Consider the following 57,671-nt stretch of genomic DNA (forward strand, 5'->3'; position numbering starts at 1 on the left):
AATTTCACTCTGGGTGGATACGCCTCGGCTAACTGTGCCTTGGCTAGATACTCTCTGCCTTAGGCTTAGGTTTGAAAAACTTACTTCAGTCCCTAATTCATTTGTATTCAATGATTGTGTGGTCTGTTGAAATGTGGGTTGCATCGTTGCCGTTATATGTGGTACGTCTATAACTGAATAACGCGTACCAGCAGCAAATACTGCCAACCCACCTAAATATGAGCTCCACACTTTGGTGGCACGCCAATAGTCTGAATAAGTACTAATCGGTAGCGAATACATTTTATCCCCCCTTAACAAAATCTATGAAGGATCTCAAAAAAAAGAACCTACCGATTTCTCGGAGGTCCTATTAACAAATTATCCTACCTAGTATTAAAAATTGTTTCTGCATTACGCATGGTTTGAGAAGCAACGTCTTCAAAGGACAAATTTTTAATCTCAGCAAGTTTCTTAACAATTTCTCGGACATAAGTCGGTTCATTACGCTTTCCACGCCGCGGTTCAGGGGTTAAATATGGGGAATCAGTCTCTACGAGGATACGATCCATCGGGGCATGGATTGCAACCTCAACTGTATGCCGAGCGTTTTTATAGGTCACCGGCCCAGCAAAAGAAAGATAGAACCCTAGGCTCAATAGAACCTTAGCCATTTCCCAAGACCCAGAAAAGCAGTGGAATACCCCTCCAAACTTCGGACGATGGGCTTTTACAATCTCTAAAACATCCTGATGCGCATCACGATTATGAATGACGATCGGTAAGCCAACATCATTCGCTAATTCTATCTGTTGTATAAATACTTCTTTTTGAATCGAGCGTGGAGAAAGGTCACGATAATAGTCCAACCCAATTTCTCCCCAGGCCAATACTTTCGGTTGTTTTGCCAAGAGGAGCAACTTAGCCCAGGTTTCATCTGTGGCCCCTTCAGCATTGTGCGGGTGTATGCCGATTGCAGCATAGATAAAATCGTAGTCTTGTGCCAACTTAACAGATCGTTCAGAAGAAGGGAGATCATATCCGACATTCGTCACCCGAGAAATTCCGGATGACTGCATTCGTGCAACGATTTCATGGAAGTCCTCTGCATAGCCAGGATCATCTAAATGAGCATGTGTATCCCAAATCATTTGACCAGCGCCCCTCCAGGAAGGTCTTTGTTGACCATAAGAACTTCCAATACTTCCCCCTGCGAGGCTGCCAATATCATCCCTTGGGACATGATTCCCCTCAGCTTGGTAGGCTTCAAATTAGCAACCAGAACAACATATTGATTCACAAGATCCTCTGGAGCATAGTGTTTAGCAATGCCAGAGACCACAGTACGCACAACTCCTGCCACTTCAACTTCTAACTTCATAAGCTTATCCGTCTTTTCTACTTTCTCGGCACTTAAGATCTTAGCAACCCGCAAATCCAGTTTGGCAAAATCTTCGATGCTGATTTCTTCCTTGATTGGCTCAAATTCTGAACATAGTGCAGGTGGTTCGGTTAATTCTTTTTGATCTTGATCTTGCGCTTTAGATATAGTTTGATCTTGGGTTTGACCGAGTTCCACTGTTTTCGTCTCCTCTGCTGTCGCATATTGCGAAATATCAATTCTTGGGAAAAGCTGTTCTCCCTTTTCGACTTTTAGCCCGTGTTTCAGAATACCCCATTGATCCGCTTCTTCCCAACGGATGATGCCTTCATCAAGACCTAAAAGCGCGCAAATTCTAGGTGGTAATCCCGGCATAAAAGGGGCAGTCAAAATTGCCATAACACGTATACACTCCATGAAAGTATAGAGAACAGTATCTAAATGCTCCTGCTCTTCCTCGTGCTTAGCGAGAACCCAAGGGGCTGTTTCATCGACATACTTATTACAACGTGACACAAAGCGCCAAATTTCTTCAAGTGCACCAGCGGGGTCGCAAGCTTCAAACCTTTTTTCGACAGCTTTTTTGACCTCATGACTTAACGCTTTCACTTCTCGTTCCTGCGCACCATCTTGCCCTGGACAAGGAACAATTCCATTGCGGTACTTAACAACCATTGCTAAACTCCGAGATACGAAATTTCCAAAATCATTAGCTAGATCACTGTTTAGGCGTTCGACCACATTATCTTCAGAATACGTTCCATCCGTTCCCACTTGCATTTCACGCAATAAGAAATATCGAATGGCATCTGAGCCATATCTTTGAATCAACTCGAAGGAATCCTGAACATTTCCTCGGGACTTTGAAATCTTTCCTCCATCTTTGGTCAAATACCAACCATGTCCGTAGATAACTTTAGGTAGAGGAATATCCAAAGCCATCAGAATAATCGGCCAAATCACAGCGTGAAAACGCACAATATCTTTTCCCATAATGTGTACATCAGCAGGCCAATACCGTTTATAATTTTCCCCGTCTGGGTAACCAAGCGCTGAAATGTAATTAATGAGAGCATCTAGCCATACGTAAACAACATGCTTTGGATCAAAAGGCACCTTAATCCCCCACTGAAATGTCGTTCGCGAAACACAAAGATCCTCTAAGCCACTTTCAATAAAGCGCAGCATTTCATTGCGACGGGAAACCGGTTGGATGAATTCTAGATGCTCTGCGAGATGTTTAAGTAAGGCATCTTGATATTTCGAAAGACGGAAAAAATAGCTTTCTTCCTTGAGTAGTTCCACGTCTCTTCCACAATCCACATTAGGACATTTACCTTCAACTAATTTATTTTCCAACCAAAAGGTTTCACAAGGGGTACAATACCATCCCGAATACTCAGATTTATAGATATCTCCTTTTTCGTATAGCTTCGTAAAAATTTGTTGAACAACGTTTTGATGACGTTCCTCTGTCGTTCGAATAAAGTCATCATAAGAAATATCTAATGCTTTCCACAATTCCTTAAAGCGTTTTACCACGCCATCAACATAAGTTCTAGGATCTACGTGATTTGATTCCGCGGTACGAACAATTTTCTGTGCGTTTTCATCCGTACCTGTCAAGAAGTACACTTCATCCCCTAGTAATCTATGATAACGGGCAAGCGCATCAGCTGCAACCGTTGTATAAGCCGTGCCGATATGCGGGCTTGAGTTTGGATAGAAAATTGGAGTTGTAATATAATATTTCACAAAATGTCCCCCCATCTCAATTATGTTTGTTTGGAATCCATTGTACTAGGAACTCAGATTTGTCAAGTATACCCACAATTAGGAATTATTATAAAGGAGCTAATTATTTCATGCATATCCAAAAAAAAATATAAACCAAATGAAAAAATGGGTTGACTTTAAATGGAACGATTGGTATCATAAGTCTGTAGTTTCCTGTCGAAAGCTGTTGTAAAGAGGAGTTGAAAATTAAATGATGAAATCCACTGGGATCGTGAGAAAAGTAGATGAACTTGGTCGTATAGTTTTACCGATTGAGCTTCGCCGCACTTTAGGTATTGACGAAAAAGATGCACTTGAGATTTATGTTGATCAAGAAAAAATCATCCTCAAAAAGTATGAGCCAGCTTGTGTATTTTGTGGTAATGCAAGTGACAACCAACTTTTTCATGGCAAAAACGTCTGCCGTGAATGTGCAATTGCTATGGGAGAAACCGTTTCTGGAAGCAGTGAATCAAAAGCCGTTTAATCTCACAAGCTTAGTACATAAAAACGGAAGTGACCCCATTGATTTCAAAACTTGGAAGGCCTTTAAGGCCTTCTTTTTCATATCCAGAAAGTATTAGGTCGGTCAGGTTCCATTTCGTCGTCATGGCATCTAGTCACCCATAGCGAAGGGTCCCTTCTCACCATCCTTGTCAGCACATCTTTCTGTCCTTAACCTCAGATCTCTGGCCTCTGCTAGCTATACCCAATCCTCAGTCCTCTTCATCTAAAAGCGCCTGATAAACCTCTGGCTTTCTGACGCCATAACGCTTCGCCACTTCTTTCATAGCATCTTTCTTACTCAATCCTCGATTTATGCCTTCTTTGACCTCTTGGCACCATTCTTCCGGGCCTCCTATTGGTTTGACGGGGACATAGGGCGCTATAATGATACAACACTCTCCTCGTGGTGCTGTCAACCCGAAAGCTTCTTTTAACTCTAAAGCGGTTCCCTTGTGTACTTGCTGATGTAACTTTGTCAACTCGCGTACGACAGCTACATCACGTTCCCCAAAGCACTCTGAGATCCCTTGTAAAGTCGCCACCAAACGATGAGGGGCTTCATAAAAGATCTGTGTTTGGGGAAGATTTGCCAACTGCTCAAGGTTTTTCTTTCTGGAGCCTGATGTGGCTGGCAAAAAACCGTGAAAAGCAAAATGCTCTGTAGGCATTCCAGATAACACCAAAGCTGTAAGTGCCGCATTAGGTCCAGGCAAAACATCAACTGGGATATTCTCCGCATAACAAACACGTATCAATTCATATCCTGGATCAGAAATCCCTGGCAAGCCTGCATCAGAAATGAGGGCAATCGTTTGACCAGATTTAAGCTTCTCCAGCAGTTCTAGAGATTTTTTCTTTTCATTATGCTCATGATAACTAGTCATATGCGTTGTGATCTGGTAATGTTGCAAAAGCTTTCGGGAATGACGCGTATCCTCAGCAGCAATCAAATTTACTTCTCGTAACGTGTCTAAAACCCGCAAGGTGATATCTCCCAGATTTCCAATTGGCGTCGCACATACGTACAACGTACCTTTAGCCAACATATCTTCGACTCCTTGCCTGGTTTAATTAGTCTTTCCTCAAAAAGCCCATACAAAACAGGCAATCCCCTTCTAACGGTTGCCCGAAATGAAGGTGGCAGACATGGAAACCTTCTTGATACAGGCGCACAAGATTATCATGAGCGACCCCTTGAATGTGTTCAGCATTGGCTATAACGCGTTCTGTTTCCTTCTCAGGAAGGGTCCATTCCCGTTTTAACTTTATATTTTCTTCTTCTAAAGCTTGAACATAAGGCTTTAAACGGTTAACCTCTTCAAGAAGAGAACGCAATTTTTCTTCCACTTCTGTAAGAGCCTGGGTCAACTGACTCATACTCTCTCACTCTTTCCTTTGGGCTTTTCCCCTTTCCTATTGCGTTGCACTCGCCCGTCAGGCCTAGCTAAGACGGCACTCTCTGCTTGAAGGTTTGCTTCATCCGAGTTTTCTGCCATCTTTTCTCCGACTTGAGCATTATGACGACAACAACGCTCTTTGTCTTCAGATTTATAACAACCATTTTCATACTTAAGGCAACACATGAGACGACCACAAATACCAGAAATTTTAGTTGGATTAAGAGAGAGTTTTTGATCTTTAGCCATTCTAATTGATACCGGCTCAAAGTCTCCTAAGAAAGAAGTACAACAGAGAATCCGTCCACAAGAACCGACTCCTCCGAGCATTTTAGCCTCGTCACGCACGCCTATTTGCCGAAGCTCAATACGAGTCCTGAATATTGCGGCTAAATCCTTCACTAATTCCCTGAAGTCCACGCGCCCTTCTGCCGTAAAGGAAAAAATGATTTTGTTCCCGTCGAACGTATACTCAACATCAACTAATTTCATCGGTAATTGATGTTCCGAAATCTTTTTCAAACATACTTGAAAAGCTTCTTTTTCTTTTAGTTTATTTTGTTCGACAAATTGTTCATCCGCAGTAGTAGCCTTACGCATGACCTGTTTTAAAGGCAGAATCACTTCCTCGTCAGCTACAAGACGAGCTGGAATGACCAATTCCCCAAATTCAACCCCTCTGGCTGTTTCAACGATCACCTTATCAGATGCGTCAAGTTTAAGGTCTCCCGGGGAGAAATAATATATTTTACCAGCGTGTTTAAAGCGAACGCCTACAACCTCAATCACAGAGATCCCCTCCTCGTTGGAATAATTCTAAAGCCAGCACTTCAATCACAAGTCTCGGATTTACTTGTTGTCGTAGTACATCAATAGCCCTTCCGATCGCCAAAAACTCAAAAGGACGGTTAATCCCTTTGAGCATCCCTTCCTGGGTCTGTGCCGCCATGACTTGTAAATAAAGAACTGCTTGATTCTTATCGATCGGGAACAGAGAAAAGAGTTTAAGGAAATCTCTCTCTTCCACCGCAGTCCGAAACTTTTCGACCCACTCTTTCAGCAATGGCATACCGTGCTCTAGAATAGCTGTCGCCAAGTTTTGGTTTTTCCCACTTAAGTGAAAGGCCCGATCGGCGTCTTGCTGATCCACCTCTCCTAATCCCTTTAGCCAAGCTTCTTCGGAAAGATCAGGTAAATAAACAAGCTGGGCACGGCTCTGTATTGTGGGTAAAATCCCATCGGCATTTTGGGCACATAATATAATAATGGTCCGCTCCGGCGGTTCTTCAATCACCTTCAATAAGGCATTAGCTGCCGGTAACGTCACTAAATCCGCTTGCTCGATGACAGAAACTTTATAATTCCCCTCATAATGCTTAAGGTATACCTTTTGTTGCCAGGCGAGAATCTGCTCAATCCCAATGGTCGTCTTAAGTGGTTTTAGCCATAAAACATCGGGATGATTTTTGCTGGTAATTTTATGACAAGCATAACATTCCTGGCAAGGTCCCTCCAGCATAGGCTGGTTACAGTTTAAAATTTGCGCTAACCGGAGAGCAACCTCCCTCTGATGCAGTGCACTTCCTCCATGGAAAAGTAAGAGGTGTGCCAATCTGTTTTCACGTGCAGCCTTCTCCAAAAGTGCTAATTGTAAGTTCATATCGTCACACCTTAATAAACTGTTCAACATCCAAAACAAAAACAGTGGCTCCACCGACTGGAACTTCTATTGGAAAGGGAATATGAGCATCCACCGGTCCCATAATAGGCTGGGCTAGTGTCAGCATCTCATCGCGTTGGTGGCAGGTATCGCGGATCGTCGATAAGAGGCCTTCTAACCTTTCCTCTTCAACCCCAAAGAGCAGCGTCGTATTCCCAGACCTCAGAAACCCCCCCGTGCTTGCCAAACGAGTTGCACGTAATCCAACGCGTGTCACACATTGTAGAAGTTTACTAACATCCTTGTCCTGAACAATCGCGATCACCATCTTCATCCCTTATCCCTCCTCGACAATCCAAATTGTTTGGTTTTCGAAACCGTCCCACCCCTGCCAACGCCCCTCTCCAGCAGTGAGTAACATGCCCAGAATTTCGTGAGTCATTTGTTCGCCCATCACAACGATAGGGATTCCAGGTGGATACGGGGAAATCGTTTCTCCGACAATATGACCTAAACTTTCCTTAAGAGGGACTTGGCGCTTATGGGCAAAAAAGGCATCTCGTGGGGAAAGAATTAAGTGTGGCAAAGGCAGAGTTTTAAATCTATCGTTTCCCACTTGCCCTTTTGATTCAGTAAAGCCAACTGAATGAGCAAAACTGGCTAAACTTTCTAACCCCTTTGTGAGCCTTCGGATATCCTCTGGCGTGTTCCCAATTCCCAACATAAAGAGAATGTTTTCCTCATCCCATAACTCTGGTTCAATACCGAAACCTTCTCGAAGGTACTCCACACAACGAGGAGCCGGAACCCCCAGCTTCAAAGTATTGATCAAAACTTTCGACCAATCTACCGTGTGAATACCATACGTCCCGACATCCTTTTCAGAGAGAATACGGAAGCTCATCCCCACTTTCCGATGTAGCTCTGCAACCTCTTCCTGGAGACACTCCCAACGCCCAAAGTCTTGAGCGAATTCTCCAGCGCGTTCTAACGAAGCCAGAAGTAAATAACTCGGGCTTGAAGATTGAAGAAGTTCTAGGCTTTGCCTTAAACGGGTGCGAGAAACTCTATTCCCTTGAACGTGCAGCATAGCTGACTGAGTCAAGGAACTTAACGTTTTATGAGAACTATGTAAAACAAGGTCTGCACCAAGTTTTAAAGCACTCGGAGGAAATAGTAATCCTAGATAATGTGATCCATGAGCTTGATCCACAAGTATCGGTGTATTAATTCCCAAACGTGTTCTTTCATCTAATAATTGGCTCAACTCGAAGCCGGTTCCATAGTAAGTAGGATACGTGACGTGGCAGGCAGCGGCTACTTGCCAAGAAATCTGTTGCTTCTCCAAGTCAAGCCCTAACGGAAGATTAAAATCTGGGTGAATTGTAGGCATTACATAGTCTGGCATCATTCCACTTAAGACCAATGCCGACATAACGGAGCGATGGGAACTTCTCTCCACGACAACCCGTTTAGCAGCTGTATTTTCCAGAGTGAGAAACATCGCTTGATTTCCAACCGTTCCTCCATTTATAAGGAAAAATGTTTCCTCAGCTCCGAAGATCTCAGCCGACCGTTTTTGTGCCTCAGCAATTATCCCTTGCGGTGAATGAAGCATATCGAGTCCTGGAAGCTCGGTTAAGTCATAACCCAGAAAATCTATGCCATTAAAAAACTCCTGTCGACCTTTATGGCCAGGAGTATGGAAAGAGCAAAATCCTTTTTTTTGGTAACGACTCAGTCCCTCTCCAAGATCACCCACCGATGAATCCTCCAATCAACCAGTGTTATTAACAAAAAACACAGCTGACACATGGTATTCTTTACATTTTATCATAAGTTAGGAAATTTTTCATCTCCAATGAATAACCCGTATGAAACCGGTAGGGACAATTCATGAATTGTCCCTAAAAAGTAACCCTTTGATTAAAAACAGAAATTCTTGGTACTCCGGAGAGCCTTGCTCCGCCATGAACAATTCTTGCTGACAATCCGAGCAGAAAAACATTCCCTCAATCCGGAAACCATCGTATAGCCCATTTCTAGGGACTTGAGCGCAACGATAACACACTGGGAGGACCTTTCCTTCGTTCGAGGGGACTTCCTGAGCTTCAGGGTTCTCATTAATCTCCATAGGTATCTGCGTTCGGTTGTGGATTGTCTTAATCATCTTATATTCCCCCTATTTACTTCTACCCCTAGTCTTACCCCTCTCCCGTTTAATTAGTCGTTACGCTGCTGCTTGACATACCCGAATGATGTATCTTGACTTGAACATCCAGAGCAACTGGGAAATCCGCAATCTTCTCCTCCCACTGATCCTTTACCGTCTTCCAATATTTCGAATTTTTTTGTTCAACGTGCCGTCCGATCCCCAAAAAATCAAGCCCTAACTCCCTTTCTTTCTGAATAGAAAGCTCACATTCTTTCCTAATCACCTCGGCAAAGTCCTTTTCTGCCTCCTTCATGAGCTCCAGCCACTCCGTCTCGGAAAGTTGTTTCTTTAATCCTAAAACTTCATCGACAGCAATACTAGCTTTGATCTGGTATTTTAGCTCTATCGCTCCGTCATTATCGGATACTTTGTACTTTGTTTTGCTACTTATGACTTGCCCACCAAAGTCAACCTTGCTTTCTCCGCTACCCACCGTGTTAATTAAGCGGTGTATAACGTCATTCTCCAACCACATATACCCTTTGGTTTCTTCGTCTGTCAGAAGGTCAACGAAGCGATCCCCACGTAAAACTCCTGCTCCTTGTATCTGTATCTCTTCCGCTTCATTCTCTTTCTCCGCTTTGTATTCGATGCCCTCCCCTGCCTTTACGCTCTCCAGCACCGGCAAAATTGGCGCCGTGCTTTTTGTACCCAAAATTGTCAGGTAATGCCCTAACCGTACCGTCGGAAAGCTCGATATTTCATCCCCACCTTCAATCATGCCCTTAATAGCCATAGATGGTAATTGCCCAGAGCGTAATTTTATACTCAGGATATCTTGAGCCTTCCCTTTCGCTAAAACTAGATACATTGACCGGCGAAACTCAGCAAAACGTTGCGCAAAATCCAGCATATCAGTAAAGTCGCCAGATTTTGCTAAATCTTCGCCGATAACAATTACCTTCAATGAACCCATAAAAGGTGTCCGAAAGGTGACTTTTGAAATCTTTTCAATAGCTTCTCTAGAGCTTGAAGCCTCTATGCTAAACGTCCGGTCCTCAATCTCCGCACCAGTTTCCCCTCCTTTTTTAGGCATTGCAAATTGCTGTGTTATGAGAAATGTACCAGGTTTATCCCCAAGGTCAAATCCTACTCCTAATAGAGGGGCCAATTCCTCTACTTCCCGCTTTCCCCAACATCCAGTTAAAAATATTAAGATACCTGCTGCGATTAAGATTAATACGAGTCCTCGTTTAAATCGCCTAATAATTTTCATAAAAAACCGTTTCCCTTCTTCCAGCGCGAGACTCCCCAAAGGGCGAGGATCCAAACAGACGCAAAAGGTAAAATGAGATAATTGTCAACCAGTCCGATTTCCCTAATTAACGAGGCTCCTCTTTGAAATCTTAAAGCAATCAAGATAAATACGGCACTCACCGCGATGTTCCATTTTATTCCTTTTAGACTAAAGACGGTTTCTAGGCCCCAGTTCACTGCAAAAAAGAAGGCACTTACCTTAATGACCAGCGCCCCAAGCCAAACCCCTAAAAATAAGGATTCAACTCCAGCAACGGTCCGACTTACTTCCACCATCTTCCCTAATACAAGAAAGCCATAGACTAATCGAACGGTTTCCGCTGGTCCAAAAACTAACATTTGAATTAAAACGACGAATGTATTTAGAATGCCTACTAAAGAAATTACCCACCAAACCTCGGTCTTCAATTGACCCAGTTCTTGTTTACTTGTAGGTAGAAACGCGACAAGTCCCGCTAAGAAGAGAATATATTCCATCGCAAAGGGTACTACTTTTATTCCCCCCCAAAAAAGTGGTTTTAATCCCTCACTTAAGATCGGCATAAATTCTTCTTGTTCAATCCGCGGAATGGAGAGACCGACATTAAGAGCCAATGCAATCACAATCACAGGAAAAACGACTTCGGAAAAACGGGCAAACACTTCTATCCCAGATCTTATTAGGTAAAAAACGATTAACAACGCTCCTAGGGAGAACAGCAAGAATGGCGTTAATGGCATAATTGAAGCCTGATAGATATCCCCAGCTTGTCCCAGCAAAAGCCCACCAAAGTAACCTGTGATTGTAATATAAAGGACTCCAATAAATTTCCCCACCCATTTTCCAAATAGTGTTTCTGAGACCTGCAGCAAATTTTTGCGTGGATACTGTTCAAGAAGTGAAATAATCATAAAGCCATAGGGAATTCCCACCATAAATCCAGGTAAGACGCACAGCCAGCTATCCCGTCCTGCGACTCCTGTAACCATCGAGGCTACTGGTAGAAACGTTGTACCCAAGAGCACTGCTGCCCCTAAGGTTATAAATTGATGTGTGGAAATTCGCTCCATCAGTTTCATTGCCCTCTCTCTGATGGGACTTAACTACAAGCCCCATTTCAGCATTTAGTCCGTTTTAAACAGCGGTTCCCTTCTTCGAGCACGAGACTCCCCAAAGGGTAAGAATCCAAATGGAGGCAAAAGGTAAAGTTAGATAAGTGTCGACAAGTCCAATTTCCCTAATTAAATTAGCTCCTTCTGTAAACTTGAAAGCAATTCCCAAAAAGACAATACCCACGGCGAAGTTCCACTTTAATCCTTTCAACTTAAAGACAGTTTCTAAGCCCCACATCACTGCAAAAAAGGAGGCGCTAACCTTTATGACTAGAGCCCCAAGCCAAACTCCCAAAAATAAGGATTCGACTCCAGCAACCGTCCGGCTTATTTCCACCATCTTTCCTAACACAAGTAAACCATAGACCAATCGAACGGTTTCAGTTGGTCCAAAAACAAGAATTTGCATTATTACAACCAGCGTATCTATAGTTCCTACCAAAATAAAACCTCGCCAAATCCCTCTCTTCAATTGTCCAAGCTCTTCCTTACCAGTTGGTAGATAAGCAAGAATTCCGGCTAAAAAGAGCATATAGGTCATCGCAAAAGGAACTACTTTGATTCCCCCCAAAATAAGTGGTTTTATTCCTCCACTAAAAATCGGCAAAAGTTCCCCTTGCTCAATTCTAGGAATAGAGAGAGTCAAATTCACCACCAACGCTATGACAATCAAGGGGAAAACGAATTCAGAAAAACGTGCAAACACTTCAATTCCAGACTTCACCAAGAAAAATACTATTGCCAGTCCTCCCAGGTAGAACACCGAGATAGGGGTTAATGGCATAATCGAGATCTGATAGATATCCCCTGCTTGCCCTAGTAACAAGCCGCCAAGGTAACCCATATTTAGAATATATAAGACCCCTATGATTCTTCCAATCCACTTGCCTAAGAGTGTTTCCGAGATCTGCAGCAAATTTTTGTGAGGATATTTTTCTATTAATGAAAGTACCATTAAGCCGTAAGGAATTCCCACAGCAAACCCAGGTAAGACGCTCATCCACCCATTCCGCCCGCCGACCCCAGTAACGATCGCGGCTACTGGGAGAAACGTTGTCCCCAAAAGTACTGCTGCTCCCAATGTCATGAATTGATGCGTCGAGATTCTTTCCATAGGTAACCTTTCCCTTTCCTGCCTGAACTGGGCTCCTCAGCAAGCCCTCTTTTCCATTTTATGCGTTTCGTCGAACACCAGCTCCTTTCTTCCAACGTGAGACTCCCCATAAGGAAGGTATCCAAACGGCCGCAAAAGGCAAAATTAGATAACTTTCTATGAATGCCGCTTCCCTACTTAAAGAATATCCATTCACAGTCCTGAGAGCAATTCCCAAGAATACGGCACTCACTGCAAGTCTCCATTTTAAGCCCTTCAAATTTAACACGGTTTCTATGCCCCAAGTGGTCATGAAAAAAAAAGCACAACATTTTATAACTAGCACTCCAAGCCAGATTCCCAAAAATATGGATTCAACTCCAGCAATCGTCCGGCTAATTTCCACCATTTTCCCTAATACAAGAAAACCAAATGCCAAACGAATAGTCTCCCTTGGTCCAAAGACAAGAATTTGAATTAGTACAACCAAAGTATCTAAAATTCCTACAAAAAAAACAGCTCGCCAAACCCCTGTCTTCAATCGACCACGCACTTGTTTGCCAGTAGGTAGAAAAGCAAGGATTCCCGCTAAGAAGAGGATATATTCCATTGGAAATGGTATTACTTTAAGCGTACTGTAATAAAGCGGTTTCAATCCTTCGCTTAAAATAGGGAAAAGTTCCCCTTGTTCAATCCGCGGTATAGAGAGCCCAATATTCAGAATCATTACGAATGCGACTATAGGAAAGACAACCTCGGAAAAACGAGCAAATACTTCGATTCCATTTTCCGTCATATATAACACGAGCAAAAGACCACCTAAGTAGAACACCCAACGAGGAGTTAGCAACATGATCGATTGCTCAAAGATTATCCCAATTACCGCCAACATTAATCCGCCATAGTAACATGAGACTAATATATATAGGAATCCGATAATTTTCCCTATCAATTTCCCAAAGACTTTTTCCGAAATCTGTAACAAATTTTCGCGCGGATGCTGTGACAAAAATGAAAGTACCATTAGACCGTAAGGAATTGCCACGGCAAATCCCGGCAAGACCGCCATCCAGCCATCCCGTCCACCAGCTCCAGTAACAAAGGTAGCTAAGGGAAGAAAGGTTCCCCCTAGGAGTACAGCTGCCCCTAAGATCATGAATTGATGCGTCGAGATTCTTTCCATCGTTACCCTTTCCCTTTCCCGCCTGATCGCGGCTCCTCAACATCGATGAGTTGAGGACGACGCTTTAAAGCCCACCATGGTGCTCGAACAAATGTGTCTTGCAATAATGCTCGGATACGCAGCGGGGCTATCGGACTTAAGTAAGGTACTCCGAAGGAACGAAGGCTTAGTAGATGAATTAAGATTAGATAGAGACCTACAGAGACCCCAAAGAACCCAAGGATTCCCGCCAAAATCATCAGTGGGAATCGCATGAGGCGTACAGCAAGACCCAAATCATAAGTTGGAATTGCATAACTCGCTACAGCTGTCAATCCGATAATAATTACCATCAAGGGACTGACCAATCCTGCCTTCACGGCAGCATCGCCGATAATCAGTGCCCCAACAATTCCAATCGTCTGCCCGATAGGCTTTGGTAAGCGAAGCCCCGCTTCTTGCAATATTTCTAAAGTAACCGTCATGGTTAAGGCCTCTAACAGCGCTGGAAATGGCACTCCTTGCCTGCCAGTGGATATGCTCATCAATAGATCTGTCGGTATGATTTCCTGATGAAACGTCGTTACTGCTATATAAATGCTAGGAGCCAATATTGCTATAAATGATCCTAGATACCGCACAAAGCGAGAAAGGATCGCAACCATGGCCCGTTGGTAGTAGTCTTCATTTACATTTAAAAACTGCGTCAATACCGCTGGTACCACAAGTACTATGGGGGTTCCGTCGCAAATAATGCCGACTTTCCCTTCCAAAAGTTTTCCCGCCAGAACATCTGGACGTTCCGTAAAGGAGATTTGAGGAAAGGGCGAATAGGGATTGTCCTCAATCATTTCTTCGATATATCCATTCCCTAACATGCCGTCTATCTTAATAGTGCCTAGCCTCCTGATAACTTCGGAAACGATATCTGGACTTGCTATTTTTTCTATATAGGTGACTACAAGATCAGTATTCGTCATGTCTCCAAGTTTCAAAGAGATGATCCGTAAGGAGGGATGTTTGATCTTACGCCGCAAAAGTGAGGTATTAGTGCGAAGTGTTTCTGAAAACCCTTCACGTGGTCCTTTGACAATCGACTCCGTAATCGGTTCCGCTACGCCGCGACTGGCCCACCCTCTAGCACCGATAACGATAGCTTCCGTCAAATTGCCGAAAAAAATTACCGAATCGCCGGATAGAATAGCATCTACAGCTTCACCCATTTTGGCTAATTTCTTAATCTCTAGACCCGGGAGTAGACTCTGTAGTGTGATATCAACAACATTTGATAAGGTCACCTTTTCTAATTCTGGATGTCCAGGTAAATCTACCATTAGCGGTTTGAGAATAAATTGATCGAGTAAATTTTTATCAACTAGCCCATCGACTGCCACTAGCATACACGGAATACGCTCTTTTGCTTCGAGGAAAAACTCCCGGAATACGACATCGCTACTCGTGGATAAGATCTCCTTCACTGTAATTCCAGATAAAGGCATGCTCATCTCCTCGTCAAAAGAATACGAGGGAGACTTCCGTATCTGCTTTTCTCCCTTCGGGCGAACGGTAAGATCTTTAAGCATTTTCAGCCAACTGCGCATGCTTTCGCCCTCCTTCTCTCGCTTATTTTACCCCGCAATGAGTCGATTATTCTCCCCAAGGGGTAATTCATGAATTGCCCCTACGGGTAGAGTTATAAATTAAATAAAAAAAGGAGTTAAAAAGGCATACAAAAAGAGGAGCAGATTATATCTGCTCCTCAGAAATACCTATTGAAGTTTTCCGGATTCATGAATTGTCGCTACGGGCCTTAGTCCCACTTTTGGTCAGCAAGGCGTTTGTAAGAATCATAACGAACCTTCGCGTACTTTTCAGCGCCAGTAAAGAGTTCCTCTGCACTTTCAGGGAAAGTATTCAGCAATGAAGAGTAACGAACTTCGCCCATGATGAACTCACGGAAAGACGTAGACGGCTCTTTAGAATCTAAGCTAAATGGATTCTTGCCTTCCTCAATCAAATCTGGGTTGTAGTGATAGAGATGCCAGTAACCAGAATCAACAGCTTTCTTTGCTTCTTGTACACTCTTAGTCATACTTGCCTTAAGGCCATGGTTGATACAAGGAGCGTATGCAATAATCAAAGAAGGTCCCTTATACGCCTCTGCTTCTTTAATAACCTTAAGCGTTTGAGCCATGTCTGCGCCCAAAGCAATTTGTGCTACATAAACATAACCATAACTCATAGCAATCATGCCTAAGTCTTTCTTGCGAATCTTTTTACCCGCGGCAGCGAATTTGGCCACAGCTGCTCGAGGAGTTGATTTGGATGACTGTCCTCCAGTATTGGAGTAAACCTCAGTATCCACAACAAAAATATTTACATCGTCTCCGGAAGCCAAGACGTGGTCTAATCCACCAAATCCGATATCATACGCCCAACCGTCTCCACCAACGATCCACTGCGATTTTTTGACCAAATGATCTTTTTTAGCAGAGATTTCTGCGATTACTTTGTTATCCCCAGCGTAACCTGTAAGCCCAGCAAGAATCTTAACGGTCGCTGCTTTGGAGGCGTCAGCATCATCCCAACCTGTAATCCACTCTTGGAAAGCTTCTTTAAGCTCAGCACTAATTTCCATCTCCAACGCTTGTTTCATCAAATCCGCTAATTTTTCGCGTTGTTGACGAACGCCCAAGTACATCCCATAACCGAACTCAGCGTTATCTTCGAACAAAGAGTTGGCCCAACTTGGTCCTTTGCCTTCTTCATTGGTGGTATATGGAACTGCAGGAGCACTGCCGCCCCAAATAGAGGTACAACCAGTAGCATTGGCAATCATCATGCGGTCGCCGTATAGTTGCGTAATAAGTTTAATATAAGCAGTCTCACCACACCCTGGACACGCTCCGTTGAACTCAAGTAGGGGTTGAGCAAACTGACTAGCTTTAACTGAAGTCATCTTAAACAGGTTGCTCTTGTTTTTAAGCGTAACAGCGTACTCCCAGTTATGAGCTTGTTGTTCTATTTGTTCAGCTGCTGGTTTCATGACGAGTGCTTTAACTTTAGCAGGACAAACTTCAGCACAGTTTCCGCACCCAGTACAATCCAAGGCACTCACTTGAACGCGGAATTGCAGACCTATTGCTTCTTTACCTATTGCTTTCTTACCCACAAAGGATTCTGGCGCATTTTTTGTTTCTTCCTCGTTCATTAAGAACGGACGAATCGCTGCGTGCGGACAAACATAAGAACATTGATTACATTGGATACAATTTTCGATCTGCCATTCTGGTACGATAACTCCAATACCACGTTTTTCAAAGCAAGCCGTTCCTACTGGGAAAGTCCCATCTTCACGGCCATTAAAAATACTGACTGGGAGGTTATCTCCTTCTAAGGCATTCATCGGACGAAGGATATTCGTCACAAAGTCCGGTTCATCAGCCGCTGCTGCAGCTTGCGCATTGTCTGCATCTCCCCATGAAGCAGGAACTTCTACTTTAATGAGGGAAGAAACACCGAGATCAATTGCTGCAACGTTCATATCTACAATGCTTTGACCCTTTTTACCATAGGTTTTTACAACAGATGCTTTTAGATAATCGACAGCCTCTTGAACAGGAATCACATTGGCGAGCTTAAAGAAAGCTGCCTGCATGATCATGTTAATGCGGTTACCAAGACCGATCTTGCGAGCGATTGCTACTGCATCAATAATGTAGAAGCTAGCTTTAGTTTTCGCTAAGGCTTGTTTCATTGTAGTAGGAAGTTTTTCATCCAGTTCTTCTGGAGTCCATTGACAGTTCAAGACAAAGTTGCCACCTTGCTTGAGACCTTTTAAGAGGTCATATTGGTAAACATAGGTTTGGTTATGGCAAGCAATGTAATTGGCACCTGTCACATAATAAGGGGATTTAATTTGCTTTTTACCAAAACGCAGATGAGAAACCGTAATTCCACCAGATTTTTTACTGTCATATTGGAAATAAGCTTGGGCATAAAGCTTAGTGTGATCTCCAATAATCTTAATAGCTTGCTTATTAGCACCAACAGTACCATCGGCACCAAGACCCCAGAATTTGCAGGAAATAGTCCCTTCTGGAGCAGTGTCAATAACTTCGTCTTCTGCTAAGGATGTATGTGTTACATCATCGACAATACCTATGGTAAAGCCATTTTTAGGACTTTCAGACATGAGATTCTTGTATACTGACAGTACTTGAGAAGGTGTTGTATCTTTAGAACCTAAGCCATAACGTCCGCCGACAATCACTGGCTTGATATCGCTTGTATAGAAAATATCCTTAATATCTAGGTAAAGAGGTTCACCCGTAGCACCGGGTTCTTTAGTGCGGTCAAGTACTGCAATCGTCTTAACAGTTTTAGGCAACACTTTAAAGAAGTAGTCACTGGAGAACGGACGATAGAGGTGAACTTTAACGACTCCAACCTTTTCTCCTTTTGCTACGAGATAGTCAATTGTTTCTTCAATTGTGTCACACATCGAGCCCATTGCCACTATGACATGCTCTGCATCGTCAGCACCATAATATTGGAAAGGGTGATATTCACGGCCAGTAAGTTCCTTGTATTCTTGCATAGCTTGTTCGACTAAGTCAGGAACAGCAGCATAAAAACTATTAGAAGCTTCACGTCCTTGGAAGTAAACGTCTGGATTTTGAGCTGTTCCGCGCAGAACAGGATGCTCTGGATTCAAAGCACTGTCACGGAATGTTTGTACTGCTTCCATATCTAACAGCTTTGCAACTTCCTCATACTCTGGTACTTCGATTTTTTGAATTTCATGAGAAGTTCGGAACCCGTCAAAGAAATGAAGGAACGGTATACGGGATTTGACCGTTACTAAGTGAGCAATATAGCCCATGTCCATAGCTTCTTGCACGTTATGTGAAGAAAGCTGGGCAAAACCAGTCGCCCGTACCGACATTACGTCCTGATGGTCACCGAAAATTGAAAGTGCATGGGTTGCCAAAGCACGAGCACTGACATGGAAAACACACGGCAGAAGCTCACCAGCAATTTTATACATGTTAGGGATCATTAATAGTAACCCTTGCGAAGCAGTATAGGTTGTCGTTAATGCTCCAGCTTGAAGTGAACCATGTACTGCTCCAGCAGCACCTGCCTCGGATTGCATCTCTACTACCTTGACCGATTGCCCAAAAATATTTTTCCTTCCATGGGCAGCCCATTCATCAACAAATTCAGCCATAGTTGAAGAAGGGGTGATTGGGAAAATTGCGGCGACTTCCGTAAACGCATAAGATGCATGAGCGGCCGCTTCGTTACCATCCATTGTTTTCATTTTAGCCATTTTTCTTCCTCCTAAATTATGTGATTATTTTAATTAAATTTGTTTATGGAAAGCTTTAATTTTCCACTGCCTCCTATGTGAGCTATACAAACACCTATAGAGTTAAATAAACTGATAATTGGTCTGACCACCTGACATCCTCTTCATAATAACACAATAGAATCTATTCTACAATAAGTTATAAAGCCCAAAGATTTCTTCTATATTGCAGTATATATTAATCAAAACTCATAATAAAAAATAAACAAATTGATCGGAACTATTCAGACTTATCTAAATAGTTTCCGACCGTACAATTAACTATACACGTTTATTGTTTCATTCGTCAAGAATTAAATTTCAGCTAAAACAACTTTAATTCCTTGCTATGAGTTCGATGGTGGAACCAACTATATAGATATTAAATCCCTAAAAACTGCAATACAGCAAGCGCCAAAACTCCAGGAAACCCTAATAGTCCAACCATAGTTATTGTGAAAAAATTAATAGGGATGGAGTATCCCAGAATACTTAGCAAAAAGTCAAACAACCAGAGTCCGACAATTCCACCTAACATATGAATAATTAGTTTCAACAATAAGTTTGGCTTACCAAGTGCAGACCGAACTACTAATCCAATAAGCAAAATGAATAGACCAAGAAAAATCAAGGTCATGACTTCTCCTCCTTGTCCAGTGCTAGTCCCTAAATAACTATGCGCTGGCAGATCAAAGAAGAACTCAAGTTAGCTTACGAGATTTAAAAAGTATTTAGACAATAATATAAGACAATTTCCCTCCTTTCTTCATTCAGCCATTCACACTAGGTACTTATGGGCTTTCAGATACGCCCTCTACCTACCTCCCTTTTGTTAAAGGGAGCAGGAACAACGTATCCTTTGGAAATAATGACCAAGGATAACATAGAATCTAGTGTTCATGGCATAGTTCTATGTTTAGTTGAAGACTTCAAGTTGTTTTACTCCTTAAAACCTTGTTTCATTATTATATACTCATTATCTCTCCTATAAACGAAATAGTCAACAGAATAAATTAAAGAATTCCGTCTCATTTTACGAGTCGATTCGAATATTATCCACATTAAGATGTTAATGTTTCAACTTTTCTTGAACGAGTTCTCTGGCATCAAACCTGAAGCAATTCTTGGTACAAAAAAGCATGCTCACAAAATTCATTACTTACAGTGAGCATGCTTTTAAATTACTAAACTGATATTTAAAGTTGACGTCGTCCTTCTAGAGCGCGGGCTATGGTTACTTCATCCGCATATTCTAGATCTCCACCTACGGGTAAGCCATGCGCTATCCTAGTTACTCTAATTCCTAAAGGTTTTAACAAGCGCGCTAAATATAAAGCAGTTGCCTCCCCTTCTACAGTTGGGTTCAGCGCCATAACAACCTCTTGTATTCCATCTAAACGTTTCAAGAGCAAATTGACTGTCAGCTGCTCTGGACCAATTCCTTCCATTGGGGAGAGGACACCGTGGAGAACATGATAGCGTCCTTTAAATTCTCTAGTTTTCTCCAAGGACACAACATCACGTGGATGCTCAACAACACAGAGCGCTGTTTGATCTCTTTGTGTATTTTGGCAGAGTTCACATGGGTCCTTAGCTGTAAAATTCGAACAAATGGAACACTTCCTAATATCTCGGTTAGCCACTACAATAGCCTTCGCTAAATCCCCTGAAACCTGCGGTTGTTGAAGGAGGTAAAAGGCCAACCGACCAGCTGTTTTGGGACCAATCCCTGGTAGACGGGCCAAGCTGCTAATAAGATCTGCCAAAGGCTGTGGATATTGTAAGAAATCCATAGATTAGCCTAGAACAATCCGGGGATTTTTAAACCACCCGTCAGTTTACCCATTTCATTACTGGCCATTTCTTGAGCTTTCCTTAAACCCTCATTTAAGGCAGCTTTTATAAGATCTTCTAGCATTTCTACATCCTCTGGGTCGACAGCTTCAGGTTTAATTTTTAAATCAACTAATTCCATTTTTCCACTTATGATAACTTGAACCATTCCTCCGCCGGATGAGGCCTCCACCGTTTTAGTCAGAAGTTCTTCTTGTACCCGCGCCATATCTTCTTGCATTTTTTGGGCCTGCTTTAGCATTTGGCTCATATTACCGCCCATTCCGCCGCCACCCATTCCTTTTAACCCTGCCATATTAACACACATCCTATCTATATATTTTTCGTATGGTTAATCCAATCGTGAGGCTCAAACCTCTACAAGTGGGATTGAGGTATCGTCCTCTGCTTACCCCTCTTTGACAACCACTCGATCCGCTCCGAACATATCCTTGGCTTTGTCAATAAATGCCTGCTCCTGAGTTTGCGGGTCTTGGCTTTCTGGCAATTCCTTGGCCTTAAACTCATTTTCCATAAAATTTTGCAAGGTTAGGGGCATACCGAATAGCTGCATTAATACCTCTTCGATTGTCTGGCGATTTTCGGTTTGGCTCACTTTGTCCTTGTGAAAGGAACATCCTTCGCGGAAAAGTATAGTTAGGGTATCACCCTGGAGTTGAAATGGTTTTCCTTCCATCAAAAACGCTTGTGTTGATTTTTTGTGTTTTTTTACTTGCTCTAAAACGTCATTCCAACGTTCTTGGATCTCCATAATGCTTAAGCTCAGCTTAGAACCGCCTGCTAGGTTCTCAACTATTTTAGGTTCTACGCTGGGATTTTTCTGGGATAAGGGTAATTTCTTCGGGACCTCCACCTTTGGGCTGGCCGAAATTTTTTCTTCAGTATCATTACCCTGGAGTATACGGGTACCTCGAATTTGTTGTTCCAATACAGCTAACCGCTTTAAAATCTCTTCCTGCCCATTGATCGATGTAGGCAGACTTTCGTGAATGGCCTGCACCAACAAGAGTTCGGCAGCTAACCGGGCGTTAGACGCATATTTAAGTTGACCTTCTCCTTGTAATAAAATTGAAATCCAATTTAACATTTGGGAAATTCCGATTTGTTGGCTCTGTTCAACTAACTGATCTTGAATATGAGGTGCAACCATTGGGCTTTCTCCCGTAGTGGCCGTCAATAGCATCTGACGAAGATAATCCAAGAGTTCTCTAATGATCTGGCGTGGATCACGGCCTTGCTCAATTCCCTCTGTTAAGAAGGTTAGACTCTTGCCATAATCAGAAGATACTAGTGCTTCGACTAACTGAGCACTAAAAGTCTCACCGACCATCCCCAGTACCATATATACTTCTTCTACTCCGATCGGGTCATCCTGAAGAAGACATTGATCTAGGATACTTAAGGCATCTCGAAGACTTCCTTCGGATTTTTGAGCTATCACCACTAAGGCACTTTGCTTAACATCCCGGCTTAAATGTCTACATACCTCAAGCAAGCGTTTTTGGATATCGTTTACGGAGATTCGATGAAATTCAAAACGTTGTACACGTGAGAGAATCGTCAAAGGTATTTTCTGAACCTCAGTAGTTGCCAAAATGAAAATAACCTGTGGCGGAGGCTCTTCCAGTGTCTTGAGCAAGGCATTGAAAGCCTCTGTTGTTAACATATGTACTTCATCAATAATATAAACTTTATGTTTTCCTTGTATCGAACTTAACTTAACATTTTCACGTAGGTCGCGAATCTCATCAATCCCACGGTTTGAAGCAGCATCAATCTCGAATACTTCCATAGCTGAGCCTTGGTCGATACTGATACATGAAGCACACTGATTACACGGTTCCATGCCTTCTCGCTGGTCACAATTTAAGGTCTTAGCTAGAATTTTAGCGGCAGTTGTTTTACCCGTACCTCTTGGTCCACTGAATAAGTACGCATGGGCGATTTTCTCTTGTTTTAGGGCATTGACCAATGTTTTTGTAATATGCTCTTGCCCTACAATGTCTTTAAACAGTCTTGGTCGCCATTCACGATACAGTGCCAAATATGCCATACTATCACCCTCGATAAACAGAGTATACTGTTATATACCAAAAAAGATGGTACATTGACCACCTTTAACAGAATATATCATAGCCGTACACCCTTGATCGAACCATCACCTCCGAACGTTACCTTGATCGACAAACTCGATTCAGGCAACCTCACGGCACACAAAACGCTCTCCTTAGTGCTGCTTCCGTCAAGATCTGACACGGTTCGGAGTGTCCTGTTGCGTAAGACCAAAATCTCATCGCCGCCCACCAAAGACAGCTTCACAGGTGAGGACCTTTCGCGGGAATTCAATCTTGCTATAGCGGACTGCAAGTTACAGGGAACCGCTACCTCCCCATCTAGTACGGCTAAATCAATTATAACAAAATAAAAAGCCGAAGTCGAATACTTTGGCTTGAAACCTCTAAATAATGGCGGAGAGAGAGGGATTTGAACCCTCGACACCGGTTGCCCAATGTACCCGCTTTCCAGGCGGGCGCCTTCGACCACTCAGCCACCTCTCCATGCTCAGTAAACCGCAAAAAACTAATATAGTTCTATTAATTTAGTGAACAAGAGAGATTATATCGCAAAGAGACAAGCGAGTCAATGGTTATCTTAATGTAAATATTTGGTCTATGCATTTTCTCTATCTAAAAATTGCTTTATCCTTTCCCAGAAGTAAAAGCGCACCTTTGGAGAACCGCTCGTAGAATTTTCAGTCTGTTTAATAGTTCTATTAATTGGGACACCTTGTTTCCCATCAACTTGAACAGCCGTGGACTGCTCAATGTCAACGAAGCAAAGTGGTGGAAAAAGCACGCACCACCAGTTCGACCCTTGCCCTTCTCCGATCACCACGCGTAGCGCTTCATATTCTCCCGCAGGTAACACCAACGACCCATAGGATTTGGTAGGAAACGAAAAATTTCCATACTCTGTACTTACTGTATAATCTTTACCCCACGAAGTTACTACAGAACGCCCAATGCTCTCCATATCTGCACGGACGAGCTTAAGGATTTGCCGCGACTCATCCAATGACTGCGAAGCCGCTAAGCGTGGAGCAACGTCTTTTAAGATGGCGTCTCGAACCGCCCTCTTCAACTTTTGATCCTGTTCGCTGTCCGAATTTGCAAGGACGTGAAAACGGATTAGTTGATCCGACGTTGGAGCAAGTTGAGATTCATTAATTGCTTTATCTCTATTATTTATTTCCATCATACTTCCTACATCGACTGTTACCCCCATAGCCCCCATGAGGAAAACTCCAATAATGCCTATGCCGACAATAATTCTTACTGCTTTCATAAAGTCTAAACCCTCTCTCCTGAACATCTCATATTAAGTTGTCTAAGCAACTCTCAAGACATCTTTTTCTTTCTAATATAAGTCTGTCCAAGAATGTGAAGATTTAAGCAAAGTAGGAATGTAATTAAAACAAAAACCCAGCACTCTTAGAGAGAAATGCCGGATTTCAGATCCTCGTTTTGACCGGGAGAGTAGACTGCTACTTGTTAGACATTATAATAATGTTGCTTAAACTGGTTTGTTTCATCAGGTTTAGCCAATAAACTCTGTGCTTCATCTATTTCCAATGTCAAATTACTCGGCTTGAATAAACGGCTATCTCCCAACATTACTGCTATAGAGATTTTCGTCATTCCGAACGCAAGATGAGATATGAAGGTAGCAATTGCATCTTTAGGTTTTACAGGATAAATAGCTGTAGCACCAATACTAGAGGCCACTCCATATAAAGCGCCCCATTCAGCGGCACCTAATCCAGCCCCTTTTATCAATTGATTGTCCTTACCCATAAGTGTTAGCCAATATATACAAGTTACTCCAAGTCCCGCAGCAATCATATTGTCAGCAAGGATACCCACTGCCTTCCCGTAGGGGGTTGAAACGTCAGACCTTTTTAAGAAAATTCCGGCAGCAGTAGTGTAACCATTACTTTTAGAAAAACCTGATTTATTGAAAACCTGCTCAACAGCTATTTTTGCTAAATTACCCCCAAGACCCGATATAAGACCTACCAAATACCTGTCCTTAATTTTTTTCACTAGTGTTCACCTCGTATATTATATATGTATTTCTATAATGTAACTAAATCTTAGCTTTTCCTAAGCGTACGTTTACTATTAACTCCAATTTATGCCAGAAAGAACTGAATATTGTTGTAGATTAATAATAGAGGTTCTCCATTTGTTGTTACCGGGACATTAAAAGGGTCTTCGCGTTAAGACGCAAAGACCCTCAATTTTATTAATTTCCCACTCCATCATCGTCAGCACTTTTACTAAGACGTGCTGAGAATCTCTATCAATAACGTTGAGGAATACCCTCTTCTAAAACTCGTAAGCGGATTCCCCGTGGATGGAGGCGTCTAATCCCAGTATCTCAGTGGTTTCGGGTACGCGAACTGACTCGAAAACATTGATGACTTTGAGAATGAGATAGGTTACAACAAAGGCATAGAGAGCAGTAAAGGCAACCCCGAAAACTTGCACCAGGAATTGGTGGACATTACCCTCAATCAGACCGCTCGTCCCATTTACGGCTGATACGGCAAAAACGCCAACCAGGATGGAGCCTAGAATACCCCCGACGCCATGCACTCCCCAGACGTCAAGGGCATCGTCCCAATCAAGTTTAATTCGAACTTGCACAGCTACATAACAAACTATGGAGGACAAGATACCGATGATTACAGCAGCCCAGGGCTGGACATAACCCGCTGCCGGTGTAATGGTCGCCAAACCGGCTACCGCCCCTGTCAGAACGCCGACCATGGTCGGTTTCTTCTCATGAATCCAGGAAATCAGTAACCATGTAATCATAGCAAACGAACCAGCAATATCAGTATTCACAAAGGCAGTGGCTGCGATTCCATTCGCTGCCAAAGCGCTGCCGCCATTGAAACCGAACCAACCAAACCATAAGAGGCCTGTTCCTAACGCCACAAAAGCAATGTTATGAGGTGCTGTTTTTTCCCCGGGCACCATAACGCGTTTGCCAACAAAAAAAACAGAGGCTAAGGCAGCAACACCAGCGCTGACGTGGACAACGATACCACCGGCAAAATCAACCACGCCCATCTGAGCCAGAAACCCTCCGCCCCAGATCCAATGAGTCAAAGGGATATAGACTAAAATGCTCCACAAGACTAAAAACTTGAGGTAGCTCTTAAAATTTACCCTGTCAGCAAAGGCACCAGTAATCAAAGCAGGAGTAATAATAGCGAACATTGACTGATAAATATAGAACACTAAAAACGGAATCGTCGGTCCATAAGTAGGATTGGGGCTCATGCCGACTCCTTGTAAGCCAAAATATTGGAAATTACCGATGATACCATGAACGTCTTTACCAAAGGCTAGACTAAAACCGCCAAAAAACCAAATTGCTGTGACAATACCCATGGAAATGAAACTTTGAATCATTATGGTCAAAACATTCTTTTTTCTAACCAATCCACCGTAAAAGAAAGCCAATCCTGGCGTCATTAGGCATACTAGAGCAGCACTGATTAAAACAAAAGCTGTATCCCCACTGTTGATCATCCCAAAAACCTCCCACTGTTTAAGATTTCGTGTTACCTATATCTTAGAACAGGGTGGTGGATAAGTTAATCAGGATTATCCTGTATTTCACTGAGATTTTCTCTGTATTTTTCTAGGGCTCGATGAAATGATTGCGAACAGCATATAAAACTAAATCCGTGATACTCTTCAAACCCAGCTTATGCATGATATTCGAACGATGAGTTTCCACGGTCTTTAAACTCAAATTTAAGAGTTCAGCAATGTCCTTGTTACTGTTTCCCTCAGCAAGAAGCTGCACTATTTCCTTTTCGCGGGAAGAAATTAGTTCAGCTTTTCCCCCTTTTTGATTGAAATTAGCAACGAAGCCAGCTACCACCGTCGAAGTAATATCTGAGGAAATATATATCCCGCCAGCCTGGACAATTCTAATCGATTTTAGGAGTTCCTCCAGAGCGTTATCTTTTAAGACATAACCATTCACTTTCAATTGATACGCCCGGGCCACAAAATCCTCATTCTTATGCATAGTCAAGATAATAATCTTAATAGCGGGGTCTTCTTTTTTAAGACGTGCGGCGACTTCCAGACCATTAAGTCGAGGGAGGGAGATGTCCAAAATTGCGATATCCGGTTTCAAGCGCAGAATTTCCTCGATAGCTCGGTGACCATCAGCGGCCTCACCGATAACTTCAAGATCCCTTTCCTGTCGTAGTAAAAAAATCAGAGATTCGCGTAGAATTTTATGATCATCGGCTAAAAACACCTTAATTGTCATAAGGTACCTCCATCATTAAGGTTGTCCCTTTTCCTTCTTCAGTAAAGATCTTTAACTTCCCATCGAGCATTTTTAGCCTCTCTTGTATGGAACTTAGACCCAACCCGGCCTGCACTTCATGAACATTAAACCCTTGGCCGTTATCAGTGATTTGAAAAAGATACCGATTGCTCCTGAGTTTGCTAAAGTTGACGACAATTTCAGTCGCCTGGGCATGTTTTAAGATATTCGTTAAACATTCCTGAATCACCCGATAAAGATTTAAGCTTTCGGCATCTTCCCAGATGGGCATTTTAGCTAATAAATTATATTTAAACCGGATGCCACTGGCTTTCTCTAAGTTCTTCAATAAAACTTCGACAGACGCCGCTAATCCTTTGTCCTGCAAAAGAGACGGTTTCAAATTAAATAAAACCCCTCGTATTTCCTCAATGGTTTCAGTGGTTAAGCTGACAGTACTTTCGACCTGCCCACTTAGTTGTGAATTCGGATGTTCGAGCTTAATTTTTTGGGCAATCATGCCTAATTGTAGTTTTAAGGCAGCGAGGGATTGACCAACACCGTCATGAAGATCCCTGGCGAGTTTTACCCGTTCTTGCTCCTGAGTTTCCACGAGCAGCTTGGCCTGCTTCTGCAACAATTGATTTTGCACTTGGATTGTTCCGCTGAGGTCCTGAGTCAGACTCTCATAGTGCGTCATTTTCAAATAGTCCTGCCAAGAGTAAAGATCGGCGAATTCAACAATGTTTAATCCCTTTTCTTCTTCCTCTTCAGAAACCCGCAGTCCAAGAGTTTTATTGATCAGATAAAACATCAACAGCCCTAAGCCAAATGCCCAGAGAAAATTAACGCTCACGCCTGTCAGCTGTACCAAAATTTTGACCAAGCGTGTTTGGCCGTTCAGAAATTCCGATGGTGCTAAAAAAGCCAATAAAATTGTGCCCGTAGCGCCACCAAAGCCGTGAATGGACACTGCTCCCACGGCATCATCCAAGCCAAGCTTTTCCAACCACAATCCGGAAAAGACAACGACGGAACCGGAGATAAACCCTACCATAACTGCATCCATTGGCTCGAGGTAGTTGGAACCGGCAGTGATAGCGACCAGACCACCCAAGGCTCCCGCAAAGATAGCTTCCAAGTAACTATGGTCTTTAACGAAAAAATGGTTGGTTAGTATCGCACCGACAACCCCCGAAGCTGCTGAAAAATTTGTGTTTAAAAGAATCAAACCGACTCGGTCATTAAACTCCATCAGGCTGCCGCCGTTAAAACCGAACCAACTAAACCATAAAATGAACGTTCCCAAGGCTGCAAAGGGTATGTTAGATCGCCCTAATTTTGTTATTTTTCCTGTAGCATCAAAACGATCTTTGCGCGCCCCGACCATGATGATACCAGCTAAGGAAACCCACCCTGCCGTTCCGTGAACGACCGTAGCTCCAGCAAAATCTAAAAAACCCAGCTGTTTTAACCAGGCAGGTTGACTAAGGAATAAATCACCCCATACCCAATGCCCAAACAGGGGATAAATGAAGCCAGCTAGAAAAACTGCGGCGATTAGTAAAGGGAGTAGACGGGTTCTTTCAGACATGCTCCCGGAGACAATTGTTACTGCTGTACCAGCAAACATAAGTTCAAAGAAAACAAAGACATATCCCAGGGAAGGATCAGCAAGGGGGAGCTGGCTGAGAAACCAGTAGTTGCCACCGAAAATTCCCAGATGAGTGGGACCGAACATCAGGGCAAAACCCAAAAAGCAATAAACCAAAGTTGTGATGACTAACGTGAGGATATTTTCAATAGCCACACTAATAACATTCTTGGATTGAATAAACCCAACTTCATAGCAAACAAAGCCCGCTTGCATAAAGAAGACAAAACTAGCACAGACGATGATCCAGAGGTGATTTATATTCATAGTTTAAATAGCTCCTTGTAAACGAAAACAATAATACATACTGCAATCAGACTTTCTGGCGGGCATTGCGATCCATAAGAAGATGGTAGCATAATTATGATCATTATGTACCGTTATGTCAAAGAATATCGCTGCTCTCCTCCCAATATCCTAATCACAGTAAAAGGGCCTTCGCGTTATGTTGCGAAGGCCCTTGATTTAAATATATGTAATGGCGGAGGAGGTGGGATTCGAACCCACGGACGGCTTACACCGTCAAACGATTTCGAGTCGTTCTCGTTATAACCACTTCGATACTCCTCCGTATGAAAAAGTGCCTAAAAAACTCTCTGACTAGCGTAAAATAACGCTGAAAATCAGCGCAATCTTTTGAAGAACGATTTTAAGATATCCGAGCACTCTTCTTCCAGAACCCCAGCCACGACATCGACTCTATGGTTCCACAAAGTATAGTCTAAGACGTTCATCACTGAACCTGTAGCTCCGCCTTTTAGATCCATCGCCCCAAAGACAAGTTGCTTTATGCGAGACTGCATGATAGCTCCTGCACACATCGGACAAGGCTCTAAGGTTACATACAGGGTGGCATCCGTCAGCCGCCAACTTTCTAATACTTTGGCTGCTCGCTGGATTACTAAGACCTCAGCATGTGCTGTAGGGTCATTTTTCTGTTCTCTTTCGTTATGCGCTAGAGCAATCACTTGACCATTAAGAACAATAACTGCCCCAATGGGAACTTCCCCTTGTTCAAAGGCCATCTGAGCTTGTCTGAGCGCGACGTGCATCCAATCTTGATGAAGCATAGTTACCTCGATTTTGTTGGTGACCCCGGGAGGAGTCGAACCTCCGCAAGACAGGGTTTAGGAAACCCCCGCTCTATCCACCTGAGCTACGAGGCCTTAGTGGAATCTATTAAAATAATAAATGGTGCGCCCGGAGGGATTCGAACCCCCGGCATTCAGATTCGAAGTCTGACGCTCTATCCAGCTGAACTACAGGCGCATATATGGCGGAGGGGGTGGGATTCGAACCCACGGACCCCTTGCGAGATCACTGGTTTTCAAGACCAGGTCCTTAAACCGCTCGAACACCCCTCCAAGAATGATGACCGAAAGAAAGCATATCATATATTTTAAATAAAAACAACTAAACTTTTATAATATATTGGAAATCCTCGCAATACCAACATAAATTACCCGATATATTGAACTCCCATATAAGGTTGCAATGCTTTAGGAACACGTATCCTGCCGTCATTTTCCTGGTAGTTTTCCATAATTGCTGCTACTGTTCGCCCAATAGCCAACCCGCTGCCATTTAAAGTATGGACATACTCTGGTTTTTCTTTAGGACCTCTCCTAAAACGAATGTTTGCCCGACGCGCTTGGAAATCTTCAAAATTGCTGCAAGACGAAATTTCCCTATAGGTATTGAAGCTGGGTAGCCATACTTCCAAATCATAGGTTTTAGCGGAAGTAAACCCGAGATCGCCAGTCGATAACGCCATAACTCGGTAAGGAAGTTCCAGTTCTTGAAGGATTCTCTCGGCATCCGCAGTCAACAATTCAAGCTCTTTGTACGAATTTTCAGGTAGAGAAAATTTGACAAGCTCCACCTTGTTAAATTGATGTTGGCGAATAAGCCCTCGCGTATCCCGTCCTGCAGAACCGGCTTCAGATCGAAAACATGCACTGTAGGCGCAGTGGTGAATTGGCAATTGACTGCCGTCTAAGATTTCGTCACGATAAAGATTGGTTACTGGTACTTCTGCTGTGGGAATTAGGAAATATTCCGTTCCAACAATCTTGAATGCATCTTCCTCAAATTTAGGAAGTTGACCCGTCCCAATCATCGACGTGCGATTAACCATGTACGGAGGAAGTATTTCTGTATAACCCTTGGATGCATGTCGATCAAGCATGAAGGATATAAGAGAACGTTCCAGCTTAGCTCCTAACCCTTTGTAAAATGTAAAACGAGCACCTGTGACTTTTGCCGCCCGTACAAAATCCAAAATATCCAGCTTTTCACCGACCTCATAATGCGCCTTTGGTTCAAAATCAAACACCCGAGGGATCCCCCATGTACGAACTTGAACATTAGCGCTTTCGTCCGAACCAACCGGCACAGATTCGTGAGGAATGTTTGGAATCTCATAGAGAACTTTTTCCATCTCTTGCACAATATCCGCTGATTTTTCTTCTAAATCCTTAATGCTTTGCCCGACCTCACGCATTTCTAAAACGAGGCTTTCCGCATCTTCCCTGTTTTTCTTAAGTCGTCCGACTTCTTCTGAAACAGAATTACGACGGGCCTTTAAGGTCTCAACTTCAAAAAGTAGTCTACGTCTTTCTTCTTCTTGCGTCAAAAAGTGATCTAGGCTAATTGACACGTGACGCTTTTGCAACGCTTCTTTAACCACTTCAGGGTTATTACGAACAAACTTGAGATCCAACATAATAAAAGCCTCCCAGCTATAAAGAAAACTTGGCTAGCGCCAAGCTTCAGGCGCCGGCGATAGCCTTAGTTGCACTTATGCTTCCAGAAAGTATATAACTAACAGTTATACTTTCTGATTAGTATAAAGAAAACTTGGCTAGCGCCAAGCTTCGCCGGCGATAGCCTTAGTTTCACTCACTGATACGCTGTCCATGGATGGACGAGTGTCCCTGGAAACCAATACTCAAACAGGACGTTCGAGGTTAGTAGCGCCGCCATGGACGGCAAGGCGTCGTAATGGTGAGGGACCTTCGCCTAATGTTCATCGATCATGTCTAAAAAATACTGATGGACCCGTAGGTCTGGAGTAAGTTCTGGATGAAATGCGCTGGCCAATAAATTTCCTTGACGTGCAAAAACAATCCTGCCTTCATACTCTGCCAGAATACCTACATTCGGAGCAACTTCCCGAAGGTAAGGTGCTCGAATAAATACCGCGCGTAGTGGATTTGGACCCATCGCAGGTACCAGCAGATCTGTTTCAAAGCTTGCTACCTGCCTTCCAAAGGCATTACGTTCTACTACAGTGTCCATCAGGTTTAATCGATACTGATCACTATCTATTATTGTCTTACTAAGTAGGATCATACCGGCGCATGTCCCAAAAATGGGTAAATCTTGAGTTCCAAGCTCCTTAATTTTTTCCCCCATTTCATCGATCATCAAGAGCTTACCAATGGTCGTACTTTCCCCACCGGGAATAATAAGTCCATGGATTCCTTCAAAATCACTGGTTTTACGCACTTCTATAACATCGCACCCTAAATGCTCTAAAACCTGCCGGTGCTCGCGAAAAGCACCTTGCAGTGCCAAAACGCCAACACGCTTTTTCATGATTACCAGCCCCGTTCTTGCATGCGCTGAGAGTCAGCCAAAGTAGAAATCTCAATACCTGACATGGCTTGTCCTAAATCTTTAGAAATCTCAGCAAGAATTTTTGCGTCTTTAAAGTGAGTTGTAGCCATGACTATTGCTTTTGCACGCGCCTTAGGATCACCCGATTTAAAGATTCCAGACCCTACAAAAATGCCATCCACTCCAAGATGCATCATTAATGCCGCATCAGCTGGTGTAGCTATACCCCCTGCAGCGAAGTTAACTACTGGTAGTTTACCATGTTCTGCAATATATAGAACTAAATCATAGGGGGCCCCCATATTTTTGGCAGCTGCCATAAGCTCTTCCTTAGGCATTAAAGTTAAAGCACGGATTTCACTCATAACTGTACGCATATGTCGAACGGCCTCTACAACGTTACCCGTTCCAGGCTCTCCTTTAGTACGAATCATTGCAGCCCCTTCACCAATTCGACGCAATGCTTCTCCAAGATTACGACAACCACAAACAAAGGGCACTTTAAAATCATGTTTATTAATATGATAAGAATCGTCTGCAGGAGTTAATACTTCAGACTCATCAATGTAATCCGCACCTAGAGCTTCTAAGATTCGGGCTTCAACAAAATGTCCTATCCGTGCTTTCGCCATGACAGGAATCGATACCACAGCCATAATACTTTGAATAATTGAAGGGTCAGCCATTCGTGCGACCCCGCCTTCAGCCCGAATATCCGAAGGAACACGCTCTAAAGCCATTACGGCACACGCTCCAGCCTCTTGTGCTATTATTGCCTGTTCAGGGGTTGTGACATCCATAATGACGCCACCTTTGAGCATTTCTGCAAGTCCAGTTTTAACTTTTAACGATCCAATATCTGTCATTTAAATTACCTCCTGAATTTTATTTTTCTAATGCTAGTATGAATTAGAGAGAAATCTACTTTTTGCTTAAAATGCCTTTTATCTGGCGTCTAACCTCTGAACTCTGACTTCTGATTCCAGCTATGGTAACACCTAGCTCGAATTTTGTCAATTTAATCTTCTTCTTCGGATTCTTCGGACTCCTCGGACTCTCCTATTTCCTCTTCATCTTTCATCAAGACTTTAGCAAACGCAACGACACTACTTGCTCCAGTACGCATAGCCATAACCCCTTGGGCTGATCGGCCTTGATTAGAAATACTTGCTACTTGAATCCGAAGCATGATCCCGTTATTTGTGATGACCATAAGTTGATCTTCCACTTGAACAACCTTAATTCCAACTAAGGTACCTGTTTTGTCATTTAGCTTCATGACAATAATTCCTTTGCCGCCACGTCCTTGCACACGGAATTCCTTGAGATTGGTGCGTTTGGCAAAACCATTGACACTCATGGTCAAGAGTTCTCCTTCATCACCGATTACATCCATACCGACAACCTCGTCGTTTGCTTCAAGCCTTATACCTTTTACCCCGCGTGCGGTACGTCCCATATACCTTACATCTGATTCTGCGAAACGAATCGCTATACCGTTTTTTGTGGCCAGTAGAATATCATCTAACCCTTGGGTTAGCTTGACACCAATCAGTTCATCTTCGTCATCTAGTGTTAAGGCAATTAATCCATCTTTTCGTGACGAATCATATTCTTGCAGTGCGGTCTTCTTCATAATCCCCTTTTTGGTAGCTGTAATCAGGAAGAAATCCGAACTATAGTCTTTAATTGCCATAACTGCGGTAATCATTTCATGCTGGCTTAGATTCAAGAGATTAATCACAGCAGTCCCCTTGCCTACTCTACTGGCCTCTGGAATCTCGTGAGCCTTCAAACGATACACTTTACCCTGGGACGTAAAGAACAGAATATAATGATGCGTCGTAGTGGTAAAGAGATGTTCTACAAAGTCCCGTTCTTTGGTTGCCATACCATGAACACCTTTACCACCTCGATGCTGACTTTTATAAGTACTTAGGGGTAACCTTTTAATATAGCCATAATGGGTTACCGTGATAACCACGTCTTCGACTGCAATGAGATCTTCTATGTCCATCTTACTAACATCAACCGTTATCATTGTCCGACGGGCATCTCCAAATTTGCGATTGATTTCTTCCAGTTCAGCCTTAATAATTCCAATGACCATACTTGCGGAAGCAAGAATTGCTTTCAGATGGGCTATGGTATTCATCAAGTCCTGATATTGGTTTTCTAATTTTTCACGTTCTAGTCCAGTCAGGCGCTTTAAGCGCATATCGACAATGGCTTGGGCTTGTATTTCACTCAAACCAAAACGTATCGATAGATTTTCTCTAGCATTTGCTTCATTTGTAGAGGAACGAATGGTTTCTATAACCTCATCAATATGGTCAAGGGCTATGCGCAGTCCCTCTATGATATGCGCTTCTGCCTCTGCTTTATTGAGTTCAAATTTAGTTCTCCGGACAATAACGTCCTTTTGATGTTCAATAAAATAATGAAGCATGTCCTTAAGTGTAAGCGTTTTCGGTTGACCATTCACCAGTGCCAACATATTGACGCCAAACGTTTCTTCCATCTGAGTATGTTTATAGAGTTTGTTTAAGATGACTTTCGGGTTAACATCACGCCTTAGTTCAATCACAATGCGCATCCCTGAACGATCTGATTCATCCCTCAAATCGGTAATACCATCTAGTTTCTTATCCCGCACAAGGTCAGCAATTTTCTCAATCATTCTAGCCTTATTAACCATAAACGGAATTTCCGTAACGAGTATACGAGTCTTTCCGGACTTTTCCATTCGTTCGATTTTTGCTTTGGCCCTTGTTTTAATAGACCCTCTCCCAGTTGTATACGCAGATCTAATTCCTTCGTAGCCCATGATACTCCCACCAGTTGGGAAGTCAGGGCCTTGAATATATTGTATTAGCTCATCTATGGATAACTCTGGGTTGTCCATTAAAGCAATCGTCGCGGCAATAACTTCTGATAAATTATGAGGCGGTATATTGGTTGCCATTCCAACAGCAATACCTGACGAACCATTGACGAGTAAATTTGGGAACTTTGCAGGCAAAACCGTGGGTTCATCTTGTTTTTCATCATAGTTTGGCGTAAAGTCAACGGTATCTTTATCAATATCCGCCAACATATAGGTAGCCATTTTGGCCATTCGAAGCTCAGTGTAACGCATGGCTGCCGCAGAGTCACCATCTATAGAACCAAAGTTTCCATGACCGTCAATCAGCGGATAGCGACTAGCAAAATCCTGATCCATACGTACAACAGCATCATAAATTGAACTATCTCCGTGCGGATGAAATTTACCCATACAATCTCCGACAAGACGTGCTGACTTACTGTACGGTTTGTTGGGGGTCAGACCCAATTCATGAAGGGTATAAAGAATTCGGCGATGCACTGGTTTAAGACCGTCTCGAACATCAGGCAAGGCACGACTAACAATAACACTCATGGCATAGTCGATAAAAGATTTTCGCATTTCATCCGCAATTTCAACGGGAAGGACTTTCCCTCCCTGCATTTCATCCGACATGAATGAGCACTCCTTTAAGTATCTAGATTACGTACATCTTTAGCATAACGGTTAATAAAGTCGCGGCGTGGTTCTACTTTGTCTCCCATCAAGACCGTAAACATTTCTTCCGACCGTATAGCATCTTCGATTGTAACTTGTAAAATCGTGCGCTTTTCAGGATCCATCGTGGTCTCCCATAATTGTTCTGGATTCATTTCTCCCAAGCCTTTATAGCGCTGAAGTTCAACTTTTTCTCTACCTATCGTATCTAAAATTTTGTTGAGTTCTTTATCAGTATAAGCATATTGAACGTCTCTCCCCTTCTTAACCTTAAAGAGAGGGGGTTGTGCAATATATACATAATGATTCTCAATTAAAGGTCTCATATAGCGATAAAAGAAGGTTAATAAAAGTGTCCTAATATGAGCACCGTCTACATCGGCGTCTGTCATAATAATTAGCTTATGATAGCGCGCCTTAGTAATATCAAATTCATCGAAAAAACCAGTTCCCATTGCGGTAATCATGGCCCTAATTTCTGTATTTGCCAGTATTTTATCAGGTCTGGCCTTTTCCACATTGATAACTTTCCCACGTAAAGGCAAAATCGCTTGGAAACGTCGATCCCTTCCTTGTTTGGCAGAACCACCTGCACTATCTCCTTCAACTATATACATTTCACACAGATCAGGTTCTTTCCAGGAACAATCCGCTAGTTTGCCCGGAAGGGATGTTCCCTCTAAAGCACTCTTACGGCGGGTTAACTCTCGAGCTTTGCGCGCAGCATCTCTAGCTCGAGCTGCTTGAACAGACTTATCAATAAATTTTCTAGCTATTGATGGATTTTCCTCGAGAAAAGTACTTAAGCCTTCCCCTGTTGCCGAATCCACGATGCCTCTGACTTCACTATTTCCAAGTTTTGTTTTCGTTTGTCCTTCAAACTGCGGGTCAGGAACTTTAACGGAAATTACGGCGGTTAATCCTTCCCTGATATCATCTCCCGACAGATTGGAATCAGCAGCCTTTAGCATATTACTTTTACGGGCATAATCATTAATCACCCGTGTTAAAGCCGACTTAAAACCTGCCTCATGAGTTCCTCCTTCTTGGGTATTAATATTATTAGCGTAGGAAAACAAATTTTCGGCATAACTGTCATTGTACTGAATACAAACTTCAACTTGTACATGCTCTTTGGTCGTTTCAATAAAAATTGGCTGGGCATGCAAACAATCTTTGCTTTTGTTGAGATACCTTACAAAATCTTGAATACCTCCCGTATGTAAAAACGTTTCTTTGACGTTTGTTCTCTCATCCGTGAAGTTAATTTTCACACTTTTATTTAAAAACGATAGTTCTCTGAGACGATGTGCCAAAATATCAAAGTCATAAACAGTCTCTTCGAAAATTTCCGAGTCTGGGATAAACGTAATTTTTGTTCCAGTGTTCTCGGTTGTCCCTATCTTTACAAGCTCAGTGGTAGGTTTTCCTTGTGCATATTCCTGATGGTAAACATAGCCTCCTTTGGAGACCTCTACTATTAACCATTTTGACAAAGCATTTACTACACTTAAGCCTACTCCATGAAGACCACCCGATACTTTATAAGCACTCTCACTGCCACCAAATTTTCCACCAGCGTGTAATACTGTCAGAGTCACCTCAACAGCAGGTTTACCAGTTTTAGGATGTATATCGACTGGAATGCCTCGACCGTTATCACTTACAGTAATGCTGTTGTCTGCATGTATAAATACATCAATTAAATCACAAACTCCAGCTAGCGCTTCGTCAATACTGTTATCAACAATCTCGTAAACAAGATGATGGAGACCTCGGCTCCCTGTCGTACCAATATACATACCAGGACGTTTACGAACAGCTTCCAGGCCTTCAAGAACTTCGATTTGCCCTGCATTATACTTGTCAGTAGGATCTTGATTAATATCTTTATTATCTAGCAAAGCTGTTTCCTCCCAAAAAATGCCTTCAACCTATATATTGTACACTAAATAGTTACCCGTTTCAATTTATCAGATAACCTAGTCGTAGTTTAAACGTTCAAGCTTCATCCATTACACATCTCCTCTGGTGCAAGACCTATGATGTAATTCAACACTAGAAAGCTCCCATACCAGGCTAACTTGCACAGACGGTGCACATAAAATGTGCCGTCTTCCCCAACGTCCAACTCCTCGTTCCCAGTTTCCTCATTCCCCGACCCAAGCCCGGGACTTGTGTGACACGAGCGCGACGTCTTTACGTAAGCAGACTAGCAAACTTCCGTTCAAGCTCCCGACCCCAGATACGGGGAAGCGCACAAGGACGGCGCATTTGGCGAAACACTCACTTGTGTTTCGCCCCGATCCCCGTAGACAGGAGCTTATACGGTTAGTTTGCTCTGCGTCGTATGTACTGAGCGCTGTATCACACAAGTTCCGCTGTATCACGCAAGTCCCCTCTTTTGAATAAAGTTGTTGATGAAATTGGTGATAAATAATGTTCTTTCAGAGTAATAATTAATGTTTTTTCTTTGCCACTTTCAGAAATGTAATTAATATTTTTGTTATTCTTAATTTTTTTTAAAAATTGTTCGTTAATTTTACCTTCTGTTACGGTTTCTAAATCAATAATTGCAACAATTTTATTCTTATTAATAAGAACATCACCACCTAAATGTATGTACAATTACTGCTCCCTCCTTATATGTCCTTTTTCGACAAAGTAAAGTGTCCCAGACTCAAGATGAATTTCTGCACTTGTCATCGTTATTAAAGTTTGAATGCGCGATGACTCAATAAAATTCATTAAGTAGTCTCTCCTAAAACGATCCAATTCAGACAATACGTCGTCAAGTAAGAGTATAGGATACTCTTCTTTTTCTTGACGAATTAGTTCTAATTCAGCAAGTTTTAAACATAACACGATAGAACGCTGTTGTCCTTGCGAGGCATAGAGACGTGCAGGTTTATCGTTTAAAAGAATTTGTACATCATCACGATGGGGACCTACGAGCACCATCTGTCGGTCAATTTCTTGTTCCAATTTATCGTCAAGCAACTGTGGAAATTTCGAAATAGCCTCATCGATATTTTTATTACCTAAAGCCATGTAAGTGACTTTGAGTTTTTCTTTCTGAGATGATAGGTTCCCGTAGATATTATCTGCTACACTCTGTAAACGCTTCGTCAACTCTACGCGATTACGAATAATATTTTGACCATATTTTATAATTTGTTCGTTCCAAAGTTGTAATTGAGAATATTTAAGGGATTTGGCTGCGAAGGATTTTAAAAGTGCACTTTTTTGCTGTAAAACTTTATTATATGAGTTGAGTAAACTTACATGTCCAGGACGCATTTGAGCAATATGTAAATCTAAAAATCTCCTTCTTTCTGAAGGGCCTCCTTTAATCATAACAAGATCATCCGGAGAAAAGAAAATTACGTTAATTGTACCGACAAAATCTGACAAACGTTGACAAGGTACTTGATTAACTTTTACTATTTTCCTTTTATCTTTATAATGACTTTCTAAAGAAACTTTATGGTGTGCCATCAAAAAATCTCCAAACAGATGAAACTCGCTTTGGTCCCAATGCAAAAGTTCCTGTTCTCGTTGAACTCTATAAGACTTTCCTGTCAAAAGGTAATAAATACCCTCTATAATGTTAGTCTTTCCCTGACCATTATCTCCCATTAATATATTAATGCCAGGCATAAATTTTATCGTCACATCTTGATAATTACGAAAATTTTGTAACCGTAGATTGTTGATCATCATAACTTTAAGTTACGACGTTCTAACAGGCAATACAAGATAAAGATAATTAGGATCATCTAAGGGCCTCATTACACCTGGGCTAAAGGGTCCAGAGAGTTCGAATATAATTTGTTCACTATTGATTACTTTCAAAGCATCTATTAGAAATTTTGCATTAAAGGCAATCATAACACTTTTACCTTCCAGTTCGACGTTTATTTGTTCCGATATTTTCCCAAATTCGGACGTTTGATCAATTCTTAGTTCGTTTTCTTCAACATTTATTCTTATAATATTAGCCCCGCTTTTATCACGGGAAAGTAATGAAGCGCGCTCGACAGCTTCCAGAAAACTTCTAACGGATAGATTTACTTTTGTTTCACATGTTTGGGGAATTACTTGTTTAAAATTTGGAAACTGTCCTTCAATAAGTCTAGAAACTAAATAAATAGACCCGAATTTAAATACCACTTGATTATTACTGAAATTAATGGTTAAGATTTCATCTTCATCTCGCAGTAAGCGATATATTTCTGATAACGTCTTAGAAGGAATAATACCACTAAAATTTAATTCCTCAGGGTTTGGTATCTCAGCAATGCTATAAGCCAAACGATGTGTATCTGTTGCTACTAAACGGATACTAGAACTTTCAATTTGTAATAAAGATCCATTAAATACTGGGCGATTTTCTTCTACAGCACAAGCAAATACGGTCTGTCTAATCATGTTTTTAAATACTGTAGTTGTCAGTGTAAATGAAATAGGATCCAATAGATCTGGAAGCAAAGGGAATTCCTCTGGATCGTACCCATTTAAAATTATTTCAGATTGATTGTAACAAATAGTGATCGCTTTATCCCGTTCCTCTAGGGTAATAGTTGTATCCGGTAATTTTCGGACGACTTCCGAGAAAAGTTTTGCAGGAACAACCATTATACCTTCTTCAATAACTTGGGCAGGCACCTCACATCGTATTCCCATTTCAAGATCAGTAGCCGCAAATTGTAAAGACTGTTGTTCAGCTTTGATTAAAATCCCTTGAAGAATTGGCAAGGTGTTTTTACTAGATACAGCCTTTTGAACAGCATTTACCGCAGAAAGCAGTGCATCTTTTGAGCAGAAGATTTTCATATAGTTGAATCCTCCCCTTAAACTTTGTAGTTAAAGTTCTAAATCAGGCTTAATAATAATAAGATAATAAATAGTAGTTATAGTAGTATTGCTTGTCAACATGTGGATAAGTCTATAAATAGTGCTAAACCACTGAGAAAATGAATGTTGAAAAAGGTGTGGACAGATGGATATAAGTTATCCACATGTCCACATATATTATTTATTTTTTACTTTATCCAAATAATATAAACAAGTTATCCACAAATCTGAACTTGTATAAATTAAAAGTTTTACTCAGATTGTATCCGTTGAATCATTTCGTTAATTTTTTTTTCTAATAAAGGATCATTTAATATGGCATTTGTAATTTTATCGTGAGCGTGCATTACGGTGGTATGATCTCTACCACCAAACTCGTCACCGATCTTTGGCAGAGAGGAATCTGTGAGTTGGCGCGAAAGGTACATGGCAATTTGCCTAGGAAAGGCCACAGCACGCGTTCTCTTTTTTGCTTTAAACTCACTGGGAGATAGATGAAAATATCCCGCAACAGATTGTTGAATTATCTCAATAGTTATTTGTTTGGTGCTGTTTGCCGGTATGATGTCCTTTAATGCTTCAACTGCAACCTCTGTAGTTATGGGGATCAAACTAAGGGAGGCAAAAGCCATGACACGAATGAGAGCTCCCTCAAGTTCACGTATATTAGAGTGTATTTTATCAGCGATATAAAACATTACTTCATTAGGAACTTGAAGATTTTCTAGCATAGCTTTTTTTCTAAGAATAGCTATGCGTGTTTCTAAATCTGGGGCCTGAATATCAGTGATTAGACCCCATTCAAAACGAGAACGCAATCGGTCTTCTAAGGTTGGTATTTCTTTGGGAGGGCGGTCGGAAGAAATAATAATTTGCTTATTTGCTTCATGGAGCGCATTAAAGGTATGAAAGAACTCTTCTTGAGTTCGCTCTTTACCCGCTAAAAATTGTATATCATCAATCAAAAGAATATCCACATTTCGGTACTGATTGCGAAATTCAATGGAGTTTTCGTCCTTAATCGAATCAATAAGTTCATTTGTGAATTTTTCACTGGAAACATAAAGGACCTTAGTATTAGGAGATCGTTGAAGAATATGATGACCAATAGCATGCATGAGGTGAGTTTTACCCAAGCCAACTCCTCCATAAATGAATAGAGGATTATAAGATTTAGCTGGTGATTCTGCAACAGCTAAAGAGGCTGCATGAGCAAAGCGATTGCTGTTTCCAATGACAAACGTGTCAAAGGTATATTTATTATTAAGAAAATTAGGCGAAGTTTCAGGTTGTTTTGGAATTATTGGGGAAACTGGATTGGAAGGAACAGCATCTTCAGCATAGGATCCCTCTGGTGAGGGGATAATAAAACGTAGACTGACGGAATGTCCTAAAATGGATTGGATAGAAGAACGGATTAAAGGTGCATAACGACTCTCTAACCAATCTTTAGCAAATTCATTAGGAACACTAATGACAATTGTATCGCCATCAATAAGAAAAAGTCGTGTGGAACTAAACCATGTTTCAAAGCTTGGCTTTGATAGTTCAGTTTTTAGCTTTTCTAGAGTTTCCTGCCACAAAAATTCCGGTGAGATTGACTGTGGTGGCATGGACGGACCTCCCTTGTATTAAAGAATGTGAGATTAATGACAATAAAAAAGTTATACACAAACTTATACACATTTGTGGATAACTTAGTCAAATTAAGTAGTGTGGATAAAAGATAACTCGAAATGTAGATTGCCCAAGGGGATGTATTGACATAATATCAAGTTTTCGAAAGGTTATCAACAGGAATATTGTGAGTATGAGCAAATTATTCACAGTGGATAACTTTCTCACTAACTATCTTATCCACATTATAGTGAAGTCCTTAGCTTGACAGATCAAAAAATGTTAGAGTATAATCTCTAAGTAAGTTTGATTGCTAAGAATGTTTTTTTCGTTATGAAAATAAGGAGGTGTCGTTAAATTGAAAAGAACATATCAACCGAAGAATCGCCGTCATAAGCGTGTTCACGGTTTTTTAAGTCGTATGAGTACACCAACAGGAAGAAATGTTATCAAACGTCGTCGATTAAAAGGTCGGAAAAAATTATCAGTTTAAGGCCGCATTATGTGGCCTTTTTTTAAATAAATTTTTTCTGCGTTAGACAATTTCCATAAAACGTTTAAATTAAAGCATTGTTAGATAGAATATGTTCTAACCAAAGGTATCCAAGCCTGGAGGATTTATGTTAAAAAGAAATTTCCGCTTGCGCAAGAAATCTCACATTAAAGAGGTTTTTGCGGAAGGAAAAAATTATTCTGTAAAGTATGTTGCTATTTATGTTTTAAAAGGTCCTAAACGTTTTGGATTTATTGCCTCCAAAAAAGTTGGCAACTCAGTTCAGAGAAATCGTGCCAAGAGACTAATGAGGGAAGTCATCCGTATTCATTTGTCTGAAATTAGAAATGATATTCAAATAATTCTTATTGCTAGGGCAAAGATAAAAGGAGTTTCCTATTTGGAAGTCGAAAAGACTATGATGAACATGTTAAAAAACGCAAATGCTTTAGTTAAGAGTGAGTAAAATATTATGAAAAAAATATTAGTTTTTTTAATTCGTCTGTACCAAAAATTCCTTTCCCCTCTGAAAGGACAAACCTGTCGCTTTTACCCGAGTTGCTCGGAGTATTCTGTTCAGGTTATACAAAAGTACGGCTTATCCAAAGGCAGTTGGAAAGCAATTAAAAGAATTTCAAAATGCCATCCGTTTCATCCTGGAGGGCACGACCCAGCATAAGGAGGATTTTTATGAATATTATTGTCGAAGGAATGACCAGTTTATTAAATATACTCTATAATTTTTCCGCTTCAATGGGTTTTGCTAATTATGGAGTAGCGATTATTCTTTTAACTATGTTAATTAAAACCTTGATTTATCCTTTAACTTATAAACAAATGGCTTCAATGCGTAAAACAGTTGATCTACAACCAAAGATCAAAGCAATTCAAGCAAAACATAAAAATAATAAGGAAAAAGCTAACGCAGCGGTTATGGAGCTATACAAGGAAAATAAAGTTAATCCAATGGGTGGTTGCCTTCCAATTCTCGTTCAGTTGCCGATTTTCTGGGCATTATATAGTACCTTACTTCATTTTCAATATGGGTCAAATCCAGCTGCCTATTCGTTCTTATACTTTGATCTAACTAAAATCTATGGTTTTACGCTTTCCTACCATTTGATATTACCTATTTTTGCTGCTGCAACAACATACCTGCAAACGAAACTAACAAATCCAAATACTTCGGATCCGACACAAAAGACGATGTTATATATAATGCCAGTGTTTTTTGCTTATATTAGTGCCACAGTTCCTGCAGGTTTGGCCTTATATTGGGTAACAATGAACGTTGTTTCGATTTTCCAACAACTTTATATTAATAGAAAATTGGCTAACCAAACTAAGAGCGCTATATAGATAAAGTGGAAGACGTGAGGAGGATCGGTCATGAGGGTTGCAGAGAAAACCGGAAAAACGGTTGAAGAAGCGATCGCTGCTGGGGTTCTAGAGTTAGGCGTTGATCGTAATCGTGTAAAAATTGAAGTACTAGAGGAACCTACCAAAAAAGGTTTATTCGGACTCTTTGGAACACGTCTGGCTAAGGTTCGAATTTCTTATGAAGATGATCCTGGCACGTTGGCTGCAGATTTTATTAGTAATGTTTGTCAAGCAATGGGCGTTAATGCTAATACCCAAACGAGTAAGAATGGAGAACACTGGCATATTGATATAACTGGACCGGAGCTTGGAATTCTTATTGGACGGCGTGGAGATACATTAGATGCGTTGCAATACTTAACGAATTTAGCTGTTGCTAGGAAATTATCTGAACGTGTTCGTCTTATAGTGGATGTTGAAGGGTATAGGTCACGCCGCGAAGATACTTTAGTTCGTCTGGCGAAAAGGTTGTCTGAAAAGGTTAAGAGAACTGGGATTCGAGTTGTATTAGAGCCTATGAACCCTCATGAACGGCGAATTATTCATACTTCTTTACAGGATGAAACTAGAATATCAACTTTTAGTGAAGGTGATGACCCTAATAGGCGTGTAGTTATCTCATTGAAAAGAGTATAGAGAAAACTTGGCTTCCGCCAAGCCTTCAGGCGCTGGCGATCGCCTATGTTGCACTTATACTTTCTGACTTGTATAATATTACTTATAGATTTTTACTTATTGTTTGGTATTAAGAACTTGGCTGGCGCCGACATCTGTAGGTCTGGAGCTAGCCAAGTTCTTTTTATTAAGTAAATCAAGTATTTTTCCGACGTGGGCTGGAAAGCAATATAGAGAACTATCGACTTTAAATTAAATGGAGATGATCGGGTGGACGATACGATTGTTGCTATGGCTACGGCAATGGGTGAAACAAGTATTCATATTTTAAGATTGAGCGGTTCTATATCTGGAAATATTATTGAGAAATGTTTTGAACCACGCAATATGAAACGCTGGTCTCTAAAGGAAAATTTCAGCTTAAACCTTGGTATCTTTAGGGATGAAGAGAAAGTACTCGACGAGGTTCTCGTTGGTAGAATGTTGTCTCCTTCTTCTTATACAGGTGAGGATGTATATGAAATCAATTGCCACGGCGGAACTTACGTAGCGCAAAGAATTTTGCAAGCTTGTATTCGTCATGGCGCGAAACTCGCTGAGCCTGGTGAATTCTCTAAACGGGCATTTCTAAATGGTAAGATGGACTTAGTTCAAGCGGAAGCGGTTATTGATTTGATTAGCTCTCGGACAGAGACAGCTGCAAATTTAGCTTTAAATCAACTAAGTGGTGGACTTTCAAGAAGAATCTTAAATCTGAGAGAAAAAATACTAGAAATCTTTGCTTTTATCGAAGCTGGTATTGATTTTCCTGAAGACGATGTTGAAACTTTAGATAGAGAAAACCTCAGAGCTAGAGTTAATGAAGCTCTAGTAGATTCTAATCACCTTTTAGCTGGAAGTAGAACGGGGAAAATAATTAGGGATGGTCTACTCACTGTTATTGTTGGGCGGCCTAATGTCGGGAAATCGAGTTTGCTTAATGCGTTATTACGAGAAGAAAGAGCTATAGTAACTGACATTCCGGGAACAACACGTGACGAAATCAGAGAATCAGTCAGTGTGGGAGGTATCCTTCTGAAACTGGTGGATACTGCAGGTATTTGTGAAAGTAACGATCTTGTAGAACGCCTAGGAATCGAAAGAACGTGGAATGCATTACTGAAGGCAGAACTGATTTTGTTAGTGGTTCAGGCGAACCTCCCTTTAACAAAAGATGAGTTATATATTTTGAATGTCTATGCCGAGAAAGTTATTGTTGTTGTTAATAAAATAGATCTGTTAGAGAATGAAATAATAGTATCTGATTATAACAATGCACACTGGATTCCTTTTTCTGTTCTACAGCATAAGGGTTTTGAAGAGCTTGAAGTTCAAATCCAAAGTAGAGTTTATCAGGGAGATGCTGTTCTTACGTCAGACTCACTACTGTCTAATGTACGTCAGATTTCTGCTTTAGAGCGTTGCGACAGTGCTTTAAAACAAGCGTCGGAAAGTATTGAGTCAGGAATGCCGTGGGATATACTTTCTATTGATCTTCGCGAAGCACTCCATCACGTATCAGAAATAACAGGACATGATGTTCAAGAATCACTTCTAGAAGATATTTTTTCTCGATTTTGTATCGGAAAGTAGGATGAACTTTGGAATACTTTGCTGGAAAATACGATGTTATTGTGGTTGGAGCTGGGCATGCAGGGTGTGAAGCAGCCCTTGCCGCTGCACGACTTGGGTGTGAGACCTTATTACTCACCTTAAACCTTGATACGATTGCACATATGCCCTGTAATCCATCACTTGGTGGACCAGCTAAAGGGCATTTGATTCGAGAAATTGATGCTTTAGGTGGTCAAATGGGGATTGTAGCTGACAAAACATCTTTGCAAGTAAAAATGTTGAATACAGGAAAAGGACCTGCTGTACATGCTTTGAGGGTTCAATCCGATAAACTGGCTTACCAGAATAGAATGAGAGATGTATTATTCTCTCATTCTAGGCTAACAGTATCTCAAGGGATGGTAGAGCGTCTTGTTGTCGATAAGTATAGAATGTCTGGCGTCGTTACACGATCTGGTGCACGTTATGAATCTGACAATGTAGTCTTAACAAGTGGTACATATTTGCGTGGTAGAATCATCATAGGGGATTCTATGTATCAAGGTGGACCAAATGGGCAAATGCCAGCTATGTCGCTATCTGATTCACTCAAAGAGTTAGGAATTGATTTGGGAAGATTTAAAACCGGCACACCGCCTCGAATCCATCGCCAGTCTGTTGAGTATTCTAAATTTCGTATTCAGCCTGGCGATGATAAGTTTTCGAGTTATTCCTTTTTACCAACTCAAAGTCAATTTTGGGGCAAAGATCTATCTAAACAAGTTCCGTGTTGGTTAGGATATACTGCAACTCAAACACATGATATTATCCGGGAAAACCTATACCGAGCGCCTTTATATTCTGGTAAAATTGAAGGAATTGGTCCTCGTTATTGCCCATCCATCGAAGACAAGGTTGTTAGATTTGCCCAAAGAGAAGCTCATCAGATCTTTTTAGAACCTGAAGGTTGGCAAAGTGACGAGCTTTATGTTGCCGGTCTCTCGACTAGTATGCCAGAGGATGTCCAAGTGAAAATACTACAGAGTATTCCTGGACTAGAAAATGTTTGCATGTTACGTCCGGGATATGCTATTGAGTATGACTATGTCAAGCCACATCAACTTTCTCTAGGGTTAGAAGTACGGCAGCTACCGGGGCTGTTTACTGCTGGTCAATTAAATGGAACGTCTGGATATGAAGAGGCTGCTGCACAAGGTTTGATGGCAGGGATTAATGCTGCTCTTCGAGCCAATGCCAAAGACCCGTTCATTCTTCTTCGTTCGGACGGTTATCTAGGGGTTTTGATAGATGACTTGGTTACAAAAGGGGTCAAGGAACCTTACCGACTTTTAACGTCCCGAGCAGAATACAGGTTAATCTTACGGCAAGACAATGCTGATTTAAGGTTGACAGATAAAGGAAGGGCAATTGGGTTAGTCAGTGAAGAGCGTTGGGAACGTTTCCTGACTAAAAAGAAGAACTATAACTATATTAAAGAGCTTTGGAAAGTGACCGTTTTCTCTCCTTTGCGGGAAGAGTTACACATAGTTATGGCAGAGGCTAAATCTACTCCTGTGCGTGGAGGAATCAGCGCTCAGGATTTAATACGCAGACCAGAAATTACGCTTGACCATTTAGTTAAACTCCTTCCAGAGTTAGACCAATTTGATCGGGAAGTTCTTGAAGAAGTAGAGGTTGAAACAAAGTATTCAGGATATATTGAAAAACAATGGGCGGATATTGAGAGATTTTCTAAGTTAGAAGCCCGCTGTCTGTCAGATGCTCTTGATTATGAAGCTATACGAGGATTATCCACTGAAGGTAGGCAACGTCTTATGGAAGTTCGACCTTTGAATATTGGACAGGCCTCACGAATTACTGGAGTTACTCCGGCTGATATTTCCGTTTTGCTCGTTTCTTTAGAACAACGGCGCAGAGGAGGAAATAGATGATGTTTAGGGAGCATGCTTCTTTAATTCAATTATTAACCAAACAGCACATAGGAAGTGAATTATCTGATCTACAGGTTACTAAACTTTGTAATTTCGGAGATCTTTTACTAGATTGGAATCAACGTTTAAATTTAACGAGAATTACTGAACCGCATGAAGTCATATTAAAGCATTTTATTGATTCTATGGTTTTAGGAAGGTTTATCAATGGTCTGACGTTTGCTGATTTGGGAACTGGGGCTGGATTTCCTGGCATTCCTCTTAAGATCCTGCGTCCAGACTTAGATATTGTACTGATGGATTCATTAAAGAAGCGGTTAGATTTTTTAGACGTTGTTATTCAAGCATTAGATTTGAAGGGAATCAAGACTATTCATGCACGAGTGGAAGACTTTGGGAGAGATGTACACTATAGAAGACATTTTGACACAGTAAGTTCACGTGCGGTTGCCCGACTTCCTGTCTTGTTGGAATATGCGTTGCCTGTTCTAAAAGTCAACGGGCTACTATTAGCTCCAAAAGGATCCCAGTATGAAATAGAGGTTACAGAATCTAAGAGAGCTTTATTACTACTTGGAGGTTCAATAGAAGGTATTGAACATTTTAATCTTGGTGAAGGGGCAGAACATCGGGCGATTCTTAGAATAAGAAAAGTGAAAGAAACCCCTCCAGAGTACCCGCGTCAAGCAGGAACTCCAGCTAAGGATCCGCTTAGTTAACTATCTTCTAGAGATGTAAAGAAAACCAAAATAACCATAATATGGAGAATTAATACTATTTTGCATGCTGAATATTAGAGCGGTTAAGTTACTAATTAATTTTGTAGTGAAGGAAATATGAATAGTACGTCGAATTATACTTTATGTACTCGTATTTACCTGTTTTGATTGTATTGGGGGGAGCATATTGGACGACACAGAAGATAAATTAGCAAGTCAAAGTACAGAAATGAAAACTTTGACAGGACTGTACGGAGAGGAGAATAATTCAATTAAAAAGAGCAGGAGCTTAAAGAGTCTTAGACGTAAAAAATTCCTTTTGGTTTCTTTTGCACTACTCTTTATTATGATATTTTCAGTCGGAACTCTTGCACTGGTATATACTCGGGATCAACAAAGGATCCTTGAAGGTGTAAAAGTTTCAGGCGTTGATGTTGGAAATCTAACCCGAGACGATGCTAAAAAGATTATTGACAAAGAAGTAAGTAGTCTCTTAAGTCAAACCATAGTACTAAGTGTTGGTCAACAGTCGCCAAAAGTTAAGCTGGAGGACTTAGGCCTTGCTCTTAATGCAGACTTGGCATTACAAGAAGCTTACGATATTGGTAGAAAAGGCTCAATTTTTGAAAAGGTAGCCTCAAAATGGTCCGCTGCTAAAGGTGTAAATATTGATTTTTCTCAAGAATGGGATGAGTCAAAGATACGTGAAGCTCTTAAAGGAACTTTGGACGAGTTCAATGACCCTGCTACTGACGCGACGTTTGAAATTACAAAAGATAATATTATGACTATTAAAAATGATCAAAAAGGCTTAATCGTAGATTCTGAGGAACTTCTTCTTAGAATTAAGGAGATTAACCTTTATAAGATGATTCCCGAACTTAAGGCCGAATTTACGGAACAATTGCCGCTTATTACTGCAGCTCAACTAGAAGATCAGAAAATCACTGGTTTATTAGCATCTTATACTACTCGATTCGATCCTGCTCAAACAGCTAGAACTGAGAATGTAAAAATTGCTGCAAAAGCTTTGGATATGGCTGTAATTAAGCCTGGAAGTACCTTATCCTTCAATCAAATAGTCGGAGAGAGAACCGTTGAAGGTGGATATAAGGATGCATTTGTTATTGTTAATGGTGAGTTTGTTCCTGGCTTAGCTGGCGGGATATGTCAAGTATCTAGTACTTTATATAACACCGGACTATTTGCCAACTTAGCTGTGACCCAACGTAGTAACCATGATTTGGCTATATCATATGTTCCTCTTGGTCAGGATGCGACGGTTGCATACCCAGATCTTGATCTTAAGTTTAATAATAATACTGGGGGATATCTCCTTGTTCGAACAAAAATGAGTTATAACTCTATAACTATCGAGATGTATGGCAAAGTTAAACCCGGCCAGGAAGTATTTATAGGAAATACTATTGATTCTACTATACCTGCCGCTGAACGACGCGTTGTTGATGAAACAATGGCACATGGAGCATCAGTATTAAAGCAACAAGGACAGCCTGGATATGTTGTTAAATCGATCCGCACTGTTAAATTAAATGGAGTAGTTGTAAGCAATGAGCCCCTAAAACAAAGTCGTTATCTACCTTTACCAAAGATTTACGCAATCGGACCGTAATATTATATATGTTTTTTTATATTATTAGAAAAAGCGTTAATAGCGCTTTTTTTATTCTATGTGATTTGATACTATCTAATAGTATTGAATATGATTTCCTAAGTAGTAATAAAGGAAGTGTTCGCTAATTGATGACTAGAGTAATTGCTATTGCCAACCAAAAAGGTGGTGTTGCAAAGACAACAACTGCAATAAATTTGAGTGCTTGTCTGGCGGAACTAGGAAAACGTGTTCTTCTCATCGATTTAGACCCTCAGGGTAATGCAACTAGTGGTCTAGGGATTGCAAAGCATAAATTGACAAAATGTATTTACGATGTATTAATTAACGACGTATCCATTGATCAAGTAATTCACAAGACAGAACAAAAAAATCTTAACATTGTCCCTGCAAGAATTGAGTTGGCAGGTGGAGAAATTGAGTTAGTCTCTCAATCTTCGCGAGAAGGTAAGTTGAAAATCGCTTTTGAAGGAATTATAGGTGATTATGACTTTATATTTATTGATTGTCCTCCATCTCTAGGCGTTTTAACCCTAAATGCTCTAACTGCTGCGACGGATGTGTTAATTCCTATTCAATGTGAGTACTATGCACTCGAAGGGTTGACCTTGTTGATGAATACCTTGGAAAGAGTACGTAAACATCTCAACCCAAATCTGAATATTATTGGAGCACTTATGACTATGTTTGACGCTCGAACTAATCTTGCTATACAAGTTGTTGACGAGGTTAAAAAGTATTTCCCCCAAAAAGTCTTCAAAACAATTATTTCACGAAATGTTCGACTTAGTGAGGCTCCAAGCCATGGTAAGGCCATTAACTCCTATGATTCACGTTCTAGAGGAGCAGAAGTATACAGAGAATTAGCAAAGGAGGTTTTAGAACGTGTCTAAGAAAGCGTTAGGAAGAGGGCTCCAAGCGTTGCTATCAGATGAGCTGGAGGATAATCCTAGCATTAAAGACGTCCCTATTTCGGATATTATTCCTAATCCTGAACAACCCAGAAAAGACTTTGACATAGAGGGTCTCAATGAATTAGCAGAATCACTACGTATTCACGGATTATTACAACCCGTTCTAGTCCGGCCTGTAGGAGAACATTATTGTATTATTGCTGGGGAACGACGCTTACGTGCTGCGAAAATCGCTGGGTTTAGCAAAATTGCTTGCATTGTTCAAGTTTGTACTGATCAAGAAATGGCTGAACGCGCGTTAATTGAGAATATACAACGAGCCGATTTATCTCCAATAGAAGAAGGATTAGCTTACTCTCGCCTCATTGAAGAATATGGTATGACACAGGAACTCGTCGCGCAACGCGTAGGTAAAGCGCGCACTACTGTAGCAAACCTTTTGCGTATTATTTTGTTGCCTAAGGTTGTTCTCGATCTATTGCGGGACGAAAAAATTTCCCTAGGTCATGCAAAGATATTACTTGGACTAAAGGATTCTACAATTCAGGTATTAACTGCCCAAAAGGCTGCCAAAGAACAATTGTCTGTACGGGAAACCGAAAGCCTTATAAACCACCTCACAGATAATGTGAAAAGAACAAGCCCTCCACGTGAAAGTTCTTCATTATTCCACAATGTTGAAGATCGCCTTAGAACTAGCTTTCAAACAAAAGTTCAATTAAAAGGAGATCTTAAACGAGGTAAAATTGAAATCCAATACTTCTCTGAAGAAGAGCTAAATCGGCTTTTAGAGCTCTGGAACATACGAATTGATTAAATTAATGTTCCACGTGGAACATTTGAGGCGTAGTCGTTTATAAAGTCAGCAAGAATACCCCAACTTCAAAACCCTCATTTAAGTGGAGATAAATTGCATACCCGCACAAAATTTTGGCTATGCTCTCTGATATAATCTGAACATATCAAGCAATCATGTTGCGTGTCATGTTGTATGATCTTCGGCTTTAAGTAATTCCCTCTTTAGTAGTACATTAGGCTATATCTGGGAATGTTTTTCAATATTGTTTTTTCTGCTGAGGTAATTCATTATATGCCTAATACGGGTTAGAAAATTAGGCATATATGCAATATCTCCTTAGTGTTCAGAATTAATGTTCCACGTGGAACATTTGAAGTGATATTATTAGAAACATATGTTACTAATCTGCTGTATTTGTAAATTGTCATCAGAATGAGAGTTAATATTTATTTGGTATTAAATATGTTCCACGTGGAACATATTTAATATACCTCGAATAATATTCGAACTTTACATGCTTTCGCGAGTGATAATTAGCACTCATATTAATAAAAGAAGCATGTAGATGTAGATTGGGTAATGTTTCACATTTGATACTATCGTTTTAAAATTTGCTGGAAACGTATAAATTGTTCATCAGATTAGGGTAGCTGTGAGGTGTATTAGGTATTTCAATGCAAAACAGTGGGATATAATGGAATTTGCAATGAGGTTTTATATTAGAAGGCGGGTGTTTATGTGCTAGGGACGTTTGTTAATACGATCGCGATCGTGGTTGGGGGATTAGTGGGGCTTTTGTTTGGCCAAGCCTTTCCTGATAAAATTAAGAAAACTGTCATCCAGGGGATTGGTCTAGCCATTTTGTTAATTGGGGGAAGTATGGCGTTGCAAACGAAAAATTCGCTAATCATAATCTCAAGTCTTGTATTGGGTGGGATAATCGGTGAGTGGATAGATATTGAACTCCGTTTACAGCATTTTGGTGAATGGCTCGAACACAAATTTGCAAGAAAAGGTCAAGAGACTGGATTCACGAAAGCCTTTGTAACGACAAGCTTGATTTATTGCGTTGGAGCCATGGCCATAATGGGATCTTTAGAGAGTGGGTTAAATGGAAACAATAATATACTTTTTGCAAAATCTATGCTAGATGGTATTACTGCTGTAATCTTTGCATCTTCAATGGGGATCGGAGTTTTAGTATCTGCGCTCCCAGTATTTATATATCAAGGGTCTATAACTATGGCAGCAGTGCTACTCCAAGGAATTCTTTCCCCTGCCGTGATAGCCGAAATGAGCGCAACAGGAGGTCTACTAATCTTAGGGATAGGATTTAATATTTTAGAAATTAAAGAAATTAAAGTGGGTAATCTATTACCAGCGGTTTTTATTGTAGTTCCTATTACCCTTTTATTCACTAAGTTTCATTTAGGAATGTAAAGTAGAAAGACTAATATTATTATTTGAATTTGTTAAAACTAAGTTTGCGGATTGGGACTTCGGTAATTAAAGCCACAGGTTAGCATATCGCCGAAGCCGTGAACCCTAAGAGAATACCAAACGGCGTAGGACTAGTATCGAAACTATAATCCATAAAGGTATACTTACCGACTTATGATAGACTATCGGCGAAGTCACTATCAATAAAGGAGCAAGAAGCACCAAACGGCGTATGATTGCTACGATGAGCCGAAGGAACACTGAAATAGATAGCCCACAAAAGTAATATACGGGGCTGTGGGAGGCGCACGATTGGACATAGTCAGAGTGCTTGAAGTTATAGAAATATTGAGGGGGAAAACCATTGGAAATATTATTGGATAAATTAGGAGATATTATGCCGTTGCATTGGTGGGGTATATGTGCTTTGGCCTTACTATTAGTAATTGCATTCATCATAAACATACTGTTTTATCGGCGACTCAATCGTAGAATGAAACTCTTTGAATCATCCTCAATAACATTACAAACATTCATGTCGGGACATCAGCTAGATACACTTCTCCAAGAAAATATTCAAAAACTGATTGACCAAGAGCAAGAGATTAACAGAATTGACACAAGACTTTCTAAGGCCGAAATTAAATTACGTGCAAGTGTAGACCGAGCTGAGTTGATTCGTTTTAGGGCGTTTGAAAACGTAGGAAGTGATTTGAGCTTTGCATTTGCGCTCTTAAATCAAGAGGGTAGCGGAGTTGTATTAAGTTCTATTCATAATCGTGAGGAAGCAAGAGTGTATGCCAAACCGGTTAAGGAAGGGATTTCAACGTATTCATTGACAGGGGAAGAAAAGGAAGTTATCGATCGAGCAATGCTTGGACAAAAAATATAATTATTCATTTGCGTACTTTTAAGTAAGAATGCGTTATGAGGGTACTAATGTTCTCTGACATTCGCCACACAAGGTTGAGTCGGGTGTTTTGCAACACCATATACTCCATAAACCCTCCGACATTTACAATTCCAGTTATATGGGCCTCTCCAACTTCAGGGAGTTGTTTGTGTACGCCGGCGCCAGGTTTTAATGGCCCATTAGCTAGGGTAATACACCCTATAGATTCCATTTTCCCTAGGCAGGCATCAATGGCAATAATAAAGGGATTATAGAAAGACTGCTGAATATAATTAATATTCTCCTGTAAGTTTGTTGCATGAACAGGCTCATCAAGAGTCCCGTAAACGTTGAGTTTAGGCAAATTGAGGCGAGAAAGGTGAGTCCCAATTAAAGGCCCTAAAGAATCCCCTGTTGATCGATCGGTCCCAATGCATAGGATTACTGCGGGGCGTTTCCGAGTGGAATCAAATAGATCTGAAAGTCGTGTTTCTAGTTGTACTTTGGCTGAAGAATCGTCAATATGCGCTTTCATTTTTTTAGGTTCGGTGAATAAAGAAAAAACGCTCACAAACAGCCCCCTAACATTAAATTGCAAAACATAAAGATATATAATTAAATTTTTCCCACATCCGAACCTTTTTATGCATTATATTCCTATTCCAGCCATAAGCATGATGGCGAGGAGGGAAGCAAAATGCAATGGAAAACAACTTTTCAAGTCGCCGCAACCTACGTTGGTGCTGTTATGGGGGCAGGGTTTGCTTCGGGTCAAGAAATCCAGCAGTTTTTCGCGCGATTTGGTAGGTGGGGATTAGCTGGAATCGCGGTCAGTGCGCTTCTGTTTGCGTTACTCGGGTGGTGCATGCTGGATTTACAGGAACGATGGAAAATCAGATCGTATCCGGAATTTTTTGATCATCTACTTGGACGTAGGTGGGGGAGATGGGCAGATGGTTTAGTGAGCGCCCTTTTGTTTGTAGGAATGGTAGCGATGATTTCAGGCAGTGGAGCTCTCTTTTATGAATATTTTGGTTTCTCACGATGGTTAGGTATCTTCTTGACAGGCTCAGTCATCGCTTTAGCTTTATGGTTTCGAGGAGAAGGAGTTCTATGGATTAATTTCGCTCTGATACCCTTGAAATTTGTATTTTGTTTGGGGATTGCCACTGCGGCAATTGCTTTAGAAACATCTCTAGATGTAGTGAGCATGGAAGTGATACAAAGCCCTATTGTAAGACATTGGATCTTATCTGCCATCTTATATGTATCTTTTAATCTAACATTGGCGATGGTAGTGTTTGCTTCATTAGGGCGAGATGTGCAGCGTCCAGGTGCACGCTTGGGTGCAGTTATAGGCGGTTTAGCGCTTGGGGTATTTGCCTTCGTTATTGGGGCTGCCTTGCTTCAGTTCCCTGATACGTTAGGGCTAGAAATCCCGATGGTCGCTGTTGCAGGTAAATTAGGAGATTGGCCCGCTTTTTTCTACGTAGTTGTCTTATGGTTGGCTATGATTACAGCTGCAATAGGCAATGGCTTTAGCCTGTTAAGCCGAGTTGTTGATACAGGCAAGTTGAACTATCGCAATGCGATACTTCCTTTACTTCTATTACTTATACCAATTTCTGGTGTAAAATTCTCTAAGATTGTCCAACTCGTATATCCGCTATTTGGATACTTAGGACTTGTGTTTTTGCCAACTATAATATATTTTTGGCGTAGAACTAGAGAATAGTGCTTAGTGCTTAGTGCACTATTTCAACTGAAGTTGAACAACAAGGTATCTGTATAGCATAACGCTGTAGAAATGGTTAAGGACGCTCCCACTTCCACTCCCCTATATAATAAGTGAGGGTGTCATGCTTGGATAAACAAAAGTTATAAACATAAATTTGATAGGAATGGGAATAGTTAAGTCGCAATCGTAAGGAAAGCGGGAAAACTAGAGCGGGAGATTGATTGGTAACAAAAGGTGATTCTCATTGACAAGGATTGGCGGTAGCAGAACAGTGAACACCCACTTATAGACGTGGGTGAGTTTAACGATAAGGGGAACAGAAATGGATGAACGACATTATTTAATAGGAACTGCAGGACATGTGGATCACGGAAAAACCGAGTTGATCAGGGCCCTTTCTGGTATGGAAACAGATCGCTTAAAAGAAGAGAAACAACGTGGGATCTCCATTGAACTAGGATTTGCTCATATGATGCTGCCCAGCGGTCGTCAAGTTGGAATTGTGGATGTTCCTGGGCATGAGCGCTTCGTGCGCCAAATGCTGGCTGGTGCCAGTGGCATGGATGTAGTGTTGCTTGTTATCGCAGCAGATGAAGGGATTATGCCCCAGACTCAAGAGCATCTGGATATATTAACATTGCTTGGGATACCAAGAGGGATCGTTGTTATTAATAAAGCTGACCTTGTGGATGAAGAGTGGCTTGATCTAATGGAAGAAGAGATACGTGAAGAACTGAGAGAAACAGCTTTTCATGAAGCGCCAATTTGTCGGGTTTCAGCCCTAACTAGTGTAGGCATACCAAACTTGCGTCAAACCATTGATGGACTGCTGGCAGAAGTAGAAAGTAAGAATTCGACCGGACCGATACGTATGCCGATTGACCGGGTTTTTAGTATACAGGGCTTTGGTACAGTAGTGACCGGAACACTTCACAGTGGGACAATGAAACTGGGGACTGAGTTGGCGATAGAACCGGGGCATATTCTAGCAAAAGTACGCTCCCTCCAAGTCTACAAAAATAAAGTAAGTGTTGCTGAGGCTGGACAGCGGGTAGCGGTTAATTTAGCAGGGATTGATGTTGCAGAAGTGGAACGAGGCTCAGTGCTTGTAACGCCAAACGTTT

General features: G+C 41.3%; 52 protein-coding genes, 5 tRNA genes and 1 other RNA gene (2 of these 58 cut by a window edge). 16 read left to right on the forward strand and 42 right to left on the reverse strand.

The window, feature by feature from the left end; genetic code table 11:
- From E4K67_RS18780 to metG, 3 genes are all read right to left on the reverse strand, one after another.
- Window positions 1-282, reverse strand: partial view of a 3D domain-containing protein gene (locus E4K67_RS18780; protein ID WP_135549544.1) — the start only. It extends 663 nt beyond the left edge of the window; 282 of the gene's 945 nt are visible here — the first part of the coding sequence; it begins with the start codon at window positions 280-282; its stop codon lies off the left edge, out of view.
- Between the two features lie 83 nt (window positions 283-365).
- Window positions 366-1,130, reverse strand: coding sequence for a TatD family hydrolase (locus E4K67_RS18785; RefSeq protein WP_135549546.1), 765 nt, complete (start codon window positions 1,128-1,130; stop codon window positions 366-368).
- The gene (gene metG / locus E4K67_RS18790; protein WP_135549548.1) at window positions 1,127-3,115 is read right to left on the reverse strand and encodes a methionine--tRNA ligase; all 1,989 of its coding nucleotides are present in this window, start codon (window positions 3,113-3,115) and stop codon (window positions 1,127-1,129) included. Before metG ends, E4K67_RS18785 begins: the two co-directional genes overlap by 4 nt.
- 235 nt (window positions 3,116-3,350) lie before the next feature.
- Here metG and E4K67_RS18795 point away from each other — a divergent pair, with 235 nt between their 5' ends.
- Window positions 3,351-3,623, forward strand: coding sequence for an AbrB/MazE/SpoVT family DNA-binding domain-containing protein (locus tag E4K67_RS18795; protein ID WP_199242601.1), 273 nt, complete (start codon window positions 3,351-3,353; stop codon window positions 3,621-3,623).
- Window positions 3,624-3,852: 229 nt separating this feature from the next.
- On the opposite strand, the gene rsmI is transcribed toward E4K67_RS18795, so the two are convergent.
- From rsmI to dnaA, 38 genes are all read right to left on the reverse strand, one after another.
- A complete protein-coding gene (gene rsmI / locus E4K67_RS18800) occupies window positions 3,853-4,689 on the reverse strand; it encodes a 16S rRNA (cytidine(1402)-2'-O)-methyltransferase (protein WP_135549552.1) in 837 nt (278 codons plus the stop codon).
- A gap of 25 nt (window positions 4,690-4,714) precedes the next feature.
- Window positions 4,715-5,020, reverse strand: a complete 306-nt coding sequence (locus E4K67_RS18805) for an initiation-control protein YabA (protein WP_106797850.1) — start codon at window positions 5,018-5,020, stop codon at window positions 4,715-4,717.
- Window positions 5,017-5,829, reverse strand: a complete 813-nt coding sequence (locus E4K67_RS18810) for a PSP1 domain-containing protein (RefSeq protein ID WP_135549554.1) — start codon at window positions 5,827-5,829, stop codon at window positions 5,017-5,019. Before E4K67_RS18810 ends, E4K67_RS18805 begins: the two co-directional genes overlap by 4 nt.
- Window positions 5,822-6,700: a DNA polymerase III subunit gene (locus E4K67_RS18815; RefSeq protein WP_135549556.1), complete on the reverse strand. Its 879-nt coding sequence runs from the start codon at window positions 6,698-6,700 to the stop codon at window positions 5,822-5,824. The genes E4K67_RS18810 and E4K67_RS18815 overlap by 8 nt, the downstream gene beginning before the upstream one ends.
- A 4-nt stretch (window positions 6,701-6,704) precedes the next feature.
- Complete coding sequence (locus tag E4K67_RS18820; protein WP_135549558.1) at window positions 6,705-7,034, reverse strand: cyclic-di-AMP receptor; 330 nt, start codon at window positions 7,032-7,034, stop codon at window positions 6,705-6,707.
- Between the two features lie 3 nt (window positions 7,035-7,037).
- Window positions 7,038-8,462 carry an aminotransferase class I/II-fold pyridoxal phosphate-dependent enzyme gene (locus E4K67_RS18825; RefSeq protein ID WP_135549560.1) on the reverse strand — a complete coding sequence of 475 codons (1,425 nt, stop codon included), beginning with the start codon at window positions 8,460-8,462 and terminating at the stop codon, window positions 7,038-7,040.
- A gap of 132 nt (window positions 8,463-8,594) precedes the next feature.
- A complete protein-coding gene (locus E4K67_RS18830; protein WP_135549562.1) occupies window positions 8,595-8,870 on the reverse strand; it encodes a sigma factor G inhibitor Gin in 276 nt (91 codons plus the stop codon).
- Between the two features lie 49 nt (window positions 8,871-8,919).
- A complete protein-coding gene (locus tag E4K67_RS18835; RefSeq protein WP_135549565.1) occupies window positions 8,920-10,131 on the reverse strand; it encodes a Ger(x)C family spore germination protein in 1,212 nt (403 codons plus the stop codon).
- The gene (locus tag E4K67_RS18840) at window positions 10,128-11,222 is read right to left on the reverse strand and encodes a GerAB/ArcD/ProY family transporter (protein WP_135549918.1); all 1,095 of its coding nucleotides are present in this window, start codon (window positions 11,220-11,222) and stop codon (window positions 10,128-10,130) included. The genes E4K67_RS18835 and E4K67_RS18840 overlap by 4 nt, the downstream gene beginning before the upstream one ends.
- A gap of 64 nt (window positions 11,223-11,286) precedes the next feature.
- Window positions 11,287-12,378, reverse strand: a complete 1,092-nt coding sequence (locus E4K67_RS18845) for a GerAB/ArcD/ProY family transporter (RefSeq protein WP_135549567.1) — start codon at window positions 12,376-12,378, stop codon at window positions 11,287-11,289.
- A 58-nt stretch (window positions 12,379-12,436) separates the two neighbouring features.
- Window positions 12,437-13,540, reverse strand: a complete 1,104-nt coding sequence (locus E4K67_RS18850) for a GerAB/ArcD/ProY family transporter (RefSeq protein WP_135549568.1) — start codon at window positions 13,538-13,540, stop codon at window positions 12,437-12,439.
- A gap of 2 nt (window positions 13,541-13,542) precedes the next feature.
- Window positions 13,543-15,120 carry a spore germination protein gene (locus E4K67_RS18855; protein WP_135549570.1) on the reverse strand — a complete coding sequence of 526 codons (1,578 nt, stop codon included), beginning with the start codon at window positions 15,118-15,120 and terminating at the stop codon, window positions 13,543-13,545.
- Window positions 15,121-15,329: 209 nt separating this feature from the next.
- The gene (nifJ, locus tag E4K67_RS18860) at window positions 15,330-18,854 is read right to left on the reverse strand and encodes a pyruvate:ferredoxin (flavodoxin) oxidoreductase (RefSeq protein ID WP_135549572.1); all 3,525 of its coding nucleotides are present in this window, start codon (window positions 18,852-18,854) and stop codon (window positions 15,330-15,332) included.
- A gap of 400 nt (window positions 18,855-19,254) precedes the next feature.
- Complete coding sequence (locus tag E4K67_RS18865) at window positions 19,255-19,509, reverse strand: pro-sigmaK processing inhibitor BofA family protein (protein WP_135549574.1); 255 nt, start codon at window positions 19,507-19,509, stop codon at window positions 19,255-19,257.
- Between the two features lie 559 nt (window positions 19,510-20,068).
- Window positions 20,069-20,665: a recombination mediator RecR gene (gene recR / locus E4K67_RS18870; RefSeq protein WP_135549576.1), complete on the reverse strand. Its 597-nt coding sequence runs from the start codon at window positions 20,663-20,665 to the stop codon at window positions 20,069-20,071.
- 8 nt (window positions 20,666-20,673) lie between these two features.
- Window positions 20,674-21,021, reverse strand: a complete 348-nt coding sequence (locus E4K67_RS18875) for a YbaB/EbfC family nucleoid-associated protein (protein ID WP_135549578.1) — start codon at window positions 21,019-21,021, stop codon at window positions 20,674-20,676.
- Between the two features lie 93 nt (window positions 21,022-21,114).
- Window positions 21,115-22,779: a DNA polymerase III subunit gamma/tau gene (dnaX, locus tag E4K67_RS18880; RefSeq protein ID WP_135549580.1), complete on the reverse strand. Its 1,665-nt coding sequence runs from the start codon at window positions 22,777-22,779 to the stop codon at window positions 21,115-21,117.
- A gap of 83 nt (window positions 22,780-22,862) precedes the next feature.
- An RNA gene (gene ffs / locus E4K67_RS18885) (signal recognition particle sRNA large type) lies at window positions 22,863-23,128 on the reverse strand.
- A gap of 64 nt (window positions 23,129-23,192) precedes the next feature.
- A tRNA-Ser gene (locus E4K67_RS18890) sits at window positions 23,193-23,284 on the reverse strand.
- 112 nt (window positions 23,285-23,396) lie between these two features.
- Window positions 23,397-24,071 carry a stage II sporulation protein R gene (gene spoIIR / locus E4K67_RS18895; protein WP_135549582.1) on the reverse strand — a complete coding sequence of 225 codons (675 nt, stop codon included), beginning with the start codon at window positions 24,069-24,071 and terminating at the stop codon, window positions 23,397-23,399.
- A 206-nt stretch (window positions 24,072-24,277) separates the two neighbouring features.
- A complete protein-coding gene (locus tag E4K67_RS18900) occupies window positions 24,278-24,829 on the reverse strand; it encodes a hypothetical protein (protein ID WP_135549584.1) in 552 nt (183 codons plus the stop codon).
- A 285-nt stretch (window positions 24,830-25,114) separates the two neighbouring features.
- On the reverse strand, window positions 25,115-26,329 hold the full coding sequence (locus E4K67_RS18905; RefSeq protein WP_135549586.1) for an ammonium transporter: 1,215 nt from the start codon (window positions 26,327-26,329) through the stop codon (window positions 25,115-25,117).
- A gap of 112 nt (window positions 26,330-26,441) precedes the next feature.
- Entirely contained in the window at window positions 26,442-27,086 is a 645-nt protein-coding gene (locus tag E4K67_RS18910) for a response regulator (RefSeq protein ID WP_135549588.1), read from the reverse strand.
- The gene (amt, locus tag E4K67_RS18915) at window positions 27,076-29,007 is read right to left on the reverse strand and encodes an ammonium transporter (protein ID WP_135549590.1); all 1,932 of its coding nucleotides are present in this window, start codon (window positions 29,005-29,007) and stop codon (window positions 27,076-27,078) included. Before amt ends, E4K67_RS18910 begins: the two co-directional genes overlap by 11 nt.
- A 212-nt stretch (window positions 29,008-29,219) precedes the next feature.
- A tRNA-Ser gene (locus tag E4K67_RS18920) sits at window positions 29,220-29,310 on the reverse strand.
- 53 nt (window positions 29,311-29,363) lie between these two features.
- Complete coding sequence (gene tadA, locus E4K67_RS18925) at window positions 29,364-29,810, reverse strand: tRNA adenosine(34) deaminase TadA (RefSeq protein ID WP_135549592.1); 447 nt, start codon at window positions 29,808-29,810, stop codon at window positions 29,364-29,366.
- Window positions 29,811-29,827: 17 nt separating this feature from the next.
- Window positions 29,828-29,906: transfer RNA gene (locus E4K67_RS18930), tRNA-Arg, on the reverse strand.
- 26 nt (window positions 29,907-29,932) lie between these two features.
- Window positions 29,933-30,009 (reverse strand) — tRNA-Arg (locus E4K67_RS18935).
- 5 nt (window positions 30,010-30,014) lie between these two features.
- A tRNA-Ser gene (locus tag E4K67_RS18940) sits at window positions 30,015-30,104 on the reverse strand.
- Window positions 30,105-30,199: 95 nt separating this feature from the next.
- Window positions 30,200-31,465: a serine--tRNA ligase gene (serS, locus tag E4K67_RS18945; protein ID WP_135549594.1), complete on the reverse strand. Its 1,266-nt coding sequence runs from the start codon at window positions 31,463-31,465 to the stop codon at window positions 30,200-30,202.
- A 296-nt stretch (window positions 31,466-31,761) separates the two neighbouring features.
- Entirely contained in the window at window positions 31,762-32,340 is a 579-nt protein-coding gene (gene pdxT / locus E4K67_RS18950; RefSeq protein WP_135549596.1) for a pyridoxal 5'-phosphate synthase glutaminase subunit PdxT, read from the reverse strand.
- A gap of 2 nt (window positions 32,341-32,342) precedes the next feature.
- Entirely contained in the window at window positions 32,343-33,227 is an 885-nt protein-coding gene (pdxS, locus tag E4K67_RS18955) for a pyridoxal 5'-phosphate synthase lyase subunit PdxS (protein WP_135549598.1), read from the reverse strand.
- Between the two features lie 152 nt (window positions 33,228-33,379).
- Complete coding sequence (gene gyrA / locus E4K67_RS18960; RefSeq protein WP_135549600.1) at window positions 33,380-35,863, reverse strand: DNA gyrase subunit A; 2,484 nt, start codon at window positions 35,861-35,863, stop codon at window positions 33,380-33,382.
- Between the two features lie 14 nt (window positions 35,864-35,877).
- Complete coding sequence (gyrB, locus tag E4K67_RS18965) at window positions 35,878-37,809, reverse strand: DNA topoisomerase (ATP-hydrolyzing) subunit B (RefSeq protein ID WP_135549601.1); 1,932 nt, start codon at window positions 37,807-37,809, stop codon at window positions 35,878-35,880.
- Between the two features lie 463 nt (window positions 37,810-38,272).
- Window positions 38,273-38,533 carry an extracellular matrix regulator RemB gene (gene remB, locus E4K67_RS18970; RefSeq protein ID WP_135549603.1) on the reverse strand — a complete coding sequence of 87 codons (261 nt, stop codon included), beginning with the start codon at window positions 38,531-38,533 and terminating at the stop codon, window positions 38,273-38,275.
- Window positions 38,534-39,628: a DNA replication/repair protein RecF gene (gene recF / locus E4K67_RS18975; RefSeq protein ID WP_135549605.1), complete on the reverse strand. Its 1,095-nt coding sequence runs from the start codon at window positions 39,626-39,628 to the stop codon at window positions 38,534-38,536.
- Between the two features lie 9 nt (window positions 39,629-39,637).
- Window positions 39,638-40,741: a DNA polymerase III subunit beta gene (gene dnaN, locus E4K67_RS18980; RefSeq protein WP_135549606.1), complete on the reverse strand. Its 1,104-nt coding sequence runs from the start codon at window positions 40,739-40,741 to the stop codon at window positions 39,638-39,640.
- A gap of 272 nt (window positions 40,742-41,013) precedes the next feature.
- Window positions 41,014-42,375 carry a chromosomal replication initiator protein DnaA gene (gene dnaA, locus E4K67_RS18985; RefSeq protein WP_135549607.1) on the reverse strand — a complete coding sequence of 454 codons (1,362 nt, stop codon included), beginning with the start codon at window positions 42,373-42,375 and terminating at the stop codon, window positions 41,014-41,016.
- A gap of 362 nt (window positions 42,376-42,737) precedes the next feature.
- Here dnaA and rpmH point away from each other — a divergent pair, with 362 nt between their 5' ends.
- The 13 genes from rpmH (at window position 42,738) to E4K67_RS19050 (ending at window position 54,809) form a co-directional block, all read left to right on the forward strand.
- Window positions 42,738-42,872 carry a 50S ribosomal protein L34 gene (gene rpmH, locus E4K67_RS18990; RefSeq protein ID WP_007777819.1) on the forward strand — a complete coding sequence of 45 codons (135 nt, stop codon included), beginning with the start codon at window positions 42,738-42,740 and terminating at the stop codon, window positions 42,870-42,872.
- A 127-nt stretch (window positions 42,873-42,999) separates the two neighbouring features.
- The gene (gene rnpA, locus E4K67_RS18995) at window positions 43,000-43,338 is read left to right on the forward strand and encodes a ribonuclease P protein component (protein WP_135549609.1); all 339 of its coding nucleotides are present in this window, start codon (window positions 43,000-43,002) and stop codon (window positions 43,336-43,338) included.
- Window positions 43,339-43,341: 3 nt separating this feature from the next.
- Window positions 43,342-43,551 carry a membrane protein insertion efficiency factor YidD gene (yidD, locus tag E4K67_RS19000; protein ID WP_135549920.1) on the forward strand — a complete coding sequence of 70 codons (210 nt, stop codon included), beginning with the start codon at window positions 43,342-43,344 and terminating at the stop codon, window positions 43,549-43,551.
- A gap of 11 nt (window positions 43,552-43,562) precedes the next feature.
- Entirely contained in the window at window positions 43,563-44,231 is a 669-nt protein-coding gene (locus tag E4K67_RS19005) for a YidC/Oxa1 family membrane protein insertase (RefSeq protein ID WP_135549611.1), read from the forward strand.
- Window positions 44,232-44,261: 30 nt separating this feature from the next.
- Entirely contained in the window at window positions 44,262-44,888 is a 627-nt protein-coding gene (gene jag, locus E4K67_RS19010; protein WP_135549612.1) for an RNA-binding cell elongation regulator Jag/EloR, read from the forward strand.
- Between the two features lie 249 nt (window positions 44,889-45,137).
- Entirely contained in the window at window positions 45,138-46,499 is a 1,362-nt protein-coding gene (gene mnmE / locus E4K67_RS19015; RefSeq protein WP_135549614.1) for a tRNA uridine-5-carboxymethylaminomethyl(34) synthesis GTPase MnmE, read from the forward strand.
- Between the two features lie 8 nt (window positions 46,500-46,507).
- On the forward strand, window positions 46,508-48,412 hold the full coding sequence (gene mnmG, locus E4K67_RS19020; RefSeq protein ID WP_135549616.1) for a tRNA uridine-5-carboxymethylaminomethyl(34) synthesis enzyme MnmG: 1,905 nt from the start codon (window positions 46,508-46,510) through the stop codon (window positions 48,410-48,412).
- On the forward strand, window positions 48,412-49,131 hold the full coding sequence (gene rsmG / locus E4K67_RS19025; protein ID WP_135549922.1) for a 16S rRNA (guanine(527)-N(7))-methyltransferase RsmG: 720 nt from the start codon (window positions 48,412-48,414) through the stop codon (window positions 49,129-49,131). The genes mnmG and rsmG overlap by 1 nt, the downstream gene beginning before the upstream one ends.
- Window positions 49,132-49,318: 187 nt before the next feature.
- Window positions 49,319-50,764 (forward strand): VanW family protein, encoded by a 1,446-nt coding sequence (locus E4K67_RS19030; RefSeq protein ID WP_243454541.1) that lies wholly within the window; start codon window positions 49,319-49,321, stop codon window positions 50,762-50,764.
- 131 nt (window positions 50,765-50,895) lie between these two features.
- On the forward strand, window positions 50,896-51,657 hold the full coding sequence (locus E4K67_RS19035) for a ParA family protein (protein ID WP_135549925.1): 762 nt from the start codon (window positions 50,896-50,898) through the stop codon (window positions 51,655-51,657).
- Entirely contained in the window at window positions 51,650-52,495 is an 846-nt protein-coding gene (locus E4K67_RS19040; RefSeq protein WP_135549618.1) for a ParB/RepB/Spo0J family partition protein, read from the forward strand. Before E4K67_RS19035 ends, E4K67_RS19040 begins: the two co-directional genes overlap by 8 nt.
- Window positions 52,496-53,215: 720 nt before the next feature.
- The gene (locus E4K67_RS19045) at window positions 53,216-53,917 is read left to right on the forward strand and encodes a DUF554 domain-containing protein (RefSeq protein WP_135549620.1); all 702 of its coding nucleotides are present in this window, start codon (window positions 53,216-53,218) and stop codon (window positions 53,915-53,917) included.
- A 397-nt stretch (window positions 53,918-54,314) separates the two neighbouring features.
- Window positions 54,315-54,809, forward strand: a complete 495-nt coding sequence (locus tag E4K67_RS19050) for a DUF4446 family protein (RefSeq protein ID WP_135549927.1) — start codon at window positions 54,315-54,317, stop codon at window positions 54,807-54,809.
- A gap of 4 nt (window positions 54,810-54,813) precedes the next feature.
- Here E4K67_RS19050 and yyaC read toward each other — a convergent pair whose 3' ends face one another.
- Complete coding sequence (gene yyaC, locus E4K67_RS19055) at window positions 54,814-55,380, reverse strand: spore protease YyaC (protein WP_135549622.1); 567 nt, start codon at window positions 55,378-55,380, stop codon at window positions 54,814-54,816.
- A 126-nt stretch (window positions 55,381-55,506) separates the two neighbouring features.
- On the opposite strand from yyaC, the gene E4K67_RS19060 reads away from it, so the two are divergent.
- Window positions 55,507-56,544 carry a YkvI family membrane protein gene (locus E4K67_RS19060; RefSeq protein ID WP_135549624.1) on the forward strand — a complete coding sequence of 346 codons (1,038 nt, stop codon included), beginning with the start codon at window positions 55,507-55,509 and terminating at the stop codon, window positions 56,542-56,544.
- Window positions 56,545-56,869: 325 nt separating this feature from the next.
- Window positions 56,870-57,671: the 5' portion of a selenocysteine-specific translation elongation factor gene (gene selB, locus E4K67_RS19065; RefSeq protein ID WP_135549626.1), read on the forward strand. The gene runs 1,094 nt beyond the window's last position; 802 of the gene's 1,896 nt are visible here — the first part of the coding sequence; the start codon lies at window positions 56,870-56,872; its stop codon lies beyond the right edge, outside the window.

It is taken from the genome of Desulfosporosinus fructosivorans (genome assembly GCF_004766045.1).
In the GTDB taxonomy this organism is placed as follows: Bacteria; Bacillota; Desulfitobacteriia; order Desulfitobacteriales; family Desulfitobacteriaceae; genus Desulfosporosinus; species Desulfosporosinus fructosivorans.

Excerpts from the sequence above, each read along its gene's own strand:
- recR (WP_135549576.1), bottom strand. The coding sequence starts at position 20,665 with ATGGATTTCTTACAATATCCACAGCCTTTGGCAGATCTTATTAGCAGC.
- amt (WP_135549590.1), bottom strand. The coding sequence starts at position 29,007 with ATGAATATAAATCACCTCTGGATCATCGTCTGTGCTAGTTTTGTCTTC.
- gyrA (WP_135549600.1), bottom strand. The coding sequence starts at position 35,863 with ATGTCGGATGAAATGCAGGGAGGGAAAGTCCTTCCCGTTGAAATTGCG.
- E4K67_RS19060 (WP_135549624.1), top strand. The coding sequence starts at position 55,507 with ATGCAATGGAAAACAACTTTTCAAGTCGCCGCAACCTACGTTGGTGCT.
- rnpA (WP_135549609.1), top strand. The coding sequence starts at position 43,000 with ATGTTAAAAAGAAATTTCCGCTTGCGCAAGAAATCTCACATTAAAGAG.
- serS (WP_135549594.1), bottom strand. The coding sequence starts at position 31,465 with ATGTTGGATCTCAAGTTTGTTCGTAATAACCCTGAAGTGGTTAAAGAA.
- E4K67_RS18830 (WP_135549562.1), bottom strand. The coding sequence starts at position 8,870 with ATGATTAAGACAATCCACAACCGAACGCAGATACCTATGGAGATTAAT.
- E4K67_RS18845 (WP_135549567.1), bottom strand. The coding sequence starts at position 12,378 with ATGGAAAGAATCTCGACGCATCAATTCATGACATTGGGAGCAGCAGTA.
- E4K67_RS18785 (WP_135549546.1), bottom strand. The coding sequence starts at position 1,130 with ATGATTTGGGATACACATGCTCATTTAGATGATCCTGGCTATGCAGAG.
- rsmI (WP_135549552.1), bottom strand. The coding sequence starts at position 4,689 with ATGTTGGCTAAAGGTACGTTGTACGTATGTGCGACGCCAATTGGAAAT.
- E4K67_RS19035 (WP_135549925.1), top strand. The coding sequence starts at position 50,896 with ATGACTAGAGTAATTGCTATTGCCAACCAAAAAGGTGGTGTTGCAAAG.
- E4K67_RS18910 (WP_135549588.1), bottom strand. The coding sequence starts at position 27,086 with ATGACAATTAAGGTGTTTTTAGCCGATGATCATAAAATTCTACGCGAA.
- nifJ (WP_135549572.1), bottom strand. The coding sequence starts at position 18,854 with ATGGCTAAAATGAAAACAATGGATGGTAACGAAGCGGCCGCTCATGCA.
- jag (WP_135549612.1), top strand. The coding sequence starts at position 44,262 with ATGAGGGTTGCAGAGAAAACCGGAAAAACGGTTGAAGAAGCGATCGCT.
- E4K67_RS18835 (WP_135549565.1), bottom strand. The coding sequence starts at position 10,131 with ATGAAAATTATTAGGCGATTTAAACGAGGACTCGTATTAATCTTAATC.
- recF (WP_135549605.1), bottom strand. The coding sequence starts at position 39,628 with ATGATGATCAACAATCTACGGTTACAAAATTTTCGTAATTATCAAGAT.
- pdxT (WP_135549596.1), bottom strand. The coding sequence starts at position 32,340 with ATGAAAAAGCGTGTTGGCGTTTTGGCACTGCAAGGTGCTTTTCGCGAG.
- E4K67_RS19050 (WP_135549927.1), top strand. The coding sequence starts at position 54,315 with ATGCCGTTGCATTGGTGGGGTATATGTGCTTTGGCCTTACTATTAGTA.
- E4K67_RS18805 (WP_106797850.1), bottom strand. The coding sequence starts at position 5,020 with ATGAGTCAGTTGACCCAGGCTCTTACAGAAGTGGAAGAAAAATTGCGT.
- dnaN (WP_135549606.1), bottom strand. The coding sequence starts at position 40,741 with ATGAAAATCTTCTGCTCAAAAGATGCACTGCTTTCTGCGGTAAATGCT.
- E4K67_RS18865 (WP_135549574.1), bottom strand. The coding sequence starts at position 19,509 with ATGACCTTGATTTTTCTTGGTCTATTCATTTTGCTTATTGGATTAGTA.
- dnaA (WP_135549607.1), bottom strand. The coding sequence starts at position 42,375 with ATGCCACCACAGTCAATCTCACCGGAATTTTTGTGGCAGGAAACTCTA.
- E4K67_RS18850 (WP_135549568.1), bottom strand. The coding sequence starts at position 13,540 with ATGGAAAGAATCTCGACGCATCAATTCATGATCTTAGGGGCAGCTGTA.
- E4K67_RS18855 (WP_135549570.1), bottom strand. The coding sequence starts at position 15,120 with ATGCGCAGTTGGCTGAAAATGCTTAAAGATCTTACCGTTCGCCCGAAG.
- E4K67_RS18815 (WP_135549556.1), bottom strand. The coding sequence starts at position 6,700 with ATGAACTTACAATTAGCACTTTTGGAGAAGGCTGCACGTGAAAACAGA.
- E4K67_RS18875 (WP_135549578.1), bottom strand. The coding sequence starts at position 21,021 with ATGGCAGGGTTAAAAGGAATGGGTGGCGGCGGAATGGGCGGTAATATG.
- E4K67_RS18820 (WP_135549558.1), bottom strand. The coding sequence starts at position 7,034 with ATGAAGATGGTGATCGCGATTGTTCAGGACAAGGATGTTAGTAAACTT.
- tadA (WP_135549592.1), bottom strand. The coding sequence starts at position 29,810 with ATGCTTCATCAAGATTGGATGCACGTCGCGCTCAGACAAGCTCAGATG.
- spoIIR (WP_135549582.1), bottom strand. The coding sequence starts at position 24,071 with ATGAAAGCAGTAAGAATTATTGTCGGCATAGGCATTATTGGAGTTTTC.
- pdxS (WP_135549598.1), bottom strand. The coding sequence starts at position 33,227 with ATGACAGATATTGGATCGTTAAAAGTTAAAACTGGACTTGCAGAAATG.
- E4K67_RS18795 (WP_199242601.1), top strand. The coding sequence starts at position 3,351 with ATGAAATCCACTGGGATCGTGAGAAAAGTAGATGAACTTGGTCGTATA.
- dnaX (WP_135549580.1), bottom strand. The coding sequence starts at position 22,779 with ATGGCATATTTGGCACTGTATCGTGAATGGCGACCAAGACTGTTTAAA.
- E4K67_RS18840 (WP_135549918.1), bottom strand. The coding sequence starts at position 11,222 with ATGGAGCGAATTTCCACACATCAATTTATAACCTTAGGGGCAGCAGTG.
- E4K67_RS18905 (WP_135549586.1), bottom strand. The coding sequence starts at position 26,329 with ATGATCAACAGTGGGGATACAGCTTTTGTTTTAATCAGTGCTGCTCTA.
- E4K67_RS19005 (WP_135549611.1), top strand. The coding sequence starts at position 43,563 with ATGAATATTATTGTCGAAGGAATGACCAGTTTATTAAATATACTCTAT.
- rsmG (WP_135549922.1), top strand. The coding sequence starts at position 48,412 with ATGTTTAGGGAGCATGCTTCTTTAATTCAATTATTAACCAAACAGCAC.